General features: G+C 54.9%; 55 protein-coding genes and 4 pseudogenes (1 of these 59 cut by a window edge). 30 read left to right on the forward strand and 29 right to left on the reverse strand.

Features of this window, described 5'->3' with window-relative positions; all coding sequences use genetic code 11:
* A protein-coding gene (locus WOA58_RS18120; RefSeq protein ID WP_340605701.1) for an ABC transporter ATP-binding protein crosses the window boundary here: on the forward strand, window positions 1–382 show its 3' portion. It extends 359 nt beyond the left edge of the window; 382 of the gene's 741 nt are visible here — the last part of the coding sequence; its start codon lies beyond the left edge, outside the window; it ends in the stop codon at window positions 380–382.
* A 90-nt stretch (window positions 383–472) separates the two neighbouring features.
* Window positions 473–1,336 (forward strand): ABC transporter permease, encoded by an 864-nt coding sequence (locus tag WOA58_RS18125; protein WP_340605702.1) that lies wholly within the window; start codon window positions 473–475, stop codon window positions 1,334–1,336.
* 784 nt (window positions 1,337–2,120) lie between these two features.
* Here WOA58_RS18125 and WOA58_RS18130 read toward each other — a convergent pair.
* A complete protein-coding gene (locus tag WOA58_RS18130; RefSeq protein WP_340605703.1) occupies window positions 2,121–2,540 on the reverse strand; it encodes an ArsR family transcriptional regulator in 420 nt (139 codons plus the stop codon).
* Between the two features lie 109 nt (window positions 2,541–2,649).
* Here WOA58_RS18130 and WOA58_RS18135 point away from each other — a divergent pair, with 109 nt between their 5' ends.
* Window positions 2,650–3,195: a hypothetical protein gene (locus WOA58_RS18135; RefSeq protein ID WP_340605704.1), complete on the forward strand. Its 546-nt coding sequence runs from the start codon at window positions 2,650–2,652 to the stop codon at window positions 3,193–3,195.
* Between the two features lie 70 nt (window positions 3,196–3,265).
* Here WOA58_RS18135 and WOA58_RS18140 read toward each other — a convergent pair whose 3' ends face one another.
* Window positions 3,266–3,634 (reverse strand): DUF7344 domain-containing protein, encoded by a 369-nt coding sequence (locus WOA58_RS18140; RefSeq protein WP_340605705.1) that lies wholly within the window; start codon window positions 3,632–3,634, stop codon window positions 3,266–3,268.
* Between the two features lie 383 nt (window positions 3,635–4,017).
* On the opposite strand from WOA58_RS18140, the pseudogene WOA58_RS18145 reads away from it, so the two are divergent.
* Both WOA58_RS18145 and WOA58_RS18150 read left to right on the forward strand, forming a co-directional pair.
* A pseudogene (locus WOA58_RS18145) lies at window positions 4,018–4,116 on the forward strand (ABC transporter ATP-binding protein); the annotation flags it as partial.
* Window positions 4,117–4,172: 56 nt separating this feature from the next.
* Window positions 4,173–5,036, forward strand: a complete 864-nt coding sequence (locus WOA58_RS18150) for a phosphatase PAP2 family protein (protein ID WP_340605706.1) — start codon at window positions 4,173–4,175, stop codon at window positions 5,034–5,036.
* A 173-nt stretch (window positions 5,037–5,209) separates the two neighbouring features.
* Here WOA58_RS18150 and WOA58_RS18155 read toward each other — a convergent pair whose 3' ends face one another.
* On the reverse strand, window positions 5,210–5,419 hold the full coding sequence (locus WOA58_RS18155) for a hypothetical protein (protein WP_340605707.1): 210 nt from the start codon (window positions 5,417–5,419) through the stop codon (window positions 5,210–5,212).
* 482 nt (window positions 5,420–5,901) lie between these two features.
* Here WOA58_RS18155 and WOA58_RS18160 point away from each other — a divergent pair, with 482 nt between their 5' ends.
* Complete coding sequence (locus WOA58_RS18160; RefSeq protein ID WP_340605708.1) at window positions 5,902–6,138, forward strand: geranylgeranylglyceryl/heptaprenylglyceryl phosphate synthase; 237 nt, start codon at window positions 5,902–5,904, stop codon at window positions 6,136–6,138.
* A gap of 13 nt (window positions 6,139–6,151) precedes the next feature.
* Here the strand turns inward: WOA58_RS18160 and WOA58_RS18165 are convergent, their stop codons facing one another.
* The gene (locus tag WOA58_RS18165) at window positions 6,152–6,433 is read right to left on the reverse strand and encodes a hypothetical protein (RefSeq protein ID WP_340605709.1); all 282 of its coding nucleotides are present in this window, start codon (window positions 6,431–6,433) and stop codon (window positions 6,152–6,154) included.
* Between the two features lie 377 nt (window positions 6,434–6,810).
* Window positions 6,811–6,978: a DUF1931 domain-containing protein gene (locus WOA58_RS18170; RefSeq protein WP_340605710.1), complete on the reverse strand. Its 168-nt coding sequence runs from the start codon at window positions 6,976–6,978 to the stop codon at window positions 6,811–6,813.
* 834 nt (window positions 6,979–7,812) lie between these two features.
* Between WOA58_RS18170 and WOA58_RS18175 the strand changes: the two genes are divergently transcribed.
* Window positions 7,813–8,061 (forward strand): hypothetical protein, encoded by a 249-nt coding sequence (locus tag WOA58_RS18175; RefSeq protein ID WP_340605711.1) that lies wholly within the window; start codon window positions 7,813–7,815, stop codon window positions 8,059–8,061.
* 465 nt (window positions 8,062–8,526) lie between these two features.
* Here the strand turns inward: WOA58_RS18175 and WOA58_RS18180 are convergent, their stop codons facing one another.
* Complete coding sequence (locus WOA58_RS18180; RefSeq protein ID WP_340605712.1) at window positions 8,527–9,531, reverse strand: hypothetical protein; 1,005 nt, start codon at window positions 9,529–9,531, stop codon at window positions 8,527–8,529.
* A 273-nt stretch (window positions 9,532–9,804) separates the two neighbouring features.
* Complete coding sequence (locus WOA58_RS18185) at window positions 9,805–10,314, reverse strand: universal stress protein (protein ID WP_340605713.1); 510 nt, start codon at window positions 10,312–10,314, stop codon at window positions 9,805–9,807.
* 965 nt (window positions 10,315–11,279) lie between these two features.
* Between WOA58_RS18185 and WOA58_RS18190 the strand changes: the two genes are divergently transcribed.
* Window positions 11,280–11,612: a DUF5789 family protein gene (locus tag WOA58_RS18190; protein WP_390220988.1), complete on the forward strand. Its 333-nt coding sequence runs from the start codon at window positions 11,280–11,282 to the stop codon at window positions 11,610–11,612.
* A 118-nt stretch (window positions 11,613–11,730) separates the two neighbouring features.
* On the opposite strand, the pseudogene WOA58_RS18195 reads toward WOA58_RS18190, so the two are convergent.
* Window positions 11,731–11,858, reverse strand: a pseudogene (locus tag WOA58_RS18195) (cold-shock protein); the annotation flags it as partial.
* A gap of 383 nt (window positions 11,859–12,241) precedes the next feature.
* Between WOA58_RS18195 and WOA58_RS18200 the strand changes: the two are divergent.
* On the forward strand, window positions 12,242–13,360 hold the full coding sequence (locus WOA58_RS18200; protein ID WP_340605716.1) for an SPFH domain-containing protein: 1,119 nt from the start codon (window positions 12,242–12,244) through the stop codon (window positions 13,358–13,360).
* 195 nt (window positions 13,361–13,555) lie between these two features.
* Here WOA58_RS18200 and WOA58_RS18205 read toward each other — a convergent pair whose 3' ends face one another.
* Both WOA58_RS18205 and WOA58_RS18210 read right to left on the reverse strand, forming a co-directional pair.
* Window positions 13,556–13,951 (reverse strand): PIN domain-containing protein, encoded by a 396-nt coding sequence (locus WOA58_RS18205; protein ID WP_340605717.1) that lies wholly within the window; start codon window positions 13,949–13,951, stop codon window positions 13,556–13,558.
* Complete coding sequence (locus WOA58_RS18210; protein ID WP_340605718.1) at window positions 13,938–14,288, reverse strand: helix-turn-helix domain-containing protein; 351 nt, start codon at window positions 14,286–14,288, stop codon at window positions 13,938–13,940. The genes WOA58_RS18205 and WOA58_RS18210 overlap by 14 nt, the downstream gene beginning before the upstream one ends.
* A gap of 446 nt (window positions 14,289–14,734) precedes the next feature.
* Between WOA58_RS18210 and WOA58_RS18215 the strand changes: the two are divergent.
* The 4 genes and pseudogenes from WOA58_RS18215 to WOA58_RS18230 all read left to right on the forward strand — a co-directional run bounded on the left by WOA58_RS18215 (window position 14,735) and on the right by WOA58_RS18230 (window position 15,984).
* A pseudogene (locus WOA58_RS18215) lies at window positions 14,735–15,033 on the forward strand (AbrB/MazE/SpoVT family DNA-binding domain-containing protein).
* A pseudogene (locus WOA58_RS18220) lies at window positions 15,034–15,171 on the forward strand (VapC toxin family PIN domain ribonuclease); the annotation flags it as partial.
* 172 nt (window positions 15,172–15,343) lie between these two features.
* Window positions 15,344–15,592, forward strand: coding sequence for an antitoxin VapB family protein (locus WOA58_RS18225; RefSeq protein ID WP_340605719.1), 249 nt, complete (start codon window positions 15,344–15,346; stop codon window positions 15,590–15,592).
* Entirely contained in the window at window positions 15,589–15,984 is a 396-nt protein-coding gene (locus WOA58_RS18230; protein ID WP_340605720.1) for a PIN domain-containing protein, read from the forward strand. The genes WOA58_RS18225 and WOA58_RS18230 overlap by 4 nt, the downstream gene beginning before the upstream one ends.
* Window positions 15,985–16,178: 194 nt before the next feature.
* Here WOA58_RS18230 and WOA58_RS18235 read toward each other — a convergent pair whose 3' ends face one another.
* Window positions 16,179–16,667, reverse strand: a complete 489-nt coding sequence (locus WOA58_RS18235) for a hypothetical protein (RefSeq protein ID WP_340605721.1) — start codon at window positions 16,665–16,667, stop codon at window positions 16,179–16,181.
* Window positions 16,668–16,925: 258 nt separating this feature from the next.
* Entirely contained in the window at window positions 16,926–17,735 is an 810-nt protein-coding gene (locus WOA58_RS18240; protein ID WP_340605722.1) for a hypothetical protein, read from the reverse strand.
* Between the two features lie 123 nt (window positions 17,736–17,858).
* Here WOA58_RS18240 and WOA58_RS18245 point away from each other — a divergent pair, with 123 nt between their 5' ends.
* Complete coding sequence (locus WOA58_RS18245; protein WP_340605723.1) at window positions 17,859–18,041, forward strand: hypothetical protein; 183 nt, start codon at window positions 17,859–17,861, stop codon at window positions 18,039–18,041.
* Window positions 18,042–18,089: 48 nt separating this feature from the next.
* A complete protein-coding gene (locus WOA58_RS18250; RefSeq protein ID WP_340605724.1) occupies window positions 18,090–18,428 on the forward strand; it encodes an HhH-GDP family DNA glycosylase in 339 nt (112 codons plus the stop codon).
* 587 nt (window positions 18,429–19,015) lie between these two features.
* Here WOA58_RS18250 and WOA58_RS18255 read toward each other — a convergent pair.
* A complete protein-coding gene (locus WOA58_RS18255) occupies window positions 19,016–19,627 on the reverse strand; it encodes a DUF5828 family protein (protein WP_340605725.1) in 612 nt (203 codons plus the stop codon).
* A 793-nt stretch (window positions 19,628–20,420) separates the two neighbouring features.
* Here WOA58_RS18255 and WOA58_RS18260 point away from each other — a divergent pair.
* Window positions 20,421–21,833 (forward strand): sugar porter family MFS transporter, encoded by a 1,413-nt coding sequence (locus WOA58_RS18260; protein WP_340605726.1) that lies wholly within the window; start codon window positions 20,421–20,423, stop codon window positions 21,831–21,833.
* 1,692 nt (window positions 21,834–23,525) lie between these two features.
* Here the strand turns inward: WOA58_RS18260 and WOA58_RS18265 are convergent.
* Window positions 23,526–24,182 carry a carboxypeptidase-like regulatory domain-containing protein gene (locus WOA58_RS18265; protein WP_340605727.1) on the reverse strand — a complete coding sequence of 219 codons (657 nt, stop codon included), beginning with the start codon at window positions 24,180–24,182 and terminating at the stop codon, window positions 23,526–23,528.
* A gap of 40 nt (window positions 24,183–24,222) precedes the next feature.
* Between WOA58_RS18265 and WOA58_RS18270 the strand changes: the two genes are divergently transcribed.
* Complete coding sequence (locus WOA58_RS18270; protein ID WP_340605728.1) at window positions 24,223–26,070, forward strand: glycoside hydrolase family 9 protein; 1,848 nt, start codon at window positions 24,223–24,225, stop codon at window positions 26,068–26,070.
* Between the two features lie 299 nt (window positions 26,071–26,369).
* A complete protein-coding gene (locus WOA58_RS18275; protein WP_340605729.1) occupies window positions 26,370–26,642 on the forward strand; it encodes a hypothetical protein in 273 nt (90 codons plus the stop codon).
* Between the two features lie 427 nt (window positions 26,643–27,069).
* Here WOA58_RS18275 and WOA58_RS18280 read toward each other — a convergent pair whose 3' ends face one another.
* From WOA58_RS18280 to WOA58_RS18295, 4 genes are all read right to left on the reverse strand, one after another.
* Window positions 27,070–27,471: a hypothetical protein gene (locus tag WOA58_RS18280; protein WP_390220989.1), complete on the reverse strand. Its 402-nt coding sequence runs from the start codon at window positions 27,469–27,471 to the stop codon at window positions 27,070–27,072.
* Between the two features lie 466 nt (window positions 27,472–27,937).
* A complete protein-coding gene (locus WOA58_RS18285; RefSeq protein ID WP_340605731.1) occupies window positions 27,938–28,987 on the reverse strand; it encodes an RNA-guided endonuclease InsQ/TnpB family protein in 1,050 nt (349 codons plus the stop codon).
* A gap of 904 nt (window positions 28,988–29,891) precedes the next feature.
* A complete protein-coding gene (locus WOA58_RS18290; protein ID WP_340605732.1) occupies window positions 29,892–30,284 on the reverse strand; it encodes a PIN domain-containing protein in 393 nt (130 codons plus the stop codon).
* Window positions 30,281–30,523: an antitoxin VapB family protein gene (locus WOA58_RS18295; RefSeq protein ID WP_340605733.1), complete on the reverse strand. Its 243-nt coding sequence runs from the start codon at window positions 30,521–30,523 to the stop codon at window positions 30,281–30,283. The genes WOA58_RS18290 and WOA58_RS18295 overlap by 4 nt, the downstream gene beginning before the upstream one ends.
* Window positions 30,524–30,860: 337 nt before the next feature.
* On the opposite strand from WOA58_RS18295, the gene WOA58_RS19150 reads away from it, so the two are divergent.
* Complete coding sequence (locus WOA58_RS19150) at window positions 30,861–31,364, forward strand: deoxyribodipyrimidine photo-lyase (protein ID WP_390220984.1); 504 nt, start codon at window positions 30,861–30,863, stop codon at window positions 31,362–31,364.
* Window positions 31,365–31,982: 618 nt separating this feature from the next.
* Here WOA58_RS19150 and WOA58_RS18300 read toward each other — a convergent pair.
* Window positions 31,983–32,483, reverse strand: coding sequence for a small multi-drug export protein (locus WOA58_RS18300; RefSeq protein WP_340605734.1), 501 nt, complete (start codon window positions 32,481–32,483; stop codon window positions 31,983–31,985).
* Window positions 32,484–33,332: 849 nt separating this feature from the next.
* Between WOA58_RS18300 and WOA58_RS18305 the strand changes: the two genes are divergently transcribed.
* The 3 genes from WOA58_RS18305 to WOA58_RS19155 are packed head-to-tail and all read left to right on the forward strand — an operon-like array spanning window position 33,333 to window position 35,373.
* Window positions 33,333–34,736: a selenium-binding protein SBP56-related protein gene (locus WOA58_RS18305; RefSeq protein WP_340605735.1), complete on the forward strand. Its 1,404-nt coding sequence runs from the start codon at window positions 33,333–33,335 to the stop codon at window positions 34,734–34,736.
* 6 nt (window positions 34,737–34,742) lie between these two features.
* Window positions 34,743–35,057: a 2Fe-2S iron-sulfur cluster-binding protein gene (locus tag WOA58_RS18310; protein WP_340605736.1), complete on the forward strand. Its 315-nt coding sequence runs from the start codon at window positions 34,743–34,745 to the stop codon at window positions 35,055–35,057.
* 22 nt (window positions 35,058–35,079) lie between these two features.
* Complete coding sequence (locus tag WOA58_RS19155; protein ID WP_390220985.1) at window positions 35,080–35,373, forward strand: aldehyde ferredoxin oxidoreductase C-terminal domain-containing protein; 294 nt, start codon at window positions 35,080–35,082, stop codon at window positions 35,371–35,373.
* Window positions 35,374–35,418: 45 nt separating this feature from the next.
* Here the strand turns inward: WOA58_RS19155 and WOA58_RS18315 are convergent, their stop codons facing one another.
* Together WOA58_RS18315 and WOA58_RS18320 are read right to left on the reverse strand one after the other, a co-directional pair.
* Window positions 35,419–35,553 (reverse strand): hypothetical protein, encoded by a 135-nt coding sequence (locus WOA58_RS18315; RefSeq protein WP_340605738.1) that lies wholly within the window; start codon window positions 35,551–35,553, stop codon window positions 35,419–35,421.
* A gap of 154 nt (window positions 35,554–35,707) precedes the next feature.
* Window positions 35,708–36,619 carry a hypothetical protein gene (locus WOA58_RS18320; RefSeq protein ID WP_340605740.1) on the reverse strand — a complete coding sequence of 304 codons (912 nt, stop codon included), beginning with the start codon at window positions 36,617–36,619 and terminating at the stop codon, window positions 35,708–35,710.
* Window positions 36,620–36,707: 88 nt separating this feature from the next.
* Between WOA58_RS18320 and WOA58_RS18325 the strand changes: the two genes are divergently transcribed.
* Both WOA58_RS18325 and WOA58_RS18330 read left to right on the forward strand, forming a co-directional pair.
* On the forward strand, window positions 36,708–37,985 hold the full coding sequence (locus WOA58_RS18325) for a glycosyltransferase family 2 protein (RefSeq protein ID WP_340605741.1): 1,278 nt from the start codon (window positions 36,708–36,710) through the stop codon (window positions 37,983–37,985).
* Between the two features lie 63 nt (window positions 37,986–38,048).
* A complete protein-coding gene (locus WOA58_RS18330; protein WP_340605742.1) occupies window positions 38,049–39,080 on the forward strand; it encodes a lysylphosphatidylglycerol synthase transmembrane domain-containing protein in 1,032 nt (343 codons plus the stop codon).
* Between the two features lie 30 nt (window positions 39,081–39,110).
* Here the strand turns inward: WOA58_RS18330 and WOA58_RS18335 are convergent, their stop codons facing one another.
* The 4 genes from WOA58_RS18335 to WOA58_RS18355 all read right to left on the reverse strand — a co-directional run bounded on the left by WOA58_RS18335 (window position 39,111) and on the right by WOA58_RS18355 (window position 42,139).
* Window positions 39,111–39,524, reverse strand: a complete 414-nt coding sequence (locus WOA58_RS18335; RefSeq protein WP_340605743.1) for a universal stress protein — start codon at window positions 39,522–39,524, stop codon at window positions 39,111–39,113.
* A 773-nt stretch (window positions 39,525–40,297) separates the two neighbouring features.
* Window positions 40,298–40,687, reverse strand: a complete 390-nt coding sequence (locus WOA58_RS18345) for a PIN domain-containing protein (RefSeq protein WP_340605746.1) — start codon at window positions 40,685–40,687, stop codon at window positions 40,298–40,300.
* Window positions 40,688–40,694: 7 nt separating this feature from the next.
* Window positions 40,695–41,021 carry a hypothetical protein gene (locus tag WOA58_RS18350; RefSeq protein ID WP_340605747.1) on the reverse strand — a complete coding sequence of 109 codons (327 nt, stop codon included), beginning with the start codon at window positions 41,019–41,021 and terminating at the stop codon, window positions 40,695–40,697.
* A 251-nt stretch (window positions 41,022–41,272) separates the two neighbouring features.
* Window positions 41,273–42,139 carry an HpcH/HpaI aldolase family protein gene (locus WOA58_RS18355; RefSeq protein ID WP_340605748.1) on the reverse strand — a complete coding sequence of 289 codons (867 nt, stop codon included), beginning with the start codon at window positions 42,137–42,139 and terminating at the stop codon, window positions 41,273–41,275.
* A 790-nt stretch (window positions 42,140–42,929) separates the two neighbouring features.
* Here WOA58_RS18355 and WOA58_RS18360 point away from each other — a divergent pair.
* Complete coding sequence (locus WOA58_RS18360; RefSeq protein WP_340605749.1) at window positions 42,930–43,553, forward strand: hypothetical protein; 624 nt, start codon at window positions 42,930–42,932, stop codon at window positions 43,551–43,553.
* 23 nt (window positions 43,554–43,576) lie between these two features.
* Here WOA58_RS18360 and WOA58_RS18365 read toward each other — a convergent pair whose 3' ends face one another.
* Window positions 43,577–43,996, reverse strand: coding sequence for a TRAM domain-containing protein (locus tag WOA58_RS18365; protein ID WP_340605750.1), 420 nt, complete (start codon window positions 43,994–43,996; stop codon window positions 43,577–43,579).
* 343 nt (window positions 43,997–44,339) lie between these two features.
* Entirely contained in the window at window positions 44,340–44,690 is a 351-nt protein-coding gene (locus WOA58_RS18370) for a DUF6788 family protein (RefSeq protein ID WP_340605751.1), read from the reverse strand.
* A 786-nt stretch (window positions 44,691–45,476) separates the two neighbouring features.
* Here WOA58_RS18370 and WOA58_RS18375 point away from each other — a divergent pair.
* A complete protein-coding gene (locus tag WOA58_RS18375; RefSeq protein ID WP_340605752.1) occupies window positions 45,477–46,718 on the forward strand; it encodes an orc1/cdc6 family replication initiation protein in 1,242 nt (413 codons plus the stop codon).
* Window positions 46,719–46,891: 173 nt separating this feature from the next.
* Here WOA58_RS18375 and WOA58_RS18380 read toward each other — a convergent pair whose 3' ends face one another.
* Both WOA58_RS18380 and WOA58_RS18385 read right to left on the reverse strand, forming a co-directional pair.
* On the reverse strand, window positions 46,892–48,397 hold the full coding sequence (locus WOA58_RS18380) for an FGGY-family carbohydrate kinase (RefSeq protein WP_340605753.1): 1,506 nt from the start codon (window positions 48,395–48,397) through the stop codon (window positions 46,892–46,894).
* A gap of 233 nt (window positions 48,398–48,630) precedes the next feature.
* Window positions 48,631–49,965, reverse strand: a complete 1,335-nt coding sequence (locus tag WOA58_RS18385) for a S8 family peptidase (protein ID WP_340605754.1) — start codon at window positions 49,963–49,965, stop codon at window positions 48,631–48,633.
* Window positions 49,966–50,298: 333 nt separating this feature from the next.
* Between WOA58_RS18385 and WOA58_RS18390 the strand changes: the two genes are divergently transcribed.
* From WOA58_RS18390 to WOA58_RS18405, 4 genes are all read left to right on the forward strand, one after another.
* Complete coding sequence (locus tag WOA58_RS18390; protein WP_340605755.1) at window positions 50,299–51,285, forward strand: bile acid:sodium symporter family protein; 987 nt, start codon at window positions 50,299–50,301, stop codon at window positions 51,283–51,285.
* Between the two features lie 37 nt (window positions 51,286–51,322).
* Complete coding sequence (locus WOA58_RS18395) at window positions 51,323–52,771, forward strand: FAD-binding oxidoreductase (protein WP_340605756.1); 1,449 nt, start codon at window positions 51,323–51,325, stop codon at window positions 52,769–52,771.
* Window positions 52,772–53,089: 318 nt separating this feature from the next.
* Entirely contained in the window at window positions 53,090–54,844 is a 1,755-nt protein-coding gene (gene ggt, locus WOA58_RS18400; RefSeq protein WP_340605757.1) for a gamma-glutamyltransferase, read from the forward strand.
* 1,044 nt (window positions 54,845–55,888) lie between these two features.
* Window positions 55,889–57,085: a Cdc6/Cdc18 family protein gene (locus WOA58_RS18405; RefSeq protein WP_340605758.1), complete on the forward strand. Its 1,197-nt coding sequence runs from the start codon at window positions 55,889–55,891 to the stop codon at window positions 57,083–57,085.
* The last annotated feature ends 98 nt before the right edge of the window (window positions 57,086–57,183 follow it).

Consider the following 57,183-nt stretch of genomic DNA (forward strand, 5'->3'; position numbering starts at 1 on the left):
CGATGTGGATGCCGACCGCCCAGTCGGGACATACTCGACGGGAATGTGCCAGCGATTGGCACTGGGAATGGCAACGGTCGGGGACCCGGAGTTGCTCGTGCTTGACGAGCCGACGAGTGGGCTGGATCCACACGGCATCTCGCTGCTGAAACAGCTCATCACCGAAGAGGTCACGCGCGGAACGACGGTGTTTCTCTCGAGTCACGGCCTCGAACACGTCGCAGCGACCTGTGATCGCGTCGGGATCATCGAGGACGGACAGCTGATGACCGTCGCTGTGATCGATGACCACGACGTATCACTCGCTGCCCTGTTCGACCGGCATACGTCTACCTCGCTCCCCGAGCGAGAGAACCCACAGTCGGTGTCGGGAGGTCTCTGAGCCGTGACGGCTCCTCGACAGGCGGATCCCTCTGAGCCCGGGGACACGACCACGACATCTCAATCTGGGGAGACACCATCGCTCGAGCGTGTGCTCGTCGTCGCACGGAAGGAACTCCGGCACATCTCTCGATCGCGAGCAGCACGGACGGTTCTCGTTGCGCTCCTCGTCAGCGTGATTGTCGTCTTTCAGGTGGTAGCACGGGATGGCGGACCTTCATCGGCCACAGCCGCGGTCGACAACCTCGGACTTCCGTTTCAACTGCTCGTTCCTCTCGCGGCCATCCTCGTCGGCTGTTTTACCGTCTCCGGTGAACGCGCGTCCGGGAGCCTCAGAGTGCTTCTCGGCCTGCCACTGTCTCGCACTGAGGTCGTACTGGGCAAACTTTTCGGAGGACTGAGTGCGCTCGCGATCGGCATCATCGTGACGATCGGGTTCACAGTCCCGGTAAGCCTCGTAACGTTTGGATCCGTTCCAGTGACATCGCTCGCGGGACTCGGCGCCACCACGGTTCTGTTCGCATTCGCGTTCGGTGGTCTCTCGATCGGCATCTCGGCGGCGGCTGCTACTCGAAAGATATCGATCGCCGCCATCGTCGGTGGATACATGACGATGACGTTCCTCTGGGAACCCATCGTCGCCGGGATATACCACGTGGCGACGCAAGCGCTCCCGAGCAGTACCGTCACACCGTGGATTCCACTCCTCGAACGTCTGAATCCGATCGAGGCGTACGCTGACGTCGCAACCACGCTGGGTGGCACTTCGGTGTATCCGTTACGTATCACGTACGGGCTGCTCGAACGCGACCCTGGCACGCCGCTCAGCGATCATGTCGATGGAACTGTTGCTGGATATCTCGTTGAGCCGTTCTTGGTCGCCGTTCTGTGTGCGTGGATGCTAGTCCCGGTTCTGTTCGGCGTACTCCGACTTCGGGACGCTGATTTGAACTGAAACGGTATCTATCCTCACGGAGACGATTCGGGTGAGGATGGCTTTTCAGGTCGGTTTCGTCGCCTTACTGAGCGAGATATTCTCCGAACAATAGCGCGATACGAGACCTCAGCCATCGACGATCGAGACTTCGCTCACCGAACGGGGCCGTCACGAGCGTCGAGCACGCCACAAATGGGAAGATGAGTAGCTCGATGAACTGTAGAGTGTCGATCTAAGGCTGACTGACAGCGTTCTGTGTTCGACCAGTTAGTCGTGGGTAGCTTCGAGAAGTGAAGCAAGCTGTTTCAGACGTGTCTGATCATACGCCGTTAGATCGTATCGATTGCGATTACTCCGGTGAGTGTGTACGTGGAGGATCTCGAGGGTGGCGGCCGTACTGAGCAGCTGGCCAGTGATCTGCGGTCGAAACGGTGGGTCCTCCCAACGCGAGTGAAGCTGTTTCGCCGAGGCGTAGTTGCGGTCCGCGTTTTCCAGTAGCTCCTCGAGTTTGTCGACATGGCGTTTGAGGAGGGCGTATCGTCGTGGATCTTCAGACTGGAGAGTCGTAAGTTGATCGCCAAGAGATGGTGAAGACGAGCTATCCGTAGCCATTGATTTTCTATAGGTCGCTCTATTACTAAATGGATCGGATCTAGTTGTTCGATCGTGCTGTAGATATCTCCAAGAACTATACGCACGTCTGTGTCCACACTCGTGGGTTCCGATGGTCGGTTTCGAGTAATGCCTCACTAGGCGCGCGGGAGGAGGTCACGAGGTCGCTTCTGATAGTATAGAATCTGGATTAGTTGAAATCTGGACGGGAAGCTGATTCAGCCTCCCGAATCTGGTCAGTCTTCTCGGTCTGTTCGATGAGGTTCTTGTATGCGGCCTCCTCAAAGAGATCATTTCGGTCGAATAATTTGCGAGCGGCATCGGTGAGTCGGAAGAATCGATATGGTTCTCCCCTCTCTAAGTCTATTCGTTCGTGAGATGCAGATGCGATAATACCTGCGTCTTCAAGGACGCTCAGGTTCGATGAAATCGTCGAGTCCGGGATCTCAGGGAGATAGTACGTGAGTTCTTTCTTTGAGGGCATACTCGTGGGATGGCCGACGATCACACCAATGATGTTTTTCCGTGTCGTGGTATTGAGCACACTCATCGCCTCGATGGGATCAAGTTCGTCGTTGTTTCGGTCGTGACGGTGTTCAAGTGTGCTCATCTTGAATGGTACTACAGTGACCACTTCCTTAACCATTTCGGCCCCTTTCGAAGTGGTCCAGATTGGTTGTATTCCAAAGAACTAACCCCTAAAAACACGATATAGAACTATGTCAGGCCCCTCTGGGGAAGATCTATCTACGCGATTCAAAGCAGTCAACAACCGACCGCTCACACCCTCCGAAACACAAGGTATCCTCACTACAGTTCACGAGAACAAGGACTTCTTTGACCCCGACATTCAGACCGTGTTCGTCCTTGGCCACTACGGAGAAAGCGAAAAACCACACCTCAAAGCAGTTCAGGAAAACCTGGACGAACCGGGAGTACATCCTCGCCTGATGGAAGATATCTTTGATTTCACCGAGGATTGGACAGCGAAATTCAAACTCCTACTTTCGTATGCTGACACCATTGTGGGTGTCTACGAACACTCTCATGGCGGGCATTGCTGGGAGGCTGGCTTCATCGACCAATATGAGTACAGAACACGGACGCAAGCTTTCTACCGAGTCTACGAAGACGACGACGAACAGTACGAGGCTTACAACGGGATGTTCTGGACCCATATGCTATCGCTCGAAAATATCGAGCGAGCACATCCGTGGACGGATCGAGCTGACCTCCTTCACAAAGTCGAGCAACTTGATCTTTGAGGTCTCGTTGTGATTTGCTAGATAGGGCGGACAATCGCTGATGTCAGCCGTAATCACAACTCCGGAGGTATCACTCCTCAGGCTGACTGAGTTCATCGTGCCGCACGCGAGCAGCCCACTGAGCGAGTAGGGGCTGATCGAGACAGCGTATGAGTTCATGCCGAGGATCACAATCAACGGTTCCGACGTCACTGAGGACCGGGAGATGCCACTGATAGAGGTCCGCTGCAACGTTCTGGTAGAGTTCTCGAGTGAGTGACTCTCGGAGTATGGCGGCTTCGAGAGTTGCGACATCCTCGACTAGCGTCTCGAACTCGATGGGATTCTCTGAGGAGTCAAGCAGCGAATACAGCGCAAACCGTCGTCGCTTGTTGGCTAAGAGTTCGAATACCGTGTCGAGTGAGAGAGATGAGTGTTGTTTCGTTGATCCATGTGCCATTGGCAGGCCTACGATAATTCGCGGATATAACTCTGTTGTATCATGATTATGAGTAGAATCAGTATCGTCGCTCCTCGAAGAGGTCGACTGTCCGTTCTGCAGTCATCCGGCAGAGTTCTTCGGCCTGTGCGGGATCTAAACGGACGGGACTTGTGATCTGCTTCTTTTCTCCAATAGGAGTGATTCTCTTCAAGGAATTCGTCCCACCTCAGCTGTGAGCATTTCATCTCGCACACGGGGTGGGTGGGTCAAGAAAATCAGGTAGTGTTTTCCGGTTGACCGTCCCCCCACTGTGAATACGGTCAAGAGCTATCATAGTGTCCATTTCATCCGCTTGCTCTCTACCTTCCATAGATTCATCTTGCACACAGGGTGTGACGGTAGTAATGGAACAGGTCGAAGCAGTCTGTGACAGTGTAACAATCAGTAATCGGGGAACTCTCGTCGCTGTTGATACCATCGATGGGCTTCGCGATGCAACTTAATACGAAACCATTACTGTGTAGCTGTCGTAGCTGGAGCCGGACTCAAACTAATTATGAGCCGTGGCATCGGTGAAGTCGAGGCAGTTCGGGATGCGGTCCCCGAGCACCTTTTTCCGATCGCCGAGCTCGTCACTCGATTCGGGGACGTCTCGACGCTCGTAGCCGTGACGATCGCCGCGGCCCTCGTGCTTGACCGGGACCGGGGATTGTCCTTGTTCGGTACCGTGATCGGTGGGTTCGCGCTACTAACGGGCCTCAAGGCGGCTTTCGGACTCCCGCGACCGCCGACTGAGCTACACCTAATTGCCACCGAGACGACTGGTTTTCCGAGCGGGCATGCCCTCGGCGCGACACTCGTCTATGGTGGGTTGGTATGTCTCGTCCGGCTCGGGACCAAACGGACGCGGTTCGCGGCAGCCGGCGTCAGTATCGTGCTGATCTCGCTTTCGCGTCTCGTTCTCGGTGTCCACTACCTCATCGACTCGATCGCCGGAGTGCTGATCGCAGGCGGATATCTGTGGATACTGAAACGGTACATGAAGTACGATCCACGATCGACCCTCCGTATCGGGGCCGGGCTTGGAATCATCGCACTTTTGACCGGAGTCGTCTTTGGACCGACCCTACAGACTGCCTGCACCGGAGCGATCTGTTTCGATACGCATACCGCTCAGGTGGCGATGGCGGGAGTCGGTGCCGCTGGGGCTTGGGCGCTCGGGCAAACGTATGGGCTCCAACCGGTCGGGTTCGGGATTCTTGCACTCGGGGGTCTCTTCGGCGGGATTGTGATCCCGATCGACCTGGGACTACTCTCCAACCTCGTTGCGACAGCGCTGGGCGCAGGCGCGGTCGTGATCGCTATCGAGTACGGTAGTATCCACCGAGGAATGGTGTCCTTACACCGATGGCTGACGTAGCCCTCTTATCCAACCTTGTCTTCCCGTTGAAGACCTATCCGAAGTGGATAGGTGAAACGACAGCACTAACCAGTAGCGATCGGTTGGAATGGATCGCCAGTACGTGTTATCGTTTCACACGACTTAATCCCTCTGCAGGATCGGGCCTCTCAGCTCGTACTAGAATTTGGAATTCAGTATCGTCGCTCCTCAAAGAGGTCGACTGTCCGTTCTGCGATCATCCGGGAGAGTTCTTCGGCCTGTGCGGGATCTAAACGGACGGACTCCTGGTCGTTCTCTTCAAGCAATCCGACGAGATATGCGCCCCATGGGACAGCGCCTCGTTCTTCGTCAAGACGCTCCTTGTCGGCACGATCGAGCGTAATGGTAGTCTGGTCGCCCATACAATTGTTCTCAATTGTAGCGATATAACGTTGTCTGTTCGATAGGATGAAGACCTCACACATCGCTTCCCGGGTAATAAGATGGTACTAATTGCAGATGAGAGCGCTACTCAGACCGGAACAATTCTTGCAGCTGCTAGCGATGCAACTATCTTGGTTACTTGACACACACGACATCGTCCTCCCCGAGCAGGTTGCCAACGAACTCACTGACACGGCCTCCTACGACGATGCCTCGGGGAAAGCGGCATAGACCGTCCTTGACCGGCAGGCTGCGTTCAACGTTCACAGTGTTGAATTCGACGAAACGTTTCCGCTCGATGATGGCAAGAACGCAGCAGTCACGCTGGCGAACACGATAGCGGCAGTCCAACTGTTCTGTGACGAGTTCAATCGACTAGCGTTGGTGCATGCATCCTTAGTAGATACGCGCTTGGTAACGACACCGATCGTTCTCACGACACTTGTGCGAAACGACGTGCTTGCGGTACTCTATAATTTCTCGTTTTTATGTTGAGTACACGGGGAAATTTGGAGGTACAGCTGCTGTAAACGCAACGGCGACAGTTCTCGATGAGACGCACTTGCTATATGATGGGATCGATTCGACGCAGAAAGCGAATACCGTTCCCGATTCGGGTACTGACGCAATCGTTGTCGGCGATTGCTTTCACAAGGATCGCGAAGCGTACTGTCTGACGACTCGTATCGATCTGTGAGTAGAGAACGTCGTCATTCCACCTGCACGCCGAGTTCGTCGGCTATCGCTTGCAATTCGTCTTTGACAAACGACCCACCGCTGGCGGCCTCTTGAGACTCACTCAGTCCAGTCTTCCACCGAATGCCCGCTCGCATCGTCGTCGTTGATGGTCGTGGCCCCTCGTCGACAGCATATCCCACCTCGTTCGCGATGGCAACGAGTTCCTCTTTGGTGAACGACGCACTCACCTCACGCTCGAAGCGACCGACGGCTGTACGAATCGCGTTCTGTAGTTCGAGGACAGTTGGACTCATATCGAAGTCGACGGCGAATGCATCCGTATAGATTGGGATCACGTTCGATAACTGGTGGCTCACAACCCGCTAGTTGAGGCTGGTATCAGGCTAGTGAGGGTAACCAGCCTCGGCCATTGGGAGGGTTCTGTATCGGGACCACCAGCTGTGGTACTGATGAAGGAACCGATATATCAATTCTTGTGCAACAGTCTCTACTTGGATGGCCACGATCTTGCACAAGGTAGTGTCCGACTGATCATGCCGTGGTGTGAGGTACAATTACGAATGGTACCTAGCTCCGAAAGGCTGTTGGGCTGGTTTTCAACAGGGAATCTACGAAAACGGAGCTACAGTGGGAGTTCGCCTACACTACTTAGTTGGAGAAGCTGTCCGTCTCAGAGGTCGCGGGACTGAGCAGTCTTGCGGTCGTTATCTTCAGCGCGTTGAGCTGCATCCTCGAGTAATTCCTCGACTTCCTCGTCGAGTGTCTCGTAGAAACCCGACGAAACATTGTGGTCATCGAGCGCCTCCTTGACCGCCGACTGAACGATGAGGTCTGCCATCGGCTGCCTTTATAGAGGATACTACTGTAGGATTTCTGCTTGTTATAAAATGAAGAGAGGTCAGTAGAACAGTCTCGGGGGAATATGGAATGAGTGGAGCTGCCCACTCAACACTGGCAGTACGCGTCCCCCACCATCGACATCGAGAGTATCTAGTGATTGGATTGCCCGATGCCGGAGGTGTGAAGCGGATCAGTATCAAGATGAATTACAAGCTGATGCGCGCGATCATAAACTACTTCTCGACACGGATAACTCCTGCATAGAAAATCAAAGCTGCACGGATATGTCTATTACCTTATCATCGTAATACCGATCAGCGTCAGATAGCCAGACTTGTCTACAAATTCGCTTCCAAAACCGTTTGACTGTGATCATCACTCATCTCTCGACTAACTCTGTATTCGTTGATCCACAGGAGGGACACGGCTGTGTTTGTCGGTCCGTTCCCGTTACTCCACAGTGACGACACCGGTCCGTCTCCAAGCCTGTGAACCGCGCCGCGCATAGCGGACAGATCTTCTGTTGAGCTTTGAAAGATCGTCCGCAGGCTGGGCAGTAGTACGTACCGTGTCTCGGCCGTCGTTGGGACCGGTGCGTCATGAGCCTTTTTACCGTGTTAACTACACCCATGTCTGAGAGTAGATTCCGAGGACTGATAAGCACTCTGTGCGCCCGTCAGAATGGGGAAAGCCGCTTCTTTCCCTGCGAAAGACGTCTACTTAGACAAAAATAGCTGGAGAAGAGCCGGGAAGTTGCTGATCGTCTGACCCTCTCGATCGGAGGAATGCTCACAAAGAACGAAGTTACGGTCAGGCTGGCGTGAAGGGGATAATGCTTGAGTCTCTTTCCAGACGCGGTTCCAATACCGGCGAAGCTGTCGGCGGGTTTCATCAACGAGGCGAGATAGGAGGCCCCCGGATTGGCTTTCTGGATCTCACTCGGCAAGTAGAGCTCGCCGAGGTCGGCATCCAAGTTGAGATATTCCCAGTTGAGCGCGACGAGTTCACTAACGTGGAGCCCAATGTCTGCGAGGAGAACGATGAGTGTCTCATTCCGATCTTGGAGGTAGGTTGCGAATGATTCAGAGGAGCAGGCATCGCGGATGTGTTCGATCTGTTTTGGAGGAAGCCAGGTTTTGGCTTGTTTCTGAGTTGCCGAATTTTGCGAGCCGATTTCGATGATAGCGATGGTATATAAGCACGACCTTGGAGGAATGTGATATAGCATGTTGAGTTTCCGAGTTTCCGCCAAAGCCGGAAGCTCGGTTGAATGGAACGTACACTCGGTACACAAAATGGAGTTCGATTACGCCAGGCTATATTCTTATTCACTACACCTGTCGCCAACTGGTCATCTGGGGGCCATAAGCCCCTCATGATTCTGCTTCAGAACAGCTGCGCACAGGTGTCGACTTCGCTTCATCGAGATCAAGAGTACTGCCCGTCTCGATCTTGATCATAAGTACAAGTAGACCGAAACGGGCACAGGCAGGTACGCTGGGGTGAGTCGGGCAGAAGCCATGAGAGTCGCCGTTCCAGCGGGAGTTCACTCCTCCCAGTGAATGTCCTCCGACCCACCCGTTTTCCGAAGGGTGAACGGTCCCACCGCAAGCGTCCGCTTCGCCACAGTCGCGATGCGAAGGATATACGCTAACAGCACGATGAACGGGACGGTCCCAATCGTCACCGAAACACACACTACCAGCACGGCGGTGTTCATGCCGAATATCATCCCAGGAATGAATCCCGGATCGAAGAACAGAATCATCGTGAAGGAAGCGATGAGCGCTGGGACCGCTGTATAGAGGATCGCATGCGAGAGATTGATCAACTCCCACTGGAAGTAGAACGTCTTGAAGTGTTCCCGAGCCGGGCCCAGAAACTTCAGGATCTCCAGGAGATCGCCGAACTCGTTCAGAACCTCCTCAGAAAGGACGGATCGGTATTCGTTCTGGATGCGGCGACCGGTGTGTATCTTCCGCGAATAGTCATAGTCCAACGCCGCATTGAGCACCTGAAACGTCCCGAATTCCGTCCCCTTCAGTTGATTGCTGACCTCAGATGCGTTGTCGGTGATATCATCGAGATACTTCTCAATCTCTTCACAGGCGTCCCCAGCGGTATCGTCGTCTAGCGTGCTCCGAACCGTCTCCGCCTGCTTCTGGCTCGCTTCGACGAGCGCCCGGAAGAACGTGGCTGGTTCGGTGGGGCTCACGGTCAGTCCCGCGGCATCTTCGACGTCCTGGCGAAAGTCCATCGCGCCTTTCATCCGATTGCGTTGTTTCCCAAGCGGACCAAGTTCCTGGGCAATCACGAGCTGATTGATCCCCAGAATCAGCGTGACGGCGGTGATAACACCGGTGACGAGCGACGAGAACACGAAGTTCACCGACGACTCGGTTTGAAGGATGGTGACCGGAGCCGGACTGGCGGCGGTGAGCGCGAGGAGCATGGCAAAGAGACCGATCGTCAGGAGTCCAACGATGCTCCAGCGGTTCGCATCGAGGAGGATCCATCTCTTGAAACGAGTATCGCTTGCTCGCTCCTGCATCGTATCACCTGGGCCCGGATCATCGTCGGACTGGTCCAGAACAGACACTCTCTCCCGGTCCGGTGGCAGGATGCATAGGAGATTCGATTCGCCAAGTGAGAAGCGTTTCGTCGGTTGAGAGTCGAGATTTGGTATCCGACGTACTGGAACCTGTATCACGATATGAGTCTGGCTCTTGAAGGCTCGGTCGCTGTGAGCAGCAAGGAAGACAAGAACCTGGTCCGGGATTAAGACTTCTCGCAGTTCGTCCCCAGTCGTGCATTCGAACGTCTCTTAATTTATCCCACGTGAGAGTGTGAGCGGTCGATCCTGATCAGTGTCATTAGGTTTTCGAGAGGATTCATCCGTCGGGGTCTGAATCGTTGTTACTGGAACCGATGACCGCTTCATGATCCCGTCCGGGAGGCTCCCGCGCAAAATGCGTGAGAGAAGCGACTGTTCTTGCGTTCCGATGACGATGCGAGTGATATCGTTGGCATCGGCATATGCGCTGATTCGTTCAGCAGGGTGGCCTGAATCGATCGCTGTCTTGAGTATCACGTCGTGGTCAGCGGCATAGTCCGTGGCTTTTGAGAAGACTCGTTCTGCGGTCTGTCTGCTGGCCTCTCGTTGCTCCTCGATTGCGTCCGGAATGACTGTCTGGCGAATGCTATCGTCTCGTTCAACGATCGGGCAGACCTGGAGGACCGTGATTTCATGCGAGCCTTCAAGCGTGAGTACGTGATTGAGAGCTGCAATCGTGGGTGGGATACCGTTGATCGGAACGAGAATAGAGTTGGCCATGGTTTGTTATCGGTATCTACTCCAATAATAAGAGGGGGTTGCGATGGCATGGCATGCATACCGGCGAAGACTCAACAGATGAACTGGGAAAGATCTACGAGGGGCGTCAAGGATCATCCGCAACAACCCGCTCGATCCCGATGACCGTCTCCGAACAGTCTGGTAGCGTGTACTGTGAGCCGAAAAGAGATGCCCGAAATATCCATCTCACGACTCTCTGTTCTGGTCTCGGGACGTTGCAAGCTCGATCGCCATTACTTCTAGATCTGGCCGGTCGGTGTACCCACAGACTCACGTGGGCCCGATTGATACGTCATTTCTGTAGGCTGATTGAAAAAGGTTCGATAGCTCCCGTTGCAGTTCCCGCCCACTCCGAATCTCATATGATTGGGTCAAATGAGATGATTCAGTCACATGCGGTATAGCGTCTACAGTTGGCCTACAACCCCCGATACCGAACGAATTCGCCGAGATGCCGCCCTTGTGCAACATCTCCGTCTAATAATGGCGATCGTTGCACAAGGCAACTGCCAGCGACGAGGAGACGTTCATCATCGGCTCGCGCCTCGAGCTGTCGAGCAGGATGGCGTGACATACTACAGGTGCGAGAACACCCGTCTGAGCAAGGACCTCGGCTGTTCTTTGAGAATGCTATGCTCCGTGCCAGAACGCATCCCGATCCACCTCGATCTTACCAGTAGGGATCGTAAGCTGAAGGTGAGCGTTTGACCGAGTTCGGAGCAACTGTCGTCGAGACGAAGACAGAGATCACTTCTCTATACCGAAACATGGACCCTCATGTACGATCCCGCAGGAAACGACTTCTGTGCGCAGCCCCCACATCGAGAGGTAGTTTTCACCGAGTAGAGACCATGTTCCGTCTGATCTGGCTGATCGATGGATCTACGAGGAACGGACCGATGAACGGCCACAGGGTTATCCCGCTCGCGCATCTAAATCAGAAGATGGCAGACAATAAAAACTCGAGAGACAAGCAAGCGGATGACGAAGAACGACGCCAGCGAGAGCAGGAACTGCAGGAGGCACGTGACCGCGGCGATGAACCCGAACCGATAAACGACGAGTCCACCGAACAGCTCGGCGACCTCGATGAAGCGCTCGAAACCCACACCTATCCGATGACCACCGACGAGCTCATCAGCGCCCACGGCGACCGTGAGGTCGAAACACAGGAGGGGTCGAAATCCGTTGAAGAAGTCCTTGCTCCGGTCAGTAACGAATCGTACGAATCCGCTGACGATGTTCGCAATCGAATACAGGGACTACTACATCGCTAATTGGGTTGCCTTCTCATGCTCTGAGAGACTCCACAGAGAGTACTAGCCACGGTCTGTGATATCGATACAGTATACTGGGTATTAGTGCCGCCAATCGATGGCGGGCTGAATCGCCGTATTAGGCACGAACGACGTTGGTCGCTCGGGGGCCCTGGAGGCCTGTTCGATGTCTGCACCTTCTTCGAGACCCGGGCCGCCAACGCCCTCCATGTGGAAGAAAACGTCATCGTCCGCATCCTCAGTGGTGCGCCTTCGTATTGGTCTGTTTGTAGGACTTCACGCTTTCAGCACGGCTGGACCACCGAGCGAGTCACCTCAACGGCAGGGCAGAGGAAGCTCGAACGGAACGGCTTCAACCGTACTCCACCGCGCGGTCGATGGAAGGGGAAATCGAGGAGAGCGAGAAAGGGATGGTGATCAATCCTGACGACGTTGCCGCCGCCAGGATTGAGTCACGTGGCGCGAGCGAGGACGAAATCAACTGTGCGCTCCGATAGAACGAATTGAGACCGGGACTGGGATCGACGGCACGGCGAACACGAACATGACCGTCAATCTGAGCACGAGCGAGAATGCCCGATCTGGCGACCGTGCGAACCCTTTTCGCAGTGCCTCCCTAAATGTAGGATATGATTCCCCTCGTCCCGCTGCAGGCGACACTCACGCTGACGTTCGTCGCGTTGTTACTCCTGTTTCTCGCCATCGTCACCGTCTGGCAGATGGTCGAGATCGTCGACGCGACCGAGAAACGTGCCCTGACCGTCTTCGGCGAGTACCGCAAACTCCTCGAACCGGGCATCCACTTCATCCCGCCGTTCGTTTCGGCGACCCACCGCTTCGACATGCGGACCCAGACCCTCGACGTGCCGAGCCAGGAGGCGATCACGATCGACAACTCGCCGGTGACCGCGGACGCCGTCGTCTACATCCGCGTGATGGACGCCAAACGCGCGTTCCTCGAGGTAGACGACTACAAGAAAGCCGTCTCGAACCTCGCTCAGACGACGCTACGGGCCGTCATTGGGGGTATGGAACTCGATGACACGCTCAGTCGACGCGAACAGATCAACGCACGGATCCGCGAGGAACTCGACGAGCCGACCGACGAGTGGGGGATCCGCGTCGAGTCCGTCGAAGTCCGCGAGGTCACGCCGTCCCAGGGTGTGAAGGGTGCCATGGAGCAGCAGACCTCCGCGGAGCGCAAGCGACGGGCGATGATCCTCGAGGCACAGGGCGAACGCCGTTCGGCCGTCGAGAAGGCGGAGGGTGATAAGCAGTCGAACATCATCCGCGCGCAGGGTGAAAAACAGAGCCAGATCCTCGAGGCTCAGGGTGATGCGGTCTCGACCGTTCTGAGAGCGAGATCCGCCGAATCGATGGGCGAGCGCGCCATCATCGAGAAGGGGATGGAGACCCTCGAATCGATCGGCCAGGGTGAGTCGAGCACGTTCATCATGCCCCAGGAGCTGACCTCGCTGGTCGGGCGCTACGGCAAACACCTCACCGGCAGCGACACCAAACTCGACGAGGGCCAGCTCGATAGCCGTGACTTCGATGAGGAAACCCGTAAACTGCTTGGACTCGACGACATCGCCGACATGATCGCTGGGATCGAGGAGGAAGCACAACCGGACCTCGAGGCAATGGAACGGGAGGCAGACGCGATCAAGCAGGGCGAGGATGTCGACCCCGGATCCAATGCCGACGTCGAGGTGTCGGAAACCGAAGCCGAATACGAGATGGAGTAGTGAGCGAGCGCCAGCGAGTGAGTATGCAAAGTCTTTGACTCTATGAATAGCTTTTTCGCATCTGCATTCGATCCTGAAGACGTCGAGTAGCCGGATTGCAGGATGCTCTTTTCACCGTTGAATATGAAGTTAGCAAAGATCCAGAAATACCCCGATTATTCGGTCGTGCCTGTGAGTAACGCACCCTACCCCTCCTCAGTATCGTTTAACGTCGAGACCGTCGACGTTCTGAAAGTGGCTATCTCGAGTAACGAGCATCCCGCTTGCCTCGCGAACGGTCCCCGCGATTAAGACGTCCCCGAGGTTGATCTTCTGGCCGGACTGTTCGAGCTCGCCGTCGATAAGTGCGGCTTCGCGAGCGGCGGACGGGGTGAGTGGAAGGTGATCAGCCCAATTTAGTTGCTCGATTAGATCGGCGACACCAGCCGCGCCGCGAAGACGAGCGCCAGCGCGGAGGACCTCAAAAAAGGCGACCGAGGGGATTCGATACTCTCGATCTGTATTCGCTTCGAGGAGCGCTTTCGCGTCCTCAGACGCCTCGTGCTCTTTGTCGAGATAATCGATCAGAAAGTTCGTGTCAGGACAGTACACGTTCGTCCTCTCGCAGGTTCTCGTCTAGCTGCTCGCGCGTTTCGTCAACAGCTTCGCCAAGGCTGGTTCCCGTCCATGATCCATAGCCTTTCAGCAAGTCGCGGTCGGACTCGGTCGATGGGAGCCACCAAACCCGCGAGCGGCCACCGACTTTCTTCGAGGCGACGTCGCCTCTCTCGGCGAGCTCGCGAAGTCTCTTGAGTGCGGTCGTTCGCGAACAGCCGAGCCGGTCGGCGATCTCGGGAGCGGTGAGCGGTTCGTTAGGATCGTTTCGCGAACGGAACTCCTCGAGAACGTCCTCGGGCGTTACCGTCGGTGATGGACCCGGCTTTGCCATACGTATCTATACTACCGAGAACACTATAACCCTTTGTACGTACGTCGGGATATGGTACCTACCGACCTGTTATGGCAGTAGACGTCGTTATTATCGTTTCTACGTAGATGTAGATAGGAGTTAGGCCGTTTTTTGGGTGTATCGGAAACGGCGGGTGGGCTAAGGACACGTGAGACGATCTGTCTTGTCTAAGAGACCATTCCGGCGAACCTACCAAAGTGGATAACAAAGCCGTCGTAACACTCACCGACCCCCTCAAAGCCAATTCTGATCGTGCTCCCTTCGAGGGGGTACCCAAGTGCGACAGCCGCTATGAGGAGGCTATGCACTCCCCGCTCGAAACCGATCGGCAGCGACGTCAACTGAGAGCTCGTTAACGCGATCGGTGGTCGCGTGGTCGCCGTCACGATCGGTCTGCTCGGCGGCATCGGTCGGATTACGGAGTAGTGTGCTGGCACACTAGACCTTTTAAGCACTGTTTCGTATCGACCGAGACGAGTAGTGACCGAATCGACGCCGAAAGTAAGGTATCGGGGAATCAGGCGAACATCCCCGCCCACATTCGATGCAAGCTTGGGATTGACGATGGTGACCAGCTTCGCTGGCGCCTTGGGATGACGGAAGTATCCGCGTTGAGGTTATCCAACAATAGACGGGTACGTTCGTCGAGTTCGAAGGTTACGACGGGACGAAGACGACCGATGTGAGCGCCGATCACGATATCTGGGGTGTCGACCCCGAGTAAATGCCCCGCGCACTCGTCGATACGACGGTTCTCTTTGCGGCAGCATACCGGCGAGATAGTTTGCAGGATAATGCACTCCCAATCCTGCAGGGCATTGACGATGGAGCCCTTCCGGAGGCGGTCATCCTCGATTACATATATTTGCAATAGAGTGACTGTTCTCTGTGTTGGGATCTCGCCGATCACTTGTAGCCAACTAGAGCAAGAATCCCAGGTTTTGTGTAACAAGTACCGCTGTGAATGATACGAGATCAGTCTTGACGTTCTGAGCCAAAAAGCGAAGTAGCGTCAACGCTAACGTCAACGCAATATGGGTATTGCGGACAAGCAGATTCGAGTGAGTGAGACAGTGAAGCGAAAGATCGAACGCCGACGACAGGAAGGTGAAAGTTACAACGACGTTCTTGAACGCATTCTCACCGAGGAGAACACTGGTGACTTCGAGGATGGATTCGGGCGGTGGTCCGATGAGGAAGCTAAGAAGGTACGTGAACGACGTCAGAAAGCAAAGGAACGACGAAAGAGTCGAATGCGCGAACGGACTGGAGACACCGTATGAAGGTTCTCGATGCGACCTTTCTGATCGATTATCTCGACGGCTTTGAGGCGACTCGCCGCTTCTACGAGGAACACGGTGGTAATCAGACCCGCTGGATCGTCCCGGTCCCTGCGCTTGCAGAGGTCCTCGTCGGTGAGGGAAATCTTCTGAACGGAGATGTCAATGGTGCCCGTATGGATCTCGCCTGGGCCGACGTTCAGTCCATCGATGAACAGACAGCCGTTACAGCAGGGCAGATCGCTGACGAGATCGCACCGGGCGGTCCATACTTAGACGGTCCCGACGCACTGATCACTGCGGTGGGACGCGAGCTCGATGCACCGGTGGTCTCCGGAGACGGCGATCTCACACACGCAGCGACGAAGCAAGTCATCGCGGTCGAAGAGTACTGACCATACACACTGCTATCCGGTATCTGCCTCCGAACACTGATCATACCGTGGTGTGATATGGTTCCGAAGGCAGAACCGACGAACCCGTTCCACTACTACTAAATCAGGAAGAAGCTGCTCGGAGTTGTAACTAGGACGGGACGGCTTACCCGGGGTGATTCTTGTGAGCTATGCGCCTTCCTGTTGTTCCGTTGTTAGGACATCACGCTCTCTGTAGGGGCCTGATCGTTTGCCCGATCACAACGATCGTGATACCGGTCGGGTGCCTCCTCGTCGACGACTACGAGCTTCTTGCCCCGACGTTTCGTCTGTTCGACGTCGTCTTTCCCCAGCTTCTCGAGGAAATCCATGACACGGGCCACAGTTTGGGTGTGAGGCTTCGTTCCCTCGGCAGCAGTGATGACCTTCGCGATCGTCTGGCTATCGAGCACGAGCCCAGCAGGTGCCTTCTCGGCGTGGTCCTGCACGTCCCGAGCAATGAAGCGCGCTCGTTTCTGGTTGGTCGTGAGCTCGCGATCGGCGACGTGCTCGGGGAGCGTACAGATCCGCTCAAGCGGAGTTGTGACGTCGTGTGACTCTGTCTTGTCCGTCTCCACTCCTGAAGCGCCGTTCTTGGACGCGAGGTTCTCCACTTCGTCGAGTTGATTGTGGTTGGACGGTGTATTCTCTGTGCAAAGCATCATCTACCCGATGCCGATGGTCCACCGATTGATCCCTACTGACGGCAAGCTCGCCGATGAGGATCTCGCAGATTTTGTCTTCAACCAGATTTATCTCTCTCCAGTAACGGACTGCTAACTCTTCTCAGACTCCGCCCGCAGTAAACCGCCTACAAATTGCGTCTACCTTGTTCAACAATCCCTGCCGATTAGCCGTCTCGTTGCACAAGGCGTAGTTCGATTAATAGATGCTGGCCGATACACCGTCACCTTCAGGTCGACTTACAGCGTACGACCACGATCCGGAGGTACCCCCTTTGGCGACTGGTGGCCCAAGAACATCTGAATCAGGTCCCGGATAGAATCCCCATGCCCGAGCTCAGAGAACAGTGACCGATTCGAATCATAGCGAAGAAGCTCAGTCCTGATCCCCTCCTGCTCCGGTGGGTCCCACGGATGCGGTCGATCAGCCGGGAGCTTCTCTCGGTAGTCCTCTTCCAAAAACGTCGTGACTGTTCGGGTTGCTATCTGACGAAGGTAGCTGAAATCAGTGTAGCGGGCACTATCTGCCTTCATCGTAGCGAGAACCAGGTCCTTTGTATCGAACCGTGTTGCGTCGAGTATCTGTGCGATTACCCATGGCCGGGCCCACTCATTCCCGTAGACGAGAGACAGGTTCGAAGGGTCCGACACAGGGATCTTGTTGAGAATGATACGTGGCGTTCCGTTCTGAAAGCCGATGATGAATGGATAACCACGTAGATAGACGTCCTCGCGTTCTCGGTACATCTGGATCGGAGGAGCGCCGATCCACTGCTCATCAGTTGCAATGCCGCTCCATGCGTCTTGTGTGGTCAGAGAAGTTGAGACCTCCCCTCGAGCTTCAGTGAGTCGTCGCGAGGACTGTACTACCGCCTGGGGAAGAGTCTCGGGGATGGACTGATCGCTGGTGTACTCATCAAACGCCTTTCGTTGGTGAAACTTTGCTTTGTGTAGCTGCACGGCCAGAATCGTTTGCACGTCATGGCTATCGATCTCATCAGCAGTCTTGATTTGGTTCCGGTACTGTTCTCGGAGTGGTTTATCTCCCATAGTCCACACTTCTATTTGGAGTGGAATCAGATAGCGATTGCCGGAATCAACAACTCGATGCCGTCTGTTGAATTCGTTTTCTCATTTAAGTCCTGTTTATATAGTCGTGAACCGAGAATATCTATGCCCGTGGTACACGATTCTGTTTCTCTGGCGATTATGATGAGAAATGACGAAATCAAACAATGGAGTGAGCAGTACGACGCAAACTACGACCCGGCCCTCAAAGAGATTGAGGAGACACTTACTACGACCCTCGGAGAACAGCACTACATAACACAGGAACAGCTCGAGAAGGTAATATAGTGGAAGCTAAATGCCCAACGCGGACGGCGAGATCGATACATCGAGGGGATGTACGAGGTTCCTGCAGAGTTCGTCCAGCGAATAAGCGAAGCAGCCTTTTTAGTCGACGACCCGAAGCTCCAGCTGAACACCCTCACATCGATCCCCGGTATCGGACCTGCGACCGCAACAGTCGTTCTCGCATTTCACGATCCGATGAACTACGCAGTCGGTGATCGATACATGATTGCAGCTCTCTTTGATGACGACCGAGCACTGCGGCTCTCTGACTACCCGCAACTCCTCACTGAGCTCCGTAAACGGAATCCAGGAGGGTTAGATCTTCGGACTGTCGAGAAGGCCTACTACCAGCAGTATCGAGAGAGACACGATATCGGCCGCTGGTGAGGAGCGTATCCATTGACTAGAACCAATAGAGGGTAGTCACTCCTCAAAGAGAGTCTACCTTGTGCAACACCTCGCATTCAAGGACGTGTTGTTGCACAAGGCCGACCAAGCCAAGAGATAGGAGTCCGTGCGCACAGCCATAGATGAAACAATCAGTAGCTCTGCTGAATTTTCAGAATGTGATATAAACGAGGTGCTGAATACAAGGATCCATTCATCGCAGAAGAGGTTCTTTCATCCCTGTCCGATAAAATACACATCAGAGAAACCACAGGCAAACAGCTATAATTGGTGTTTCCGTAGGACCAGTTCTAACGGGACATGACCAAAACGTGCGCGAACTGTGGAGACGATCTCCCGACCCATACCATATTCATCTCTCAACAGAGGAGGTCGTGGAGATCGTGCTCTGTGAAGGATGTCGCCACAGATTCGACACCGCGAACTGGGTCGATACACTGATTTAATCCCGGTTGACTGATCACGATAGCGTTCGTCGCTCAGAGTCGGAAGAGACGATTCGAAATACTACGTGGACGGCACTCCTGTTGCAACCCAGTCTGGTGACTTCCAGTAGCAACATGCTATTAGTCGATCGCGTCCTCGTCGGTGAGGCGCTCAGAGATCACGCTTTTCAGATCGTCATCATTCACATTGATCTCAAAGATGAACTCCTCCTCATCACCGGTCGTGACTTGTTCGAGGTTGGCACTCACCAATTCATTGTCGAAATAATACGGTGAGATTTGGGTCATCACTTGGTCATAGACGGTCTCTTCGACTTTCCGGAGGGCTTTTCGTCCTGCCGTGTCGGCTGCCCGGGCGGCGTGTTCCATGGATTCGCCTGCTTTATCGGCTGGACTCTCGTCATCGTCTTCTTCCAATTCTTCCGAGGACTCGGTAAGCTTCTCCCCGGCAGTCTGAATGTCTTCGGTAGGTGATTCGTCGGCCTTCTCGCCTGTTCCCTCATCGACGCTGGCCTGCTCAGCGGTTTTCTCGCTGATGGCGTCTTCAAGTTGATCGTGGGGCTTGGGACGCCACTCGTCCCACTCCGCAAACGCGTCGGGGTAGCTTGAATTCGGTTTGCCCGATGCCGTATGAGTCCCTGCATCCCGGAGCAAGCGCGTGATACACTCGCCGTGTTCGATGATGTCGGCCCATGTGCCGCGGACCTTGAATCCTGAGATACTCTCTTCCATCTCTCCGTCTGCGTATGTCTCCCAGAGGTTAATTTGTTACCACTTATCACACTGGTGTTCTATATTCTGAGAGGATGTGAGTAGGGAGCGACCACACCATTATAAGCCTGCGAGCTGGAGTGAAAGGCTACGTTTTAGCCAATCCCATTGTCTGCATCGTAAGCATCCTGTTGTGTGCCATGAAGGCCAACTCGGCACCGCGTTGTTACTTGCACACCCTCTCGCTCGCCAGTACGATCTCTGTTCTGCGTGCAACATACATAACGGCCCCAACAGGACCGGTAATATCCATCCCAGCATACTCCGGATTTTGCCCACAGGAACGAACCCCCAGTCAGTGTTTGCCTTGAGAAATGGAATGCCGTCCTTTCAGGGCGGGAAGATTGCAACCGGTGGGTCAGCAACTCCCGGGAAGTCCCGTCGAGAGATCTCACCGATCACAGCGTTGCGCTAGCATTTGGTGTCCACTCGTCTAAGTCTTGTTCTTCCCCTGACTAAACTCCCAGCTGTGGCTTACGGACTCTACTACGTCCTGAACTAAGCCAACAAGCGATCGTATCAAGTTCCAATAGCGGAGTGAGAATTTACTCGTTCAAACGGTTCTAGATCGGATTTCGATGGTACACCGTTGCTTTTGCAAGGGCCGATGTTCATGTAGGACGTGAGAATACTGGCTAAGAGAAACAATGGCATGTGACTGGAGAAATACGTATCGAGATAATTACTCTCACAGCCACAACTGCTCGCTATTATCAATTTTGGGCCAAAAAAGAAGACGCGAGATGAGAGCGAGATGAATGTAATCGATACTGCTCTCAACGCTGACCGCGAGCATGGGACCTTTGTATACGTCGTTGCCTTCATCGCTGCACTCAATGGGTTACTGTTTGGCTTCGACATCGGCGTTATTTCCGGGGCATTGTTATACATCAACGAAACGTTCACTCTGACGCCGTTTCTCGAAGGCGTAGTCACCAGCAGTATGCTCATCGGTGCGATGATCGGCGCGGCGATCGGGGGCCGATTATCCGACAGATACGGCCGGCGTTGGGTGACGTTTGGAGGCGCTGTTGTGTTCTTTGTCGGTTCGTTCGGTATGGCTCTCGCGCCGACGCTTGAGTGGCTTATCGCGTGGCGCGTGATCGAAGGTGTCGCCGTGGGCGTCGCGTCCATGGTCGGGCCTCTCTTGATCGCTGAGATGGCCCCTCCGGACATCCGAGGGGCACTCGGATTCCTTCAACAACTAATGATCACGCTCGGTATTCTACTGGCATATGTCACTAATTATCTGTTTGCTCCCGCATTCTTGGGGATCATCGGGTGGCGCTGGATGCTGCTATTCGGAGCTGTACCAGCGGCCGTTTTAGCAGCCGGAACATACTTTCTGCCCGAAACACCACGATGGCTTATCGAGAAGGGGCAAACTGAGGAGGCTCGTCGCGTCTTATCACGCATCCGGGCGAAGTCTGACGTCGATGATGAGCTCGATGAGATTCGCGAGATCAGCGAGATCGAATCGGAGGGGGGCTTGTCCGACCTCTTAGAACCATGGGTTCGCCCGGCGCTCATCGTCGGGGTCGGGCTGGCAATCATTCAGCAGTTCGCTGGGATCAATACGATCCTCTATTACGCACCGACGATCCTCACGAACATCGGATTTGGCGATATTGCGTCACTTGTTGGAACAGTCGGAATCGGCATCGTCAACGTCCTCTTGACGTTTGTCGCTCTCCTATTAGTGGATCGTGTCGGACGACGACCGCTGTTGCTCGTCGGAACCGGTGGAATGGCCGTTATGTTGGGTATTCTCGGTCTCGGGTTCTTCCTACCCGGTCTCTCGGGGATCATCGGCTACATTACACTGGGAAGTATGGTCCTATACGTTGGGTTCTTCGCGATCAGCCTTGGGCCGGTGTTCTGGCTCATGATTTCGGAAATTTACCCGCTCCACATCCGTGGCACGGCGGAGGGCACTGCTAGTGTCTTCAACTGGGGTGCGAACTTCACCGTCGCACTGACATTCCTCCCATTGGTCGACCGAATCGGCGAAGGCTACTCGTTCTGGATCCTCGGTGGCTTTTGTGTCCTGTCGTTCGTCTTCATCTACACGCGCGTCCCAGAGACGATGGATCGTTCGCTCGAGGAGATCGAAAACGATCTCCGCTCGAGCACTATTGTTGGCGCTGACACGGATCCGTCTGATTGAACATATTACGTCGGTGGAAAATGTAGGTCAGCACCTCTACAAAGATCTCGAGACCGACGAGACACTCTCGCTTGCTTTCGACATCAAGACCTTATTCCATCGAAAACACTCGGTAGACGTTGTTCCTGCTCCATACAGAATTATCTCCCAGCGTACCTTGTGTAACACGTCCCAATACTCAGCCAGCTCGTTGCACAAGGCATGAAACTGAAGAAGTCCTTCCGAGAGCACTAGCAACCACATTTAAGCAGTGGCATCTGCCTTGTGCAACAGCAAGCGATCCATAGCAGCGGTTGTTGCACAAGGGCAAGAAGAACACCAATGCGTCTAAAGACTACCCACTGGTTAGTTAGGTCGGAAAAGTTGGATCAATTCGTAACACGATCACTGCTAAAGTAGAACTCGTAGCCGACTCGTAACCGAAGAGAGCTCGAATGGGGGACTTACCATTCTATCTGAATATGGACTCTGCTCGGAGGACGTGATGGCAGTTCGAAGACTGGCAATGACGGCAATAAGAGCCCGTAGTATCAATCTCCACAACGACGCGGGTAAAGCGACCTCTGATGACGACTGTATCGACATCGTCTCGGGTCGTAATCTCATCTGTAGCGAGTCGTCTACCGCTCTCGTCGAAATGGGATATCATACTCATGAGTGGTCAGCTCACAGTCGAGCACCCGATCCAAGAGTGCCGACAGGATGTCTGCAAGGGTTCATTGAGACGTACACACTTACTCTGTCGGCTTCCAGCAAGTATACAGAACACTAGCATGACTTTCACAGATGGTTCACTCTCGATGAGTTATTCTCGTGGGTTGTCTGGGGTTTGAAGACATAGGTGTGTATATTGATACCAAGAGGCACTACTATGGTCAATCCGGATAGACAGCTAGTAGAGTGAGAATGCCACCTCCACCCGAGGAGAAATAATAGCTGTTCGGGTCTTTCGTTGGATCAGGGACAAATCCTCATTCGCGGAGAAAGCTATCAATAGCCCTGCCAGTTCCCGTCTTTACGGGGTTCAGTCGCACCCGAAAGGACGCCCTGCTTGTTTCGGGCGATCTGCACGTCGCCGAAATATTGGGCGGGAGGGCAAGGAACAAACTCGTGCTCAGAATGACTCAGACAGGGATCGTACCGTATAAACAAGAGAAATCGACGACTTAGAGCGGCTGCTTAGATGATCTTTCCTTATATCGTATTATACCGATATTTCTTCCCCAATCAGGAATTTATTATCTGTAACATGGTTTAATAGGAGATATTATCGCCCCTATTGTACCCATACGTAGATTTATTATCCTACAATGCGCTTCCAAGAGTAGGTGATGCGAACACGTTACAGGCATATTGCATAATAAGACCACCCCGACTGTCCACCACGAGTAACTATGTGAGGTCACCAAGTGGATGGATATACTGCTGTAGGTTCAGTGAGAGATGCCATGCTCTCAGTGGTTCTTGACTACTGACATTTGTAGCCCAACTATGCGTGAGCAGAGAGATGGGTACAGAACAAAGACTATTCTTTAGACAGATCACCAGGAGAATCGTGTTAGAGAGTTACTGCTAATCGTTCTATTCGCAATCAGAGGAGTTTACTTCGCGTCATTTATCCTCGTGGTACGATCTTGGTCCCGCTCTATACGAATACTGCTGCCGGTGTTACAGCTCACTGTCAACAAGCTCTTAGGCGTCAATTTCTTCCTCTGCTGCAAGCGATTCGAACAGGACCTCTACTTCCTCATCCGAGAGACTTTCTTGCTCTTCGGACTCCTCTTGTGTTTCCTCGGATTCATCTTCATCAGCCCCACTGGTGTCAGTCTCCTCAACGTCTTCTTCATCAACGCTCGCTGCACTATCATCAGCTTGCTCAGTCTCACCGGCATCAACGTGCTCTGTTTCGTCAGTAGCTGCGTCCTCAGTGTCCTCTGGTGCCACTGGCACTGCTTCAAGGGTTAGAGTGACATCTTCGTCTTGAGAGATCGTGAGACTGGCATCCGCTTCTTCGTATCCACTGGCCTCAGCCGTAATCTCTACATTACTATTAGATTCAGTTTCAAAGGTAGCGATCCCGTCAGAATCAGTCTCAACGTTCTCTCGAGTGTTGAAAATGATCGCATCATCGTGCACGAACTCGACATCAGCGCTTTCGATTGCTTCCCCATCACTATCAGCGACAGAGACGGTTACAGTATACATCTGATTGACGTCAGTCTTATCCGTACTATCGGTTTCTTCATCGTCGGCTTCAGCTTCGTCTGCTTCCTCGTTCTTAGAAGAATCAACTTCGATAGTAGTATCGGAAAATGAGAAGATTCTAATTATACAAGGTGTGAATATCACCTGGTTTTTCTTATATTAGAACAACAATTGTTAGTGAAGCATGGACGAAAAACTCGAACTCTTCCGAAGCGAATTCATGCGGATGATAGCTGGAGCCACAGTAGTAGGTAGTACAGGGATCGCTGCATCGAGTACACAGGCAGCTGCAGAGGACTCATCCGATCCGGACGATCTGGATGTCGATCCGATCTATCCACTTGAAGAAGATACGAAGATCGATCAAGTTGGGTATCTACCCAAGGAGCCCAAGATCGGTATGGTTACGATCGACGCAACCACGTTCCATGTTCGAGATGCGGTCAGCGACGAGAGCGTGTACACTGGCGAGTTATCGGACCCGATCTCGGACGCTAACTCGGGGGATACAGTCCGTCATGCGGATTTCTCATCGGTAACTATTCCTGGAGAGTATGTGTTAGATGTCGAAGATACGACTCTTTCCTATGATTTCACCATTAGCGACGGTGTGTTCGATACCGCTCTAATGCAAGCAGGACGAGTCTACACTCTCATGCGGTCGGGAATGCACCTCGATGATCCGCTTACGGGCGCACAGTACGCAGCGGGACATGAAGATGATGCGGAAGCAGAGCTGTTCTTCTCGGATGACTACTACGATGAGGGCGATTCGATCGATGTTAGCGGTGGGTGGTACGATGCAGGTGACTATGGGAAATATATCCCCCCTGCATCAGTTACTGTCGGACAGTTGTTGTTGACCTACGAACAGTACTCCGAAAAGTTCGGTGCTGATCAGTTCTGTCTTCCCCATGAGACATCCGACTCCGACGAGGATCTGCCCGACCTCCTTCGAGAGGTGAAGTTCAATCTCGAGTGGATGGAACGGATGCAGCGGCCAGATGGAGGGATCTACCACAAGGTTGCGGGTGATGAATTCCCCGACCTTGACGTCACGCCGAGCGAAGACACACAGCAGCGCTATGTGTTCGGATTCTCGACGTTCGGCACAGGATTCTATGCGGGAGCGATGGCAATGGCTTCTCGAATCTATGAGGAATACGACGAAGCATTCGCTGAGCGACTCCTCTCGAACGCACAGGGCGCCTATCAGTATCTCCAAGACAATCCTGATCCAGAGTTCCGGTTCGACGAAGGTCAGGATAGTGGCTCAGGTCCTTATCGGAAGGATACCGACGACGAGGAACGTCTCTGGGCAGCGGCCGAGCTACTGAAGACGACGAACGATCCGGAGTACGATGAGTATCTCACAAGCTCACTAACTGACCAACTCGAAGCACAGCCAACGACGATCACCTGGTCCGATGCACGGACGCTGGGGCTGTGGGCCTACTATACGAGCGATGAGAACACCACTGAGTTTGCAGAGACGATACAGCAGAACTTCCGTGAGTACGCTGATGACCTCGTTGAGCACATCAACGAGGACGGATATCGAGTTGCACTCGAAACTGACGAGTATGTGTGGTCTTCGACAAAAATAGCCGTCGCGAAGGGTATGAACCTCTTGCTAGCAAACGAAATAACAGCTGATCAAGCGTACGTGAACGGGGCATTAGACCAGCTTCACTATGCCTTTGGTCGCAACACCAACAGCACTAGTTACATGACCGGGGCAGGTAACACACCTGCAAGAAACGTTCATGATCGGATCATGGTTAGTACCGGCTATTACCTGCCAGGACACGTCGTCGGGGGACCAAATGCACAGACGGATAACCAGGATCCGATCCTGCAGCGCCGTCTTGCCGAGGAGTCGCCTGCTCCAGCAGAAGCTTACTACGATGATGTCCAGTCATATGCAACTAATGAATTCGCGATCGATTACACCGCTCCAGTGGTCTTCGTACTGGCGCACTTCGCCTCATCTGATCCCGAACTCGATGAGCTCGACTATCTCCGATCCTGATCAGAGGAGTCTATAGCGGCAGTGGCCGCTGTTCTAACTATTCTATTCGTTTCTATCTTGATTGCCAACTAATCTCTTTACTGCAAATTCGAGTACAGTGTCTCGGCGTTGCGGTAGGCTCGGTATTATGGGGAAAACGTTTTGGTTTCTTTAGAACCCGCTGAAAGGTTCGTCACAAAGACTGCTGTTCCGTCTCCCCTACGCCGAAGGATCGTACAGACGTTACTGAAGAGAGAGGTCCATAAGGACTCGAAAGTGACGATTGGATGCGGTCTCGCACCGTCTCGCAGACGGAGAAAATGACTGCTACCATCACCAGATTGGAACCACCGCGAGCGCTCCAATGGGTCGCTACGATCCCCTTCTCGTGGGTGTTCAAGATCTGTCATACTTTCGAACTGCATTCAATCGATAACGATCGTACGCAGTTTATCAACTACGAACAGCTCTCGAGTTTTCTCGTCCCGTTCGTTATTTCTGCCGATGCTCAACAGGGCTACGAAGCGATGAATAATGCACTCGCGGAACGCGCTGAACAGCGCTTCGGTGCCGTCTCCGAATCGGACACGTGAGGCAACGAGTGTGTCTCATCCAGAGACGGATGATTAGCACTGGCTGGCTAAACGATTCTGAAAACGACGGATAGTATAGCCGATCTCCGATCAGGATAGGCACAACGTCCCTTTGGGCTCATGTACAGTGCTTAGTGAAATCATAGCCAAGCATTTCGCTTGCGCGTTTAGTTCCCTCAGTTGCGTCGATATGTGAATAATGCTTGCAGTAGTGGAGGAGACCGCTGCAGACCGTCCCCATTTGATTGAGTGGCAAGAGAAAATTGAGTATTTGCTCGTGCTATAGCCCAGTGTGTACCCCCATTGATCAACTGTGGTACTGTACCAGAACACTCCCGATCGGGCAAGATCGCCATATTCTCACTCTTTGCAGACAGACAGGAACGGAGAGATGACAACAGGGCAGTCGTCAGCAAAGGAGAGGAAGTTAATCCGCTTGAGAGGTGAACGACGGTGTTGTATCGGCTGAAACATACGAATCAGCCTGAACAGAATTCTGGTGGCGCTTGTGGTCGTACCAGAGATACGCATCGGTACAAAAGAGGTCAATCCGTTCACCAACACTGCCAGTTGCGTGCGATTGGTTGTATGGTGATTTCGGAGCTCGGAAGAAACTGATCAACGTCCACATAACACAAGTTGCGAGTGCTCCTGCAGCGGAGAAGGTCATACCGAGTGTTGCAAACGTAAACGCGTAGACACCGCCGATAATCATCGAGGGAGCGCTCGTTGCAAGTGGGACTCGTGCAGCCGTATCTCGAAGTGTCGGCGCAAGGAATACAATCGAGAGGCTGCTACCGATCATGAAGATGAAATCTTGCCACATCATAGTCGTACTTTTCTGTGGGTGGGAGGGTGCTTTCGAACTCGCATCAAGATTTACTCGATCAGTAGTAAATAAATGTCTTATGATCCAGTAGTTCATTAATTTGTACACAGAAGACCTAAGGCGTCTGAACAGTGATGATACCACGGCACAAACTATCTACTAGTACGGATATTGACATCCTCCCCGCCCTAAAGGGCGAGGATTCCCCGAAGGGGATATTGAGGTTGCGCGTTTCCTTGGGACTCAAAGACGCTTTCGCGTGGTCCGTCAAAGGTTGCCGCCCAGTTGTGACCAAGGGCGTGCGTTACAGCGCATAGAGCCGTGTCAAAGCGGCCTTCCTCCCCGTATACAACGGGCGTCAATGACGGCGGGTTCTTCAGCCCGCGAGGGAGCACGGTTCGCCTCACCCGAAGTCTAGCGGAATCGAAGATTCCGCTGACCTCGCGGAACAGGGTTCCGCTTAGTGTTAGGCCGTGCATGGTTCCCCCTCTCGTTTCCCGATGTTCGCGGCGGCGTTCAAGTCCGCGTGACGTTCGTAGCCGCACGAATCACATCGGAAGTGGTCGCCGTTCCGCGAACCGCGTTCACCACATGAAGAACAGTCTTGGCTCGTATACGCCGGGTCAACCGTTTCGACGCGGATACCGGCTTGTTCGGCCTTGTAGGTGATGAACGTCTGAAGCTGGTGGAAGTGCCACGAATGGACACCTGACCACTCCGTTCGGTCGCGGATGCCTTCGAGCGTTTCAATCCGTACCACCGGATTCTCGAATTGGTCGGCGAAATCGACCAGCCGACGCGAGAGGGTATGATTGAGGTCGCGGATACGACGGTGTTCTTTGTTACCCACGCGGTTGCGAGCACGAAGTGCCCCCGCTTCTTGAAGCGAATCGCGTAGGGAACGATATTTCCGTCTGACGTATCGCGCCTCTTTACCCGAAACCAGCATTGATCCGTCCGCTCCGAGGGCGTGCGCGGCGAGGATGTGACGCTCGCCAATGTCTACACCGATGGGCGTCTCGCCTTCGGGAACGGTGTCGTATTCGACGGTGAACGAACAGAACCATTCGTCTCCCCGGCGGTAGACCTGAAGGCGGGACTTCTTCGCCTCGCCTTCGAGCACCCGTTCGACGGGTTCGCGTATCTCGTCATGGACGTGAATCGGCGTATACCACCACTGCGAGATACACGGGAAGCCGACGACGACTGAACCGTTATCGGTTGTTTCGAGTTTCCAATTCTGGTTGTTCGTAGCGAACGGTTGGGCAGCGGTGTAGTCCATCCACCCGTCGCGTTTGTACTCGGCTTTCGCCTCTCGAATGGCTTGGTTCTGAACCGCCGAGTAGAGGTCGTTATCGATGCTGGCAGTGGTCACGGACATACCGAGTTCGCCGGAAGCCCACCCATCGACCAATCCCTGTTTGGTATCGCGGTAGACGTGCATGGCGTCTTGCCATTCCCGTCGGCGCGAGCGGGTTGGTTGATGGAACTTCGCGGTTACAGTGACCGTGACCATTACATGTGTAACGAGGAGTCCGATGTACCTAAACCTAACCAATATCAGGCCATGCTGTATCGTGCGGAAGATTGGCGGGAATTACGGCGCGTATCCCCGCCCTGAAGGGCGAGGCTTTGCGCCTGTTTCCACGTAATAACCGATCTCGCTGTTGCTGAGTGGTTTCTTGCTTGTTGGGAACAATGATTGCCGCAATGACACGGCATACAACCGGTCTCAATGATTCACCAAGGTAGATGAAGGACCCCGAGAAGGATATTGATACTAACGTTTCAACCACACAGGCAAAGCCAGCGGAGCCACCAACAAACGACTCCGGTGAATACATTTGTGGACGAAGAACAGAAGAAGAGACAACATGCTACGCGGTCGTCTCACTGCCGTATGTGGCCTGCCATCAACATGATGGAGTACCGTTTGCCACTCAGCAGGAATAATACAGGCACTCCTCTAGATTCGGGTCTGAACGAATACGATTGGGATGTCATGACAGTTGTGACAGTCATCAACTCAAGAGCCTCAGAATAGGAGAGTGGGATGTCCGTAATTCCCGTCGAGGGACCTATCTTTAGAGCTGCTACAGCATAGCACAATTGCTGGCGGAGTACCTGCCGCCAATCAAGGCTGTTATCGATCTCAGGCCGATTCGCCGTTTTACAAACTGAGTACATGAGATCGCATCAACGGGACCTGCGGTCCGCCGATTGGACGAGTGGGATAGTACTTCTGTCTGCCTAAGAGTTTATCCCAGAAGACGGGTCCACCCAAGCATATGCCCGCCGGAACCCCCGACGAATGGCTGTTCGAAGACTGGCAGCTGATTGCCCACGCACTCACCGCCACAACACACGAGAACTGTCGGTGCTACGAGTGTGATACGATCGATACCGAACCAAGTGCGAGATCAGTATGTTCGTACGTCGAGACCATCAATACGCTCGAAGTGGTCAACGTTCCGGGTCACGATGGGCTCGTCGTGGAGAAGAGCAGTAGCGGCAATGATACAATCTTCACGGTCGATTTCTTGTCCAGATGAGATAAGTTCACCTGAGAGTTTCCCGGCCTTTCGCATTATCTTCGCGTCAGCAGGTACAGCATGGCGGGAGTCGAGGACAGCTAGTATTTTCTGGCGGCGCTCTTCCGGGACATCCAACTGCGGGACGGCCTCGTAAAGCTCGAGGACGGTAATGCTGGCAAGGCGTTCTGGCCGCTGTTCGGATTCGATGATGTCGAGAGAGCGTACAGCATCGGACTCATCCTGGAGGATGTCGATGATAAACGAGGTGTCCTCGATCATTCCGTGCCTCGAAGGTCATCAGCGAGACGGTCGCGGCGGTTACGAGAGCGTTCCCGTCCATCCTCGATGATCGCTTCGAGGTCGTCCGCCTCGTCCTCAGAGAGGATACCTGTGACCTCGGACCAGGACCGTTCGCCTGCGATTCGTTTGACGACCTCCGAAAATGACTCCCCCTCCCGTTTGCGGGCTTTGAGCCGTTCGTAGGCTTCTTCGTCAAGCGAGATCGTTTTGGTCGCCATTCCAATACACAGTTGTGTGTGTATACTAATAAAATTCAGGGGAGATATCGCCATAGAAGGTTTAATCATCAGACCATTATCCAGTGAAGCTGGTAGAACAGTTCTTGGTCGTTTCGCGAGTTCCCTACAAGGTTTTTGCGTCAACTGATCGTTCCAGTTTCACCGTGGTTGGCGGTTCTATAATTCGGTAGAGCGTCATTAATCAAATACCGATGACACCCTTTCAAACTCGAACTCGAACTCAAACAGCCGAGAGAAGACAGAGAAGGGGAACCACCAGACAGAGGCATGCTATCGTCATCTCTTCTCGAACGGCATTCGGATCCGAATCCAGCCAATGACAGTTCTGTTCTGGCATCGTACTGATCTTCGTCTTCGGGATAATCGAGCGCTCGAGAAAGCACTGCAGACTGCCCACAAAAGGGGGACGGTCGTCCAACCAGTCTTCGTCCTCAATCCACAGTTCTACTCTAAGGACACGTTAGCCTGCGATGCTCGGATTCGATTCCTCCACCAGTGTCTCGAGAGTCTTAGAGACCAGTATCGTACCCATGGCTCGGAACTAACCTTCCTCCATGGAGAGTCAATCGAACAATTGCTTTCAATTCCAGCACAGGACTCTAACCCCGACTCCACTGCTACTGAGCAATCGGAGTCGATTTTCTATACTCGCCATCCGACCGCTCGCTATGGTGAGCGACGTGATAGAAGACTCCACGAACAAGCCACTGGTTCAGAACTAACCCATGCTGTCTCTCCCCACGCAGTCTATGAAATCGTTGTCGAGGGGCAACGTGCGGTCTACAAATGTTCTACGGGCCCAACCGGAAGGGAGAGATGAGAGCCACATTACTGCACTCATCGATGATCGAGCTTCCATCCCAGTACCAGAGATTCTCTCGATAGGAGCGCAATGGAGTTTGACGAATTCAAGGACGCCTTCGACGAGTGCCCAGAGGGACATTCAGAATAAAAATCAGCACTCTGTTGGAATTCTCAGAGCATAATAGGAATGGAGTGCTGAATACAGAGAATGAGTGCAGCACAGTAATAGAATTTATTTCACAATGAATCTACCGAATCAGACGTTCAGGAGGTGCGCGAACTGTACAGATGATGAGTCCGATAACCGTCGAGACACGTTGTATCGACTGCTACATTGACTCACTCGGGCCGACTGCATCACGTACAAAATAATAGAGAATCCAAACGATGGGGCCGCCCAAGAACGCGCCAAAGCCCCACGCAAGTTCGTGAGAACTCCTGCGACTGTTCGCATCTCGGTGGATGGAAAACGCTACGATAAGAGCAAAAGCGATCGTGACGAGACTTATCAATAGATCGGTGGTACCAACAGAGTCGATAACTGCGAGTGTCGTTACAAAATGGTCCACAATAAGATGGGATATAGATGGTGGTAACTGTATACTCTGTACTTGCCAATATCTGTAGCAGGCAACTACGACAACCCGAGAACGGAGAGGCCGGCCACCGAGCCAGCGACAAGCGCGACCGTCCAGGCGCCGAGTCCGACCGTCAGCCAGATGACGACGCGGTGTGGACGGCCATCGACCGTGATCGCGATCAGCGCCGCGAGGTGGATCCCCGCCAGTATCGGACCGACGAAGGAAAATCCGACGAGTCCGTACCGCTCCCACACGCGACGCGCGCGGCCGGCTCGACCGCTTGAGTGTGTCCCGTCGTTTCCAGACCGCTGACGCCACCAGCCGACGAGCCGGTGCTGAAAGCCGACGATCAACCCGACAGCGGTGACGCTGCCAGCGAACGCGGCGAATCCCGTCGCGATGGGATCCAGTCCGAGTCCGATCCCGACCGGGATCACGACGAATGGTTCGACCGCCGGAACCATCGCGAGCAGGAAAACGAGGACGTACCGGAAGACGCCCCCCGTCTCCTCAAGTACGCCTGCGGCGTCGACGAACGCTATTACCTGTGACATAGTGATCCCCTCGAGCGCAACCGATCGATAGCGGACCGAAATCGTGGGCCTCGATACAGACGGGATATACGTAACCGGGGAAAATGTCGATTCCGGTTCGGATCTGAGCAGGTCGAGAACCCGCCGTCAACGGTCAAGCCATGACTGCCGACCAACGAGATCTCGTTGTTCCCAAACATTTTGACTCATCTCCCGTGATCTCTCCACCAACGTTAGCTACAATCGCACCCATATCGCTGTAAAATCATCCACTGTTCAAACAATCACCTATTATGTACATAAAGTTGGCAATAGAGACTACTCGTTCTATATCTAATATACAAGTGCCGGTAGGTGGATTACCTATACTGACCGATCACTACCATTCGTAGATCGGCTCTTAGCTAGTACCACACTCGGGCTCTGTATTCAGCACGATTTCTGAAACCCTATCAGCGTTTAAGGATTTCTAACACGTTCAAATTATTTTATGACCCTAACCCAACCAACCCGCTGGACGAAAGAGCAGCCAGCTCAAAGAATATCGTCAGTCGTCTCGGCTGTTCGGAACGATTCTAGGTCCGTATACCGAAGTCCATACGGAACACGCGTTGCCAGCAAAATTGGGTCGGACAACTCATACAACGACTCGGATTCGAACACGACCTAAGCAAATAGAATTCTAATACAGACTTAGTGCAATACCTATTAGGTAGGTGTACGAATTGAGTAGGGAGATCAGAGGGAATCCACGAGAATCCGGACGAGACGCGCTTAAACACGCTCTCCAAGCAGCCCACTGACATCAACAATGTGATTCGAAAAACGAAATTATTATTTATGGTCTAATCGACTGTGTTACTTACTACCATGAATACCGACGAGCCCAATCAATCGACCGAGACACACGGGCATGAACACCACGAGGTAGAGGGGCCAGGCTATCCGACACCTGCGGCGATGCGGACGGAATCTGAACGCGAGAAGACTGCCTTTGTCATGTCGCCCCGGGTCGGGATGGACGTCGACGGTCCAGACTTCGTCGGTGTCGTCGATGTGGACCCCAATTCCGACACCTATGCCGAGTTGATCGACACCGTTGAGATGCCGAACAAAGGTGACGAACTCCACCACTTCGGCTGGAACACCTGTTCGTCGTCGTGCCACGCCGAAGGATTGACCCGCGACCACCTGATCGTCCCCGGCCAACGCTCCTCGCGAATTCACATCGTCGACGCCTCCGATCCCCGACAGCCGGCAATCGAGAAGGTAATCGAACCCGAGGAAGTGTTCGAGTACGACCTCTCGGCACCCCACACCGTCCACTGCGTTCCGGGAGGAAAAATCGTCATCAGTATGCTGGGCAATTCCGACGGCGAGCTCCCCGGCGGTTTCCTCCAGCTCGACCAGGACGACTTCTCCATCGATGGCCACTGGGAGGGCGACCGCGGTGCCATGGAAATGAACTATGACTACTGGTACCAGCCTCGGCACGGCGTTATGCTTTCGACGGAGTGGGCGGCGCCACAGACCTACTACCCTGGTTTCGATCTGGAGGACGTAGAGGCCGGCAAGTACGGCGACAGCATCCACATCTGGGACTGGGAAACCAAGGAACACCGCCAGACGCTCACCTTTGGCGAGGAGGGGCTGATCCCACTGGAGATCCGGATGCCTCACAATCCAGAGGAGACGGAGGGATACGTGGGTGCCGCGCTCTCCTCGAACGTCATCCGGTTCTGGGAAGGGGATAACGGAAACTGGGAGTGGGAGAAGGTGATCGACATCGAGGACCGTGAGCATCCGGACTGGAACATGCCTGTCCCCGGTCTCGTGACCGACATCCTCCTGTCGCTCGACGACCAATACATGTTCTTCTCGAACTGGCTGCACGGTGACGTGCGGATGTACGACATCAGTGATACGGGCAATCCCCGACTGGTGGATCAGGTGTGGGCCGGCGGCAATTTCGGCGACCGACAGGAGGTTGCGGGTCACGACATCCGGGGCGCCCCCCAGATGCTCCAACTGTCTCGTGACGGACGGCGGCTCTACTGGACCACCTCCCTGTTCTCCTCGTGGGACAACCAGTTCTACCCCGAAATTGGCGAGGAGGGATCGTTGATGCTGAAGGCGGACGTCTACCCCGAGAAGGGGCGGATGGAACTCGACGAGGGGTTCGTCGTCGACTTCGGCGACGCGCCCGGCGGTCCGGCCCGTGCCCACGAGATTCGCTGGCCTGGCGGCGACTGTACCAGCGACGTCTGGCAATAGCCGCCGATGCATCGGGTCACCCTGGAGTGGCGCGACGGCCGGGAAGCGACCGTCGACGTCGCCGAGTCGGAGACGGTCGTCGACGCCACCGAGCGCGAAGGTCTCGGCATCCCCTATGGCTGTCTGTATGGCGCCTGCGGCACCTGTACTGGGCGTCTACTGGAGGGTGACCTCGTCCACGTCGAACGGCCACGGGGGCTGAAACCCCGGCACCGGCAGGACGGGTACGTCCTACTCTGTGTGGCCGAACTGCGCTCAGACTGTCGGATCGAGGTCGGCACCCGGATACAGGCCGACCTCGTGCCGAACCCGTGGAAATGAGAGCGACCGTCCGGTCTTCTCGGTGTACGAAGTCGACCTTGGTCTCCAAAAGAGCGAACGCGAATCATTCGACGAGATGTTCGAGGAGTACTACGAGTTCCGCGGATGGAACGAGGACGGGGCACCGACACCCTCGACGCTCTCACGATTCTATCCCACATGCTACGAGAGCTCGAAACCGGCGAAAGGCTCCTGCTTGCCTTTCGCCACCAAGACCCGTACCCGCAGAAACCACTCACTAGATCCACTCCTGGTCCACCCAGAACTATCCATAATCCAGATCTACCTTGTGCAACACGCTCCAATAATTAGCTAATTCGTTGCATAAGGCAGGAAACTCGACTACCACGACAGCCGACCACTACTCCTCGCCGTCAGCCTCGAGTACTGCCAGCTGAACCTCTTTGTTCGCGTACTCGCTACCGAGCGTCACTCGCCCCCGACTATCGATCTGCTTCTCGAGGATCTGGTCTTTTAGCTCAATGGAGACCGTCATCCTCCAACCTCCTCTTCGAGCTCCTCGCCGGCCATATCGGTCGTTGTGGGATCATAGCCGATATCGGCCACCCAGGCTTCGTAGGCGGTTCCAACCGTCTCAACAGCCGCCTGATCGTTGGAATCGGCCGCCAGACCGATTCAACGAGACAGGCTTATCCAACGTATCCCAGCGCTTGAAGTCGTGCTTCGACTTCTGCGCTGTTTTCGGTCGACGTGAGCTCAGGATCATACGTCCCATGATCCGTGGCGGTAGTCTGTGTCCACGGGACAGTTCGAATCGCGGGATGGAGACAACCGACCGGATGATCATAGATCCCCCATTCACCCAACCCATCGCCGTGATCAGCGGTGATCGCGACCCGTTCGGCATCGATGTTTGAGAGGAGGAGATCGACGTCATCCAGTACACATCGGAGGTTGTCCTGATAGGCCGCCCAGAACGTCTCGAAGTCGATCTTGTTTTTCCGGAGTGCATCAACGACGGTATCAGAGAGTGCGGGACCAAACGGCTCGGCGTCGAACGATCGGTCGAGACCAATGAAGGGGTGATGGGGCTGAACGTAGTGGATGATCATCCGATCAGGATCCGTTTCCCGAGCGGTCTGTATCGCACGATCTGTAACCGGTCGCGGGAGGACTGTACCATGCGTCTCATCCCACCCATATCGCCACACTTCATCGAGCTGCTGGAACTGGTCGGACGACAGCAGTCGCTCTGAAAAGACATTGCTTGTAATATAGGCCGTGTTAGCTACTTCTGGAGCATACTCATCGGTGAACGTCTTCGCCATCCACTCTTTGGACATACTACCGACGGATTCCATCCGGTCTACGGTATCGAGAAACTCGTACTCGTTGGAGACAGACCGCAGGAGATCCACGCGACAGGCGTCGAGTATGACGAGGACGTCCCACTCTCGCTCGTAGACGTTCGTCCCTCGTGGAATCGGCCACCCGAGCCACCAGAGACCAGTATACAGGTCATACGCTACATCCCGAACCCCTTCAACCCCCTTCCGGCGAATCTTTTCCGCGGAGACACGGACCCAGTCGCCGAGACTCATTCTGCAGAGTTTCGTCCTCTACGTACAATTATGTGGCGAAGCCAGCCAGTCATAATCTTGAAATGCCAACCAACGCAAGCGACTATCAATGTCGGCAGACGTCAACCACATAGCCGAGAAGGTCGGCACGATTCTCGGCATCGGTGGCTTGTTGAGTCTTGGATTCTATACGGATGCCGACATCTGGACGATAGAAATCGGTTCGACCGTCTTCTGGATATTCGAGGGATTGGTGTCCGTTGGTCTATTTAGCGTTATCGTCGGTGTTGCCGGAATCCTTCTCACGTATGAGGTATGGCTGGGCAAATCATCCTCAGACGAGATACGGAACGGGCCACCAGTACAGGCGATCGTTCCGGCGTATCACGACGCGGATGTCGTCCACGAGAGCGTCACCAGTCTCCTGGATAGTGAGTACGCTCCGCTTTGCATCGCGATCGTTGTCGAACCCGATGACGAACGAACCCGTGATCGTGCGGCGGAATTGACCGACCAGTACGAAACGGTTTCCTGGATCATCAACGATACGCCGGGCTCTAAAGCGACAGCGATCAATACGGCAGTTGAACACAGCACAGCCGATCATTTCGTCGTATTCGACGCCGACGAGCGAGCCTCACCCCGATTCGTTCCCATCGCGATGAGGAGTCTCCTGAACGGAACCGACGTCTTCCAAGGTCGACGAATGCCACGCCCCACAGGACCGATCGAGACAGTGGCATACTGCGAGCGGGTCGTGGTCCAAGCAGGTTATTTGCTCGGTGAACTAGTCGGATTTACCCACTGTCAGAGTTCAGCAACGGGCTTTACTCGCGAAGCCTTCAACAGAGTCGGCGGGTACAGAGACATGCTGACCGAGGACATTTACTTCTCTCATCAGTGCTACCGAGCGGGTCTAACCGTTACACGAAACAGCCGCTGTACGAGTACGATGGAAGCTCCACATACGTTTTGTGATCTCTGGGGACAGCGAAAACGATGGCGAATCGGTCACGTACAGGTAGCCCACAGACGTATCTCCGAGGCCATGAGCGGAAACCGTAACGCCAGTGATCTCCTTACGGTCGGTCGATCGATCGGAGCAGTCCTCGCGGGCGGCGTCTTGCTCGTTCTCACGGCTCATGTGTTGTTCCTATTCGTGGTTAGTACCGAGTCGGCGCTACTCCCGTTTGCCAGCATCTTCGGGATGATTGCCGCTGTCTGGAGCCACGACGCCGCCGAAGGCCGGATCGGACGTCCGTCATGGTCGATCGTATTCGCACCCCTCGTCTATCTCGGACACGGTGTCTTGACGGTGAAGGCACTTTTCGAGTACACCTTGACGTGGAATGGTGAATGGTATCGTGTGGTAAAAGTCGGCACCTGAACATAGTGTCTCCTAGCAACGTCGGTTTTTATTGAGGTGCTTATCGAAGAGCCGAAGCGAGAAATGCCCGAGCTCACGGGAGACAGTAGTGCGGGCTGGATCGATCGAAGAACGATAGCGAAGACCGCCGTTGGTTTCGCCATCGCGGTGGTGCTCGTCTACCTTCTTGGTGTCGGCATCGGATGGGATCGAACGATCGATCAGCTCCAGACATCACAGCTCGAATGGGTGCTCGCTGCTTGCGGGTCGACGGTGCTATGTCTCATTGTTTGGGGGAAAACGTGGCACGTCGTTTTAGAGCGAATCGGCATCTCGGTTCCATACCGGAAGCTCAGTGTGACGTTTTTCGCAGCAACGTTTGCAAATTACGTGACACCAATGGGACAAGCAGGTGGTGAACCATTTATCGCGTACATACTAGCCCGGGATACGGAGGCAACCTACGAGCAAGCCCTCGCAAGCGTTGCCACAACTGATCTCGTTCGGCTTCTCCCGTTTTTTACGATCGGTGGACTGGGGCTTGGATATTTACTGACCACGACACAGATCACCGGATCGATCGAGCTGTTCGCAATTGTGCTCATGGCACTCGCGGTGGTTCTGCCCTTCATCGCTGTCGTTGGATGGCAGTTTCGAGACAGGCTTCAGCGGACAGTACTTCGATGTATAGCCCCAATTGCTAAGCGGACGGACCGAATTACGCTCGACTCGATTCGTGACCGAATCGATCGTCTCTATTCGTCGATCGAGGTGATCGCAAGTTCTCCCCGTGCGCTACTCACAGCAGTCGCCTTCGCCTATATCGGCTGGATTCTGTTCGCCCTACCGCTGTATTTCGCGAGTCTGGCTCTAGGGACTCCGATTTCGCTTCTGCTCGTTTGCTTTATTGTCCCTATAAGTGTGATTGCCGGCTCAGTCCCCCTTCCTGGTGGGTTGGGAGCTATCGAAGGAGCACTGATCGTTCTTCTCACGACGCTTACACCATCGACGACAGCTATTGCACTCGCGATCGCAACGATCTATCGATTGGCGAGCTACTGGCTCGTGATCAGTGTCGGTGGAATAGCGATGTTGTGGGTTGTCAAACGAGTGTGAATAGAGTGGGAACGTACGGTCTTCCGGGGTTTAGATGACGAGGACAGGTAGTTCTGTAAGACGAACGACTCGGTCGGTAACGCTACCGAGCAAGGTCTCCGTGAGGCGATTACGATCGTGTTTTCGCATGACTAGCAAATCGATATCGTGTTCGTTCGCATAGGAAACGATCTCTTCGTGGGGAACACCCTGTACGACCGTCGTCTCGATCCCAACCGAGTAGTTGCGTCCGTTCTCGGCGAACTGCTCGACCGTAGCTGTGGCTTCGGTTTCTAACGTATCGACGACTTCAGTACCAAGGGTAGTCACGCTGTCACGGTTGGTATCGGCGACAGAGAGCACCACGAGCGTTGCTCCATGGTGTTCTGCAAGAGAATAGACGGATTCGTACCGTTCATCGGGTGACGCATCTTGCGCGACGGGAAGCAAGATCCGATCGTACATTAACGAATGAACTATCTGCAGGCACATAGTTTTGTGTGTAGTCATTCGAGAAGGACCAAGAACATCCTCCTGTTCAATCTTGATACTGTACCGGAACCCTCGCGGTCTGGCAAGAAACACGATGGCTCGTGTTCGTTCACGAACCCGGCCTTGAACAACTGTGGGCGTCGGTTGGGAGTCCCACTAACCCGTGAACGATTCCAGATTACTCAGAAGTGAAAACAAATGAACCGCGCTGCTGAGCAGGTCGAACAGTACGATATCGAGATCGGCGGAGGTCCTCTACTGCTGGTGAAAACTCACCACAATAAGCGCCACTCTCGCATTACTAACGGAGGGTTTCCAACGAGGTCAACCGTTTCATTCGAGTCTTGACAAGCAGAAGTCAATACGTTCGTACGTCGAGACCGTCAATACGTTCGAAATGGTCTACGTTCCGGGTGACAATGGGCTCGTCATGGAGAAGAGCGGTAGCGGCAATAATGCAGTCTTCACGGTCGATTTCTTGGCCGGATGTGATGAGTTCGCCTGAGAGTTTCCCGGCCTTTCGCATCACCTTCGCATCGTCTGGGATGGCGTGGCGGGAGTCGAGGACAGCGAGTATCTTCTGGCGGCGCTCTTGGGGGCATTCAACTGCGGTAGGGCCTCGTATAGTTCGAGTACGGTGATGCTGGCAAGGCGTTCTGGCCGCTGTCTCCCAGCGGATTCTCTGGGCTGTCGTTCGACCCGGCAACGTACCCGTCCAGCGAGGTCGATTGTTTTCTTGCTCATCCTCAGTAGCCTCTAACGTCGAGACCATCGACCCGCGCGAATTCGTCGACGTTCCGGGTAAGAACCCGCGGATCCGGACTGCCAACCGCAGTCCCTGCGATGAGAACGTCGCGAGCACCGATGCGTTGACCCTGATCAAGCAAGTCATGCTGGATCGCGATCGCGCGTCGAGCGACCGTCTCCGTAACCGGGAGCACAACAAGCTCATCGACACGCTCGTCGAACTCCGCGCGGTATTGTGCGCTCTCCCCGCGAAGACCGACACTGACCTCGAAAACAGTGAGTGCCGAGAGAGCAACCGGTGTCTCAGAATCGCGGAGCTCGACTAATCGTTCGATCGCCTCACTATCATCACGCAGAACGTCATGAACAAAGGTCGAATCGAGGATCATCGAGCGCTTACGCCTCGTCGATCCCGCTCATCATCTGTTGATCGAACTCCTCGCCCCACTCCTCAGAGCGCTTGCGAGAGCGTTCGGCCGCCTCGTCGTCGTCTCCGAACAGACCGACGAGGTCAAAGAGTGGACCGACGGGGCCGCCACGGGCGCGTTGCTCGTCGGAGAGCCACCAAACGACGGCACCAGCTCCGACCTTCTTTCGTTCGACGTTGCCCTTCTCCTCGAGCGAATTGAGTTTATCGAGCGCGGATCGATTCGATATTCCGAGTACTTCACCCACCTCTTTGCCGGTGAGCGGCTCGTCACGCTCGATGAGTACCGCGATCACGTCATCAATCGTCGTCTTCTCGATATACTTCCCATCGTCTCCGCGGCTTCGACTCATGCGCATGAATTGGAACCACTGCTAGTTAACCATTTCGTCCGTATGAGAACGGTATTTTCATTACCATCTCATACATATGAGGTGGTAGAGACAAACCCTGTTTACGAGACCATCGAAGTGGATACCAGCGCCATCATAACGCCCGAGTCGCTCACACACAGTATAACAACGTGGATATCTGCTTGTGATGGTATCTATTCGTCTGCGCCATTCCCTCCTGGGAACCGGGCCTCGATTCCGCTCGCGAGCAAGCCTCCATCCCCACCAAGCGAGAGTACCTGCCAGCCATCATCGACGAACTCCTCCTCGTCTTCGTCGCCAACCCAATAACCCGGTGCGACCCCATGGCGTTGGGAGGCGTCAAGGACGTCTTGGATAGCCTGTTGGAGCTCTGGATTGTCGAAGTTACCGGGATCATTCAACTGATAGGAGAGGTCGTACGGTCCGACCAATAAACAATCGAGCCCATCTATCTGGGCGATCTCATCGATATTGTCGATCATCTCTCGCGTTTCCACCTGCAACATTACGAACACGCGGTCGTTGATGGTCTCGAAGTACTCGTCGGCCTCCAGTCCGAACTGGGCACCGGCTTGGAGACCGGAGGCACCTCGATTGCCATCGGGTGGATAGTAGGCTGCCTCGACGAACATGCGACAGTCCTCGACGACACCGGGCCCGTCGATTCGCGGAAGAAACGGGATGATGACCCCGTCGGCCCCCGCGTCGAGTGCGCGGTCGACCTCCCGTGGATGGTGTCCCGGGATGCGTACCAGTGCTGCAGTATCATCGGGGATCACCGAGACGATCTGCCGGATGACTTCGAAATCAAACGAGCCGTGTTCGCCGTCGATCCAAACCCAATCGACCGCAGGGTGATTCCCAACGACTGTCGCCGAGTCCATACTCGCAAACACCGTCGCCATTCCATAGACCGTCTCTCCGTCCTCGACCCGATCGGTGAACTCCTCAGAACCGCCGATCAGGGGTTCGTCGGTCGCGTGTGCGCTTGCCCCGCCAATACCTGCTAGTCCGACACCTGATGCGGCTGTTCCCTGCATATAGCGTCGTCGCGTGATCTCTGGACCGATGCCTTGATTGTTATTATCTCCCATAACTCGCTCACGTATTCACCCCAATTAGATAACTATTATTGATGATTTGAGAGTATAATATGTATGACTATAATCCCCCTTGTGTAACCCACCCAACAGTCAGACAGTCTGTTGGACAAGACACAGACTCGATTACTAGGGACTGAACTTCTCCTCCTCGACTGCAAGCCCAGTTATCTGAACCTCCGTGTTCGCTATCTTTCCACTAATCACTGCATGTCTATAGCTGTTCGATGAGATCTGGACATTGATTACGAATAGCGGGATTGTAACCTACGTACAGGTCTATCGGAAGAGTATCTTACTTTTATTGTCGCTGGTTTACCCTCGTGAGTTCATAGACCTTGGCAGTGGAACGGGCGGGTCGGACCAATAGAAGGGCGTTCATACGCTGTATGAAAGCGAGTACTCCACCAATATTGGCGAGTCCCGCGTGCCGCAGTTTGTGTGTAAGGATTCCTCTCCTCATAGCTATCAACAGAGTGTTCTCCTCACTACCGAATCAACCCGAACGGCTTCGGGCATACCTTTATTCCACGCCCACACCGACCGTCCCGGGTCGGAGCACTCCTATACGAACGACTGGCCGTACGTGCCCGGAACCGGCAACCGGCCGACCGGCCAGGTGATGGTCTGGAGCACGATCGGTCTGGTGTTGCTCGTCGGCGGCGGCGGCCTCGGGGTCTAGGCGTACCACAGCCTCGACTTCGCCGAACCGACGACCGAGCTCGTCGACGTGCCCTCGCCCGAGTCGGTCTCGGCCACGCCGGCACAGTACGCCGCCGCGTGGTACGTCCCGGTCGCCGGCGCGCTGTTCGTCCTCCAGGCGCTCACCGGGGCGCTGTTGGCCCACTATTACGTCGAGTGCACCGGCTTCTTCGGCCTCTTCGACGCCTTTGGAGTCGACGTCGTCTCGTGGCTCCCGTTCGCCACGGTCCGGACCTGGCACATCAACCTCGCGGTGCTCTGGATCACGACGCTCTGGCTCGCGGGCGGACTCTTCCTGCCGGGGCTGTTCAGCGACGAGGATCCGCCGGGGCAGGCAGCAGGAACGACCGCCCTGCTTGGCCTGCTGGTCGTGGCGACCCTCGGCGCGTTCGCCGGCGTCTGGCTCGGCACACATGGAAAGCTCGGCTCGCCCGAGGACGGCGAGCTCTGGTGGTGGCTCGGCTCGGAGGGGCTCGAATACCTCGAGGATCTCGACGTCGGTGGGGAAGCGCTGACCGAGCGCTACCCCAAGCTCACCTATCTGCTGGGGAGAATTCCGCCTCAGCGATCTATTTTAAGTACTTCTCGCGATAAGGAGTGGAGTAAGCGGGATTCTTCGGTCGATCACTACTCCTCAGCAGTGCCATTCTGACGGCTACCGCAGCAAGGACGGTTCTACTCGTGGTGCTCGTAGCGTTCGACGACCTCAGCGAAGGCCACCGTTTCCGCCACGCTCGTGATCTCGATCTCGACGCGTTCGTGCGGGTCGGTATCGGGAACGATGACCACGTATCCTCGCTCGACTCGTGCGATCCCGTCACCCTGATCGCCGATCGTCTCGATCTCGACGGTTCGGTGATCGCCCTCAGTAACGGGCGGATTGGGCTCAGTAGTTGCCTGAGTCGATTTTTGACTGGTAGTAGTGTCCGAGTCGGTCTGGGGCCGAGCCTGTGGGACGAGAGCGATACGATACGAACCGTCCGGCTCGAGGTCGCCGAGCTCCACCTCGCGTTCGGGAATCTCGATCGTGTAAGACCCATTTCGGCGATCGATCTCACCACTAAACAGACACAGTAGATCGTCTGAGAGTTCCATTTGAAATACTCAGTTGATGAAGCCGTGGTCAATGTGCATGATAGTACTGGTAGCAGCTGATATGCCCGAGAGATCTCCTCCATCAGTTCCTCAACGAGAGTGTCAGTAGTGCTTTATGTTCACCACATATATAACGGAGGAGTTTCAACTAACAACAGATTCCAAATGAAGGAGTGTAAGCGGTGTGGAAAAGCGTTCCTGACAGATCGGGCGGCGAACGGACACCAGGCGGTCTGTCCCGAGAATCCCGACCGTGTCGTCCCTGACGGCTGGGCGCCCGAGACACATGGTCGTTGGGGAGATACTACAGAGTGAACGTATGGGCTGACCAAAGGAGATAGTGTCAGTCAGTGTCACTGCCGGTTGCTTTTCCTAGATATTTCCGCCGAACAGTGTCTCCATCACGATAGGCCCGATATTTATAGGGGCCATGTTCCCCGCCGCCACTCATGCACGAGCAGCTCTCATCACCACAGGTGCGATACTCGAGATAGACCGCACCACCTGATTCGTTCTCGAGAAGTTGGGTTTCATCCGGCAGTTCGTCTTCGGTGACTGGCTCTTGGCGACGTTCTTCGCGAGCCGCAAGCAGCTTATCGATATATTCGCTGGCGTCCCGAAGCGACTCGTCATCCTGCTTAGGAAGGCCCTCCGCAAGGTAATTCGGAAGGGAGGGAGGTGCAGTCGGTGGCATTTTCCTTGTGCAACGTATAGGGAGAACCGATATAGTATTTGTTGCACAAGACGCCCGGTAGGTCATCTCTCTCAGAGGTGATTCCGTCCGCCATATGTCAGACACCGTTATTTCCACTAATACGATGACAGGAGTAGGGACGCCCAGAACAGGCCATCACTCTCCCCCCACTGTTTCCAGTAAACGCGAGATCGAGTGGGGAGGCGTCTGCTCCTAGCGTGAAGTAACCCCCTAGTTCCCTATCTCTCTAGCCGACTTTTTCGACGCTACGGACCAACTAGTGACTATCCATAATAAAGATTCTCGCTAGATAACTACCTTTCCCAGAACCGCTCCTGCTTCTTCTACTCTTTACTGGAAATAGTGGGGTGGGGGTGTTGGTCTTCTTCTCTCCATGCTTCCCCCTCGCCGTGCGCTGGTTCTTCCGTAGCGCCCAATTACTGGAAACAGTGGGGTGCTCCTTACTTATAAAAGACCCTTTACTGGAAATACTGGAACACGGTGGTTCGATTCCTCTCCTCAATTTTCCCAGAGACACTTCCAATTACCAAGAATAATGGTGTCTGGAGTATGCGATCGATCACACTTTACTGGAAACGGTGGGGTAGCTCGTGAGGGCTAGTAGGGGGTAGTTCGCCATCGACAGACAAGGAACTAGTCTCGATTCCCTAGAGTTTACTGGAAACGGTGGGGTGGTAGTCCGGCTATTCGAAGTGGTTATACTGGAAATACTGGAAACGATGGTCGAAACTATTATCATGGTAGGTTGACTCAGTCACTCCTATCATGGGCCCCCGGTTCCAGCCGGACGATACTCTCTATAAGCGACGGAACACACTCAAGGTAGAGTACGTTCCTGACGAAATCGTCGGACGGGACAACGAGATCGAGGAGTACGAGGCTGCACTTCAGCCCGTCATCAACGGGGAGTATCCCGATAACGTCTTCATCTATGGAAAGACTGGCGTCGGGAAAACGGCAGTAACGAACTTCCTGCGCAACGAACTGCTGGAGTCGGCTGCTCATTTCGACGTGGACATCTCGTTTATAACGCTCAACTGTGACGGCCTGAGCACGAGCTATCAGGCTGCGATCAGCCTCATCAACAAGCTCCGGGAACCCGAACACTACATCGCTGAGACGGGCCATCCTCAATCCAAAGTCTATCGCCTCCTCTGGAACGAACTCAACAGCCTCTCGGGGACCGTTATCATCGTCCTCGACGAGATCGATCACATCACGGACGACACCTTCCTCTATCAGATCACGCGCGCAGACAACAACGGGTACATCGAGAACATCCAACTGGGTCTCATCGGGATCAGCAACGACTCGACGTTCCGTGAGCAACTCGACGCGAAGGTTCAATCATCGCTCTGTGAAACCGAGATCTCGTTCCCGCCGTATGGCACCGAAGAACTCCAAAAAGTCCTCGAACAACGAGCGGACATCGCGTTCCACCAGAACGCGCTTGAGGACGGTGTGATCTCACTGTGTGCTGCACTTGGCCGTCAAGACGGGGGCGATGCACGACGAGCGATTACACTGCTTCGGAAGGCTGGTGACCTCGCCAGAACGGAAAACGCAACGAGAGTCACGACCGATCACGTCGAGCGAGCCCAAGAAAAGCTCGAGGCCCAACAGAGCATGGACATCATGCGTGATCTCACCGAACACGAACAGCTTACCCTGTATGCTCTTACGACCCTTGCCGCCGAGGACGCGACTCCTGCCCGGTCGCGTGTCGTCTACCAGCGATACAAGAAACTCTGTACTACTCAGGACCGTAATCCCCGCACAGCCCGCCGAATGCGGAGTTTTCTCTCCGACTTCGAAATCCTCAACCTGACACTCTCCCATATGGAACATCGAGGTCAGGACGGCGGCACGTATCGTGAACACGAAATCAACCGGGACATCGCGACGATCATCGACGCGTTGCAGACCGTGATCACGGAGTTCGGTGCTCACCGAAGTATCACGGAGTATCTCCCGGACTCGGGCGAAGAGTTCGCCACGATAGCGTAGCTGTCCGTGCTCATCTCCTCGTCTCCTCTACTTACCTAGAAGTAGCGTCAAAGAGACGCGACAGTTTCGGTCAAGATTGTTGCCGTTATCTGCAGAACTGCAGCTAGTCTTCGAAGCATGGATCTCTGAGTGCGTATCTTCAGCGTCGTGATCCCTCCTACTGATTAGAACGTTTAGAACGTGATCTGGGATTTGGTTTCGGCTTGGAGCGCCCAGATTTCCTTCATCCGGGCTCGAATACCTACGTACTGCTCGTGGAGACGATCATACGTCTCACCACGAGCAGCAGTCGGGTGATACCGATCGGCATTTGAACGGACCTGTTTGACTCCTGCTGGCGCGTTCGAGTAGCAGCCAGCACCGACCCCGGCGAGTACCGCCGCTCCAAGCGCGGTCGGCTCAGCACTGTCCGGGATGACGATTTCGACGCCCATACAGTCGGCAACGAGCTGATTCCAGAACGCAGATTGCGTTGGTCCGCCAGTGAGATAGAGCTGAGAGACCGTATTTGGGACCGCTTCGTAACAGTCCCGAAGCGCCAAGGCAAGCCCCTCGTACACTGCTCGAACGATGTGGGCAGTTGTATGCGACGGTTCCAAACCCAGTAGCTGTGCTCGTGCATTGGGATCAACGAAGGGGCCTCGTTCGCCAGTCGAGCTGAGATACGGCAGATAAACAAGCCCGTCTGCTCCGGCTGAAACCGAGCGAGCAGCGGCCTCGAGATCCGAATAGTCGGTCTTACAATTGTTTACAATCTCATCGCGCACCCACTCGATGCTCCGGGTGCCTACATTCGATCCGATTGCTTCCGTATAGAGACCGTCCCAGAGGGCAACTTGGATCGTCGTCGAATCGACACGTGGTGTCGAAGCTAGCGACTGGTTGACGACCGACGTCCCGACCGAAGACACCGAATCTCCCTCGGAGACGGCGCCACAACCGATGGCGGACGCGGCAACGTCGAACAGTCCCATCACGACCGGCGTCCCAGCGGGTAGACCAGTCTCCACTGTCGCCGATTCAGTTATTGATCCAACGACCGAGCCTGCGGTCTGTAGCTCCGGGCGCAGGTGCTTGTGCTCGGACACTCCCGTGGCCTTCCAGACGGCATCCGAATACGATTGACTGTGAATATCCAAGAGGGGCAGCGAACCGTCGCTCAAGTCCGTCGCCCGCTCTCCGGTCAGCTTGTAGGTAAGCCAGTCTTTGCAGAACAGAAGCGTCGCCGCCGTCTCAAGCTGTTGAGGGCGTTCATCGGACAGCCATGCGAGAAGCGGAAGGACGGTGCCAGGAAAGAGCTCCGAGCCACAGATAGAAGCGATCTCTTCGAGCGTGCCGTTGGTGCGCCACTGCTCGACGTACTCGTTTGCCCGACTGTCCGACCAAAGAATAGCGCTGCGAACGGGCTCGCCGTCCCCATCGATCAACCAACATCCATCGCCTTGGCCTGCGATACTGACGCCGAGAACAGTGGCTTCCGGTGGAAGCTGCTCAACGAGCTCCGCGAGACAGGCAGCGGTCTGTTCCCAGACGGTATTCATGTCTTGATGAGCCCACTGTGAACGTGGATGGTCCGTCGTGAGCTCTCGGGTAGCCAGTGCCTGCTCACGTCCAGTCGGCGTGATGGCGATTGCCTTGATCACTGACGTGCCGGCATCGATACCCACGAGAATGTCCATTGCCCAGTACGCCGTTGTCAGTCGAGTTAGTGGTTATGATAGGAAGTTATCATGAGACAGAAGGCCCTATCGAAACCAACGATCGTAGTAGGGAACTTCTTGCTGAGCAAGACGTACCGATGACATAGATCGCCCTTGCAGGGCCTCTCTGTAGTGTCTAGGTGGCCTGGCCCCTAGTCACCGGCTACGTCGAGGATGCCGTCGAAATTATTGCAGGGTTCAGACGAGTGCGATTAGTCCAAAACTGCAGCTAGGGTATCGAGATAACCACCTCTCCCATAGTACTTGTTTTCGTATTCAGAGGGAGTTTCTGCGGTACGACGAAGTACGTTCATGACCTGGTTTGCATTGGAACGCTGACTAATACTGGCGACAAGTGCAACGGCACCGGCAACTTGTGGTGCAGCCATCGAGGTTCCAGCTAACCACCCATACCCATACTCCGCTCCCTGATACTCCCCATCATCGCTAAATATGGGCGTAGCAGTCACGTTCAGGACATCATCGTATTCAGACTCTCCACCCTGTCCGCCAGGCGCAGCGAGATCGATTGCACCGACTCCGTGTGTCGTATACGTTGATGGCGCGTACGGTGGTTCATCGTACTCGCCGGTACCAGGATCGAATCCGATAGGACCGGTTGCGCTCGTCGTGATTCCACCTGCAGTTTGAGACGAGTCGGTTTCATCCCGGTTGAACTGGAGACTCTCTCCCCAGTTCCCAGAAGCGTGCGTATGAACCGTCCCGTTTCGCCGGGCGTAGTTTCCGATACGCTGGTGAACACTGCCCCAGAATCTACCCCACCCCTCCTCGCGCATGTTCCACGTCCAACCAAGACTGAGATTCGCGGCATCACAGCCGATCTCAGCAGCGTAAACGAGGGCAGCCAAAACTGACCCATAGTACGTATCTCCCCAGTAATCCGGCGGAAGGTCGTTGCGATCACTACTCGCCGGATTCGCGGTAGAGACACGAAGATCCACGAGCTCCGTACCGGGCGCAGAGCCGACAACACCGGTCTCATCCTCGTCATTGGCAGCAACGATTCCTGCCACGTGCGTCCCGTGGGTCCCTGCATAGGGCTCCCCGATTCCGTAGTCGTCCTCTGCGAAACTCCTCGAGAGATCGAGATTGACCTGGCCTTCCAGATCAGGATGACCCGATGCAATCCCGCTATCGATGATCGCTACTCGCGTTCCTTCACCGCGAGTCGTCTCGTGAGCGTCCGGAATACCTTGGTCGTGTTTGTCCCACTGATATGCAGATAGGTCCTCGCTCTCCTGGAGATCATCAGCTCTGGTTTGGCGGACTGGGCGATGATCGCCGCGGCTGTGTCGTCTATCTGGCACGAAGTCCGCCCGGGATGCTTCGAGTGAGTCCTCAGATCCCTCGACAATGAGCAGATCCACGGGCTGCATTTCGTGGATTATTTCGACGTCTTCACGGCCCTGAAAACCTCGACTATCAACGATAAATCGCTGGATCGGACTGGCTGTAGCGATTGAGGGGCCGAGAGTAAGTGCCCCGAGTGATACGCTGCCTGTTTTGATGAATGCGCGTCGTTTCATGATGTGTGAGAAGAAACGGGGCCGGCTCTGCCCGCGTTGGATTTCCTCTCAAGAAATAACATGGGCTGGTTAAATAATAATTTATTTTAACCACGATTACACTAATACGGGCACGTACTTCTTCGGCATCGATTCCAACCTATCCACCAATTCGAATCCTATTATTGGTGATGGGTTGACAGCACGTAGCCACGATAACGAAGCAGGATATACAATAGTACGGAATTCTCATAGAGCACGTTCAATCTAACAAATATCGACAGAGGGTGGCCTGAGTCGTGACCTCGACCGGAATCCAACGGGTATATACAAACCACCAGTCTGGTGTGGGGTATGTCGACAGGAGGCGGGCTCCAGCGGATCAGCCGATTCATCAGCAAATACTTCGTCGTGTGGGTTCTGGCCGCTGCCGCTCTTGCCCTCCTCACGCCCGAGACGTTCGCCTGGATCGGCGACTATATCTCGATTCTCCTCGGGGTCGTCATGCTCGGAATGGGGCTGACGCTCACTCCGGCGGATTTTCGACGTATCATCGAACGGCCACGGGACGTCGCGATCGGCTCCTGTGCACAGTGGGTGATCATGCCCACGCTAGCATACGGTCTCGTCGTTGGCCTCGGACTCCCGACGGAAGTCGGAATCGGCCTGATTCTGTTGGGTGCGGCCCCGGGTGGGACGGCCTCGAACGTCATGACCTATCTCGGAAAAGGGGACGTCGCCCTCTCGGTAACGATCACGTCTGTGACGACGATCGCAGCGCCGATCGTCATGCCTGCCTGGGTCGTCCTTCTGGCCGGCGAGCAGATCCAGGTGACGTTCGCCGAGATGTTCCAGGAGATCGTCCTGATCGTACTCATTCCCGTCGTCGCGGGCGTGGTGATCCGGCAAGTCCTGGATCGAACCGCGCCCACCGCAGCGGAAGTCGGTCTCACCGTCTTTCCGGCGATCAGCGTGCTCGCGATCGTCACGATCGTCGCTGCGATCGTCGGTCTCAACGTCGAGAACATCCTCGCCGCAAGCGGCGTCGCCCTCGTGGCTGTACTGGTTCACAATGCAGTGGGACTGGGCGCGGGCTACGGAGTCGGACACACCACGAGCATGCCGGAGGATCGAGCGCGGGCGTGTGCGTTCGAAGTCGGGATGCAAAACAGCGGGCTGGCCGTTGCCATCGCTGTCGCCTTCTTCAGTCCCCTGACGGCGCTCGTCCCGGCTCTGGCAAGTGTCTGGCACAACGTGACGGGGCCTGCGCTCGCGACGTATTTCACCCGCCAAACGGACGAACACTCCGCGTCGGCGCCGAGTATCCACGAGTCCGACTGACGAGGTGTCGATACCAGGATCGACACCCTCCTCCCGGATGGACGGATGCAAACGCCTATCAGCTAGTCACCCACCACCAGATACCACACAGACGATGGGACACGATCACGACTACGACTGTTCGTTCGTTACCGACGTCGTTACTGAGGGCCGCGTTAGCACCGCCGAGGACGTTCTGGACGCCCACGCGAAAGACGAGGGACCTCACGAGGCCCACCGACCCGACGTCGTCGTCTGGCCCGACTCCACACGGGAGATCGCGGCGCTGTTGGCCGAAGCGAACGACCGTACCGTACCCGTAACGCCATGGAGCGGGGGAACCAGCATCGAAGGCAATCCGATCCCCGTCGCCGGTGGGATCGTCCTCAACACCTCCGAGTTCGACGAGATCACTGTTCGCCACGACGATCTGCAAGCCGTCGTCGGTCCGGGCGTCGTTTATGATGATCTGAACGCGGCCCTCGCGTCCCATAACCTTCGGTTCGCACCGGGAATCGCTGCAGGCGATATCGCGACGATCGGCGGCATGATCGCGAACAACGCCAGCGGTCTCAATGCCGTCCGATACGGCGTAACCGGCGACCACGTCCTACGCTTGGAGGTCGTACTCCCTGATGGACGGATCATCGAATGCGGTCGCGACGTCCCGAAAAGCACGGCCGGCTACAACCTCAAGGACCTCTTCGTCGGCAGTGAAGGAACGCTCGGCGTGATCACCGAGGCGACGCTCTCTCTGGAGGGAATCGCCCAGCACAGACACGCTGCGCTCGTAACGTTTCCCTCGAGTGTGGCTGCCAGTCAGGCCGTCTCGACGATAATGGCATCAGGTTTGACACCAGGTGCACTCGAGTTCATGGATACACAGCTCGTCGAACTGCTCAACGACTACAACGATGACGCCGACTTTCCAGCTGCACCGCTCTTGTTGATCGAACTCCACGGCAACAGCGGCGATCTCAGCACACAGATGGATCGCGTTCGGACGATCTGTGAGGACCATGACGCCATCGAGTGGTCGGAAGCCGATACTGACGACATCGAGACGATCTGGCGTGCACGCCGAGACGCGTATCCGGCAGCCTGTGAGTACTACGCGGATCAGACCGTCGGAGTCATCGGCGACGTCGTCGTTCCGATTTCGAGATATCCCGACATCGTGAGCCGGATCGAAACGATCAGCGACGAGCTCGAACTACTGACGCCGTGTGTCGGGCACGCTGGCGACGGAAACATCCACTTTCTGCCGGTGGTCGACACGGACGACCCGGCGGCCATGGATCGCGTACAGGAGCTGACTGACGCGATCGTAAGCGAAGCACTCGAACTCGGCGGGACCGCTACGGGCGAACACGGGATCGGAATCGGGAAACGAAAGTTCATGCGCCAGGAACACGGCGACGCCGTCGACGTCATGAGCGGTATCAAGGACGCGATCGATCCGAGGGGAATCATGAATCCCGGCAAGACGCTCCCCAACGACGATTGAGGTCCGATCAAGCACGACAGGCTGAGCTACCGTAGTCCCGTTCGATCAGCCTGGTATTCCAGTAGTACCGTAGGAAGTTTCTTGGTAATAGCTAGCAAGTGGCCCCTAAATGCCAGATAATACCGCGCATATAGGAACGCGATTCAGACACACATCATCGTACGCTAATGAGATGAACGTTTGTTATGGCCCTCTTGTTGACCTACTGTTATATAATCGACAGTACATCCGCTGAATATTAGATAGAATACTATTCACTTAGTATATGTTTTAACCATCAAAATTGTTTACATGGATTCAGGCGGTACAACACGGCGCATGTCACACAGACGCACGTTTCTGAAACAGCTCGGACTGGCAACGGCAGCAACGACGGCAGTTGGGACAGGTGCCGGAGCGGCCACCGGTACGAGCACGACTGATGAGGGACTCAACATCGAGGGCGGTAGCGGCTCGGAGTTCGACTACCCATGGCAGTTCATTGGACGGCGTTCGGCCGTCATGGCCCAAAACGGCATGGTCGCAACGAGCCATCCTCTTGCTGCCCAGGTCGGAATTCAGACCCTCCAAAACGGCGGTAATGCCGCTGACGCTGCCGTCTCAACGGCAGCGATGCTCAATTTCGTCGAACCACATATGACCTCGATCGCGGGGGATATGTTCGCGCTAACCCACTTCGATGGGGAGTTCAAAGCGTTGAACGGCAGTGGTCGTGCACCTGCCGCCGCGGATATCGATACCTACTGTGAGCGTATCGACGAAAGCGAAGACGGCGAACCAACGATCCCAGCGGAGGGGGGCCTTCCCGTTACGATTCCAGGCGCTGTCGATGGCTTTCATCAACTCATCGACCGATATGGTACCCAGGAACTCGCCGACGTGTTCCAACCGACCATCGAGTACGCCCGTCAAGGCGTACCGGTCACTGAGTACGTTGCAGCACAGTGGGAAGAGGCCGCACCGCGGGTCGAAGGATTCGATTCGTTCGCCGAGACCTTCCTGCCTGATGGGCGACCCCCACAGCCGGAAGAGGTGTTTTCGAACCCCGCGTTTGCCGATTCGCTCGAACGGATCGCCGAAGACGGAATCGAGACGTTCTACGGCGGCGATCTCGGACAAGAAATCGTCGAGATCGTCCAAGAGCACGACGGAGTGATGGAACTTTCCGATCTGGAAAACCACGAGAGTACGTGGGGAGACCCGATTTCCACCGAGTATCGTGGTGTGGAGGTACTCGAGCATCCACCGAACACACAGGGTGTCGTTGCTTTACAGGCACTCAACCTCCTCGAGAACTTCGACGTTAGTGACGACCCGACCGACCCTGAACGTCTCCATCGGATGATCGAGGCGGTGAAAATCGCCTTTGCTGATGCCTACGAGTTCGTCACTGATCCAGAGGCCGAACAGATCCCGATAGAGACGATGCTCTCGAAGGAGTATGCGAACGATCGCGTAAGCGAAATCGGGTCCTCGGTAGGAGAGTACGAACCACGGGCCGACAGACAGAGTGATACCGTCTATCTCACCGTCGTGGATGGAGATGGTAACGCCGTTTCGTTGATCAACAGCGGCTACTACCCGTTCGCAAGCGGGCTCGTCGTCGGTGGGTTCGCCCTGCAGAACCGCGGCTTCTCGTTTAGCCTCGATCCTGACGATGCGAACGCACTCGAACCGGGGAAACGACCCTTCCATACACTCGTTCCAGCGATGCTTGCCGAAGACGGCGAGTTCCGTGGGTCCTTCGGCGTGATGGGGGGCGACATGCAACCCCAAGGCCACGCCCAAGTCGTCATGAACATGGTCGACTCCGGCTTGAATCCACAGGCAGCGATCGATGCGCCTCGATTCCGGTTTATGGGAGACCACGAGGTGACGCTTGAAACCTCACGACTTCCCGAAGGGACGGTCGACGACTTGCGGGAACGCGGCCATGACGTGATCACCGAAGAAGAGTACTTCGTCCCTGATGCAGGCCATTACGGGGGTGCACAGCTCATCTATCGCACTGAAGATGGGAAACTGATCGGTGGCTCGGAGCCTCGGCGGGACGGTCACGCAGTCGGGTTCTGACCTACTACCGATCCGCCGGAACTCACCATACATCACTAGGCTGATCGACGGACGTGAATCGCGTATGCTCCGCTCCGTAACCATCATCGGTGGCTGGCTGAATATCCAGCTCCACCCCGAATAGTCAACAAGTGCAAATAGTGACATAGACGATATATGACGAACGTGATCGTTACCCGGACCCACGTTGCGTTCCTACGCAACCCGTAATAGGTCCGCGACGATCTCAATGTAGGATTCACCGCCTCAAGCTCTGAAATGTCGCTCGGTGGACCATCAGACACATTTGGGACGGCACGGGGATAAGTCCTGAAGAAGAGCATTTGAGGCGTATCTCAAAGGGGTAGACAGTAGGTGGCATACTACCTTGTGCAACAACTGGCTCTTTCCGACCAATATTGTTGCACAAGGTTGACGAAAACAGCTCAGCTTCTCTTGTAGGGGAGCCCCGGATTGCCGCTGTAAGATCTCAATAAGACCCGTCCCGTTTCTGGACCAGCACCCCTCGTTGCCGCTGTAAACAGATAGGTAGTGGTCGGATACTCCCACCCCGGATTGCCGCTGTAAAACTCTCTGATGTATCCGGTGGGAGGTCAGAACAGGAAGTATAGAGAGAAGCGTTTTCTATAGAATACATCTATCTGGCGACTATTAGCAATACATTTATTAGGTAAGGTGTCGTTCGCTACCGTACTGCACTTTTGCCATACTGAGACGGCAATCGCTTTTGCCGTCGAAGAATCGAAAAGGAGGCTCACCTCTCCCACTAGCTGAGGGCTGTATATGGGGTCTTACCATGTCAGTCCGTCTGTTGTCCTTCTGTTCTGGTGGCGGTCCCTTCCGAATCTTTACAGCGGCAATCCGGGGTGGGTGTGTCCAGGTGTTTACAGCGGCAACGAGGGGTCCTAACCAGTGGAATTGGTATCAACCCGTTCTATATCTCTCGTGAGTAGTGTTTTTACTGTACTCTCTAATTCGTGAACTCTCTTACAGCGGCATTGTGGTGGGCAAAGGTTCATAACCCATCCCTGAGAGAAACCCCCTATGAGCGAATCAACGTCATTCTTCGGTAATCCCGATCCGATTTTCGCCGACAAAGAGCTTCTCCGCGTTAGCCACCTCCCCGAAGGTGATCGAATCATCGGACGGGACGACGAACTCCGAAGCCTCGCCAAAGCGATCAAGGACGCACAGCGAGGCGGAACACCGAACAACGTTTTGATCTACGGAAAAACTGGAACCGGCAAGAGTCTTTGTTCGAAATACATCACGCGTGATCTTGCCGACGCTGCCGCCGAAAACGGCGTGAGAATCGGTATCGCGTACGTTGATTGTTTCCAAGAGTCGACCGAAACACAGACAGTTCGAACTATCGCTGAATCGCTCAACGACCCGGAAGAAACGGACATAACTGTCCCCCACTCCGGAGTAAGCACGTCTGACTACTACCGGCGCCTGTGGGACATACTTGATGCCCGCCTGGACGTCGGCATTATCATTCTCGACGAAATCGACAAACTTGAGGACGACAACGTTCTGATGCAGCTCTCACGTGCAGCGGAAGCAGGCAAAGTCGATGACTCTACGCTCGGTATCATCGGGATTAGCAACAAGATTCGCTACAAAGACACACTGAACGAGCGCGTGAAATCGAGCCTTTCAGAGCGTGATTTCGTTTTCCCTCCATACGATGCATCCCAACTCCAGGCGATTCTTCAGTCACGTGCGGATGCGTTTCGCGAGAACGTCCTTGAGGGGGACGTAATCCCAAAGGTGGCCGCGCTCGCTGCTCGCGAACACGGTGACGCCCGCAAGGCAATCGATATTCTTCGGTATGCAGGTGAAATTGCTGACGAACACGGTGATGATTCTGTCCGTATCAAGTACGTCGATGAAGCGCATGACCGTGAGGAACAGGCTCGACTCTCGGAACTGATTTCGAAACAGCCGACACATTCAAAATATCTGATGCTGGCTCTTGCTCTTCGAATGCAGGAATCTTCTGAGGACGAACCACCGATCCCTACGAAGCAGATTCACTCTGCCTATCAGATCGTCTGTGAGCGCGAAGGAACTGAACCGCTGAAGATGCGTCGAGTTCGTGACCTCCTCTCCGAACTCGCATTTCTCTCGCTCATCGAGCAGGAACGCAAAGGACGCGGGAAAGGAAAGGGCGCTCATACCGTCAATGAACTCGTTGACGATCCCGAGATCGTCGTTGAAGCGTGTCAATCCGCTTGAAATGGATGGGCTTCAACTATCAGCGGATTCCATATGACGGAGTGTGAACGGTGTGGGAAAGCATTCCTGACAGATCGGGCGGCGAACGGACACCAGGC

Origin of the sequence: Halalkalicoccus tibetensis (assembly GCF_037996645.1) — an archaeon.
Lineage (GTDB): Archaea > Halobacteriota > Halobacteria > Halobacteriales > Halalkalicoccaceae > Halalkalicoccus > Halalkalicoccus tibetensis.

Bases quoted from the DNA above. Each gene is read 5' to 3' on its own strand.
- WOA58_RS18130 (WP_340605703.1), bottom strand. From the start codon at position 2,540: ATGAGCACACTTGAACACCGTCACGACCGAAACAACGACGAACTTGAT.
- WOA58_RS18135 (WP_340605704.1), top strand. From the start codon at position 2,650: ATGTCAGGCCCCTCTGGGGAAGATCTATCTACGCGATTCAAAGCAGTC.
- WOA58_RS18140 (WP_340605705.1), bottom strand. From the start codon at position 3,634: ATGGCACATGGATCAACGAAACAACACTCATCTCTCTCACTCGACACG.
- WOA58_RS18150 (WP_340605706.1), top strand. From the start codon at position 4,173: ATGAGCCGTGGCATCGGTGAAGTCGAGGCAGTTCGGGATGCGGTCCCC.
- WOA58_RS18155 (WP_340605707.1), bottom strand. From the start codon at position 5,419: ATGGGCGACCAGACTACCATTACGCTCGATCGTGCCGACAAGGAGCGT.
- WOA58_RS18165 (WP_340605709.1), bottom strand. From the start codon at position 6,433: ATGAGTCCAACTGTCCTCGAACTACAGAACGCGATTCGTACAGCCGTC.
- WOA58_RS18170 (WP_340605710.1), bottom strand. From the start codon at position 6,978: ATGGCAGACCTCATCGTTCAGTCGGCGGTCAAGGAGGCGCTCGATGAC.
- WOA58_RS18175 (WP_340605711.1), top strand. From the start codon at position 7,813: ATGCTTGAGTCTCTTTCCAGACGCGGTTCCAATACCGGCGAAGCTGTC.
- WOA58_RS18180 (WP_340605712.1), bottom strand. From the start codon at position 9,531: ATGCAGGAGCGAGCAAGCGATACTCGTTTCAAGAGATGGATCCTCCTC.
- WOA58_RS18185 (WP_340605713.1), bottom strand. From the start codon at position 10,314: ATGGCCAACTCTATTCTCGTTCCGATCAACGGTATCCCACCCACGATT.
- WOA58_RS18190 (WP_390220988.1), top strand. From the start codon at position 11,280: ATGGCAGACAATAAAAACTCGAGAGACAAGCAAGCGGATGACGAAGAA.
- WOA58_RS18200 (WP_340605716.1), top strand. From the start codon at position 12,242: ATGATTCCCCTCGTCCCGCTGCAGGCGACACTCACGCTGACGTTCGTC.
- WOA58_RS18210 (WP_340605718.1), bottom strand. From the start codon at position 14,288: ATGGCAAAGCCGGGTCCATCACCGACGGTAACGCCCGAGGACGTTCTC.
- WOA58_RS18225 (WP_340605719.1), top strand. From the start codon at position 15,344: ATGGGTATTGCGGACAAGCAGATTCGAGTGAGTGAGACAGTGAAGCGA.
- WOA58_RS18230 (WP_340605720.1), top strand. From the start codon at position 15,589: ATGAAGGTTCTCGATGCGACCTTTCTGATCGATTATCTCGACGGCTTT.
- WOA58_RS18235 (WP_340605721.1), bottom strand. From the start codon at position 16,667: ATGATGCTTTGCACAGAGAATACACCGTCCAACCACAATCAACTCGAC.
- WOA58_RS18240 (WP_340605722.1), bottom strand. From the start codon at position 17,735: ATGGGAGATAAACCACTCCGAGAACAGTACCGGAACCAAATCAAGACT.
- WOA58_RS18245 (WP_340605723.1), top strand. From the start codon at position 17,859: ATGCCCGTGGTACACGATTCTGTTTCTCTGGCGATTATGATGAGAAAT.
- WOA58_RS18250 (WP_340605724.1), top strand. From the start codon at position 18,090: ATGTACGAGGTTCCTGCAGAGTTCGTCCAGCGAATAAGCGAAGCAGCC.
- WOA58_RS18255 (WP_340605725.1), bottom strand. From the start codon at position 19,627: ATGGAAGAGAGTATCTCAGGATTCAAGGTCCGCGGCACATGGGCCGAC.
- WOA58_RS18260 (WP_340605726.1), top strand. From the start codon at position 20,421: ATGAATGTAATCGATACTGCTCTCAACGCTGACCGCGAGCATGGGACC.
- WOA58_RS18270 (WP_340605728.1), top strand. From the start codon at position 24,223: ATGGACGAAAAACTCGAACTCTTCCGAAGCGAATTCATGCGGATGATA.
- WOA58_RS18275 (WP_340605729.1), top strand. From the start codon at position 26,370: ATGACTGCTACCATCACCAGATTGGAACCACCGCGAGCGCTCCAATGG.
- WOA58_RS18280 (WP_390220989.1), bottom strand. From the start codon at position 27,471: ATGATGTGGCAAGATTTCATCTTCATGATCGGTAGCAGCCTCTCGATT.
- WOA58_RS18285 (WP_340605731.1), bottom strand. From the start codon at position 28,987: ATGGTCACGGTCACTGTAACCGCGAAGTTCCATCAACCAACCCGCTCG.
- WOA58_RS18290 (WP_340605732.1), bottom strand. From the start codon at position 30,284: ATGATCGAGGACACCTCGTTTATCATCGACATCCTCCAGGATGAGTCC.
- WOA58_RS18295 (WP_340605733.1), bottom strand. From the start codon at position 30,523: ATGGCGACCAAAACGATCTCGCTTGACGAAGAAGCCTACGAACGGCTC.
- WOA58_RS19150 (WP_390220984.1), top strand. From the start codon at position 30,861: ATGACAGTTCTGTTCTGGCATCGTACTGATCTTCGTCTTCGGGATAAT.
- WOA58_RS18300 (WP_340605734.1), bottom strand. From the start codon at position 32,483: ATGTCACAGGTAATAGCGTTCGTCGACGCCGCAGGCGTACTTGAGGAG.
- WOA58_RS18305 (WP_340605735.1), top strand. From the start codon at position 33,333: ATGAATACCGACGAGCCCAATCAATCGACCGAGACACACGGGCATGAA.
- WOA58_RS18310 (WP_340605736.1), top strand. From the start codon at position 34,743: ATGCATCGGGTCACCCTGGAGTGGCGCGACGGCCGGGAAGCGACCGTC.
- WOA58_RS18315 (WP_340605738.1), bottom strand. From the start codon at position 35,553: ATGACGGTCTCCATTGAGCTAAAAGACCAGATCCTCGAGAAGCAGATC.
- WOA58_RS18320 (WP_340605740.1), bottom strand. From the start codon at position 36,619: ATGAGTCTCGGCGACTGGGTCCGTGTCTCCGCGGAAAAGATTCGCCGG.
- WOA58_RS18325 (WP_340605741.1), top strand. From the start codon at position 36,708: ATGTCGGCAGACGTCAACCACATAGCCGAGAAGGTCGGCACGATTCTC.
- WOA58_RS18330 (WP_340605742.1), top strand. From the start codon at position 38,049: ATGCCCGAGCTCACGGGAGACAGTAGTGCGGGCTGGATCGATCGAAGA.
- WOA58_RS18335 (WP_340605743.1), bottom strand. From the start codon at position 39,524: ATGTACGATCGGATCTTGCTTCCCGTCGCGCAAGATGCGTCACCCGAT.
- WOA58_RS18345 (WP_340605746.1), bottom strand. From the start codon at position 40,687: ATGATCCTCGATTCGACCTTTGTTCATGACGTTCTGCGTGATGATAGT.
- WOA58_RS18355 (WP_340605748.1), bottom strand. From the start codon at position 42,139: ATGCAGGGAACAGCCGCATCAGGTGTCGGACTAGCAGGTATTGGCGGG.
- WOA58_RS18365 (WP_340605750.1), bottom strand. From the start codon at position 43,996: ATGGAACTCTCAGACGATCTACTGTGTCTGTTTAGTGGTGAGATCGAT.
- WOA58_RS18370 (WP_340605751.1), bottom strand. From the start codon at position 44,690: ATGCCACCGACTGCACCTCCCTCCCTTCCGAATTACCTTGCGGAGGGC.
- WOA58_RS18375 (WP_340605752.1), top strand. From the start codon at position 45,477: ATGGGCCCCCGGTTCCAGCCGGACGATACTCTCTATAAGCGACGGAAC.
- WOA58_RS18380 (WP_340605753.1), bottom strand. From the start codon at position 48,397: ATGGACATTCTCGTGGGTATCGATGCCGGCACGTCAGTGATCAAGGCA.
- WOA58_RS18385 (WP_340605754.1), bottom strand. From the start codon at position 49,965: ATGAAACGACGCGCATTCATCAAAACAGGCAGCGTATCACTCGGGGCA.
- WOA58_RS18390 (WP_340605755.1), top strand. From the start codon at position 50,299: ATGTCGACAGGAGGCGGGCTCCAGCGGATCAGCCGATTCATCAGCAAA.
- WOA58_RS18395 (WP_340605756.1), top strand. From the start codon at position 51,323: ATGGACGGATGCAAACGCCTATCAGCTAGTCACCCACCACCAGATACC.
- ggt (WP_340605757.1), top strand. From the start codon at position 53,090: ATGTCACACAGACGCACGTTTCTGAAACAGCTCGGACTGGCAACGGCA.
- WOA58_RS18405 (WP_340605758.1), top strand. From the start codon at position 55,889: ATGAGCGAATCAACGTCATTCTTCGGTAATCCCGATCCGATTTTCGCC.